The 56,460-nt window shown below is 71.8% G+C and carries 50 protein-coding genes (2 of these 50 cut by a window edge); 21 read left to right on the top strand and 29 right to left on the bottom strand.

The features are described from left to right. From ACZ6JY_RS12075 to ACZ6JY_RS12065, 3 genes are all read right to left on the bottom strand, one after another. On the bottom strand, positions 1-294 hold the start of the coding sequence (locus ACZ6JY_RS12075; protein WP_469194878.1) for a hypothetical protein. 1,320 nt of this gene lie to the left of the window's left edge; the window shows 294 of its 1,614 coding nt (coding positions 1-294); its start codon is at positions 292-294; its stop codon lies beyond the left edge, outside the window. 142 nt (positions 295-436) lie between these two features. Next, positions 437-1,516, bottom strand: coding sequence for a MerR family transcriptional regulator (locus tag ACZ6JY_RS12070; RefSeq protein ID WP_469194876.1), 1,080 nt, complete (start codon positions 1,514-1,516; stop codon positions 437-439). A gap of 102 nt (positions 1,517-1,618) precedes the next feature. Next, positions 1,619-10,012, bottom strand: coding sequence for a type I polyketide synthase (locus ACZ6JY_RS12065; protein ID WP_469194874.1), 8,394 nt, complete (start codon positions 10,010-10,012; stop codon positions 1,619-1,621). A gap of 192 nt (positions 10,013-10,204) precedes the next feature. On the opposite strand from ACZ6JY_RS12065, the gene ACZ6JY_RS12060 reads away from it, so the two are divergent. Beyond that, positions 10,205-11,818, top strand: coding sequence for an amidase family protein (locus tag ACZ6JY_RS12060; protein WP_469194872.1), 1,614 nt, complete (start codon positions 10,205-10,207; stop codon positions 11,816-11,818). 89 nt (positions 11,819-11,907) lie between these two features. On the opposite strand, the gene ACZ6JY_RS12055 is transcribed toward ACZ6JY_RS12060, so the two are convergent. After that, on the bottom strand, positions 11,908-12,474 hold the full coding sequence (locus tag ACZ6JY_RS12055; RefSeq protein WP_469194870.1) for a GNAT family N-acetyltransferase: 567 nt from the start codon (positions 12,472-12,474) through the stop codon (positions 11,908-11,910). A gap of 112 nt (positions 12,475-12,586) precedes the next feature. Here ACZ6JY_RS12055 and ACZ6JY_RS12050 point away from each other — a divergent pair, with 112 nt between their 5' ends. Then, the gene (locus ACZ6JY_RS12050; RefSeq protein WP_469194869.1) at positions 12,587-13,762 is read left to right on the top strand and encodes an epoxide hydrolase family protein; all 1,176 of its coding nucleotides are present in this window, start codon (positions 12,587-12,589) and stop codon (positions 13,760-13,762) included. A 10-nt stretch (positions 13,763-13,772) separates the two neighbouring features. Here the strand turns inward: ACZ6JY_RS12050 and ACZ6JY_RS12045 are convergent, their stop codons facing one another. Beyond that, positions 13,773-14,633: a helix-turn-helix transcriptional regulator gene (locus ACZ6JY_RS12045; protein WP_469194867.1), complete on the bottom strand. Its 861-nt coding sequence runs from the start codon at positions 14,631-14,633 to the stop codon at positions 13,773-13,775. 126 nt (positions 14,634-14,759) lie between these two features. Between ACZ6JY_RS12045 and ACZ6JY_RS12040 the strand changes: the two genes are divergently transcribed. Next, positions 14,760-15,755 (top strand): aldo/keto reductase, encoded by a 996-nt coding sequence (locus ACZ6JY_RS12040; protein WP_469194865.1) that lies wholly within the window; start codon positions 14,760-14,762, stop codon positions 15,753-15,755. Between the two features lie 39 nt (positions 15,756-15,794). Here ACZ6JY_RS12040 and ACZ6JY_RS12035 read toward each other — a convergent pair whose 3' ends face one another. From ACZ6JY_RS12035 to ACZ6JY_RS12020, 4 genes are all read right to left on the bottom strand, one after another. Beyond that, positions 15,795-16,340, bottom strand: a complete 546-nt coding sequence (locus tag ACZ6JY_RS12035; protein WP_469194863.1) for a CchlQ — start codon at positions 16,338-16,340, stop codon at positions 15,795-15,797. A 145-nt stretch (positions 16,341-16,485) separates the two neighbouring features. Next, entirely contained in the window at positions 16,486-18,915 is a 2,430-nt protein-coding gene (locus ACZ6JY_RS12030) for an FtsX-like permease family protein (protein WP_469194861.1), read from the bottom strand. Then, positions 18,912-19,598: an ABC transporter ATP-binding protein gene (locus ACZ6JY_RS12025; protein ID WP_469194859.1), complete on the bottom strand. Its 687-nt coding sequence runs from the start codon at positions 19,596-19,598 to the stop codon at positions 18,912-18,914. The genes ACZ6JY_RS12030 and ACZ6JY_RS12025 overlap by 4 nt, the downstream gene beginning before the upstream one ends. After that, a complete protein-coding gene (locus ACZ6JY_RS12020) occupies positions 19,595-20,122 on the bottom strand; it encodes a PadR family transcriptional regulator (protein ID WP_469194856.1) in 528 nt (175 codons plus the stop codon). Before ACZ6JY_RS12020 ends, ACZ6JY_RS12025 begins: the two co-directional genes overlap by 4 nt. A 151-nt stretch (positions 20,123-20,273) precedes the next feature. Between ACZ6JY_RS12020 and ACZ6JY_RS12015 the strand changes: the two genes are divergently transcribed. Together ACZ6JY_RS12015 and ACZ6JY_RS12010 are read left to right on the top strand one after the other, a co-directional pair. Next, positions 20,274-20,867 carry a hypothetical protein gene (locus ACZ6JY_RS12015; protein WP_469194854.1) on the top strand — a complete coding sequence of 198 codons (594 nt, stop codon included), beginning with the start codon at positions 20,274-20,276 and terminating at the stop codon, positions 20,865-20,867. A gap of 74 nt (positions 20,868-20,941) precedes the next feature. Then, complete coding sequence (locus ACZ6JY_RS12010; protein ID WP_469194852.1) at positions 20,942-21,562, top strand: HutD/Ves family protein; 621 nt, start codon at positions 20,942-20,944, stop codon at positions 21,560-21,562. A gap of 96 nt (positions 21,563-21,658) precedes the next feature. On the opposite strand, the gene ACZ6JY_RS12005 is transcribed toward ACZ6JY_RS12010, so the two are convergent. From ACZ6JY_RS12005 to ACZ6JY_RS11995, 3 genes are all read right to left on the bottom strand, one after another. Next, positions 21,659-22,618, bottom strand: a complete 960-nt coding sequence (locus ACZ6JY_RS12005) for a DUF1648 domain-containing protein (protein ID WP_469194850.1) — start codon at positions 22,616-22,618, stop codon at positions 21,659-21,661. Between the two features lie 17 nt (positions 22,619-22,635). Beyond that, on the bottom strand, positions 22,636-22,986 hold the full coding sequence (locus ACZ6JY_RS12000) for a GntR family transcriptional regulator (RefSeq protein ID WP_469194848.1): 351 nt from the start codon (positions 22,984-22,986) through the stop codon (positions 22,636-22,638). A gap of 526 nt (positions 22,987-23,512) precedes the next feature. Then, a complete protein-coding gene (locus tag ACZ6JY_RS11995) occupies positions 23,513-24,277 on the bottom strand; it encodes a polysaccharide deacetylase family protein (protein ID WP_469194846.1) in 765 nt (254 codons plus the stop codon). A 272-nt stretch (positions 24,278-24,549) separates the two neighbouring features. Here ACZ6JY_RS11995 and ACZ6JY_RS11990 point away from each other — a divergent pair, with 272 nt between their 5' ends. The 5 genes from ACZ6JY_RS11990 to ACZ6JY_RS11970 all read left to right on the top strand — a co-directional run bounded on the left by ACZ6JY_RS11990 (position 24,550) and on the right by ACZ6JY_RS11970 (position 28,340). Next, positions 24,550-25,677, top strand: coding sequence for a beta propeller repeat protein (locus ACZ6JY_RS11990; protein WP_469194844.1), 1,128 nt, complete (start codon positions 24,550-24,552; stop codon positions 25,675-25,677). 2 nt (positions 25,678-25,679) lie between these two features. After that, positions 25,680-26,789, top strand: a complete 1,110-nt coding sequence (locus tag ACZ6JY_RS11985) for a hypothetical protein (RefSeq protein WP_469194842.1) — start codon at positions 25,680-25,682, stop codon at positions 26,787-26,789. A gap of 145 nt (positions 26,790-26,934) precedes the next feature. Beyond that, on the top strand, positions 26,935-27,513 hold the full coding sequence (locus ACZ6JY_RS11980; protein WP_469194840.1) for a dihydrofolate reductase family protein: 579 nt from the start codon (positions 26,935-26,937) through the stop codon (positions 27,511-27,513). Between the two features lie 7 nt (positions 27,514-27,520). Further along, positions 27,521-27,643 carry a hypothetical protein gene (locus ACZ6JY_RS11975; RefSeq protein WP_469194837.1) on the top strand — a complete coding sequence of 41 codons (123 nt, stop codon included), beginning with the start codon at positions 27,521-27,523 and terminating at the stop codon, positions 27,641-27,643. A 67-nt stretch (positions 27,644-27,710) separates the two neighbouring features. Then, on the top strand, positions 27,711-28,340 hold the full coding sequence (locus ACZ6JY_RS11970) for a DUF6629 family protein (RefSeq protein WP_469194835.1): 630 nt from the start codon (positions 27,711-27,713) through the stop codon (positions 28,338-28,340). A 31-nt stretch (positions 28,341-28,371) separates the two neighbouring features. On the opposite strand, the gene ACZ6JY_RS11965 is transcribed toward ACZ6JY_RS11970, so the two are convergent. Then, on the bottom strand, positions 28,372-29,124 hold the full coding sequence (locus tag ACZ6JY_RS11965) for a response regulator (RefSeq protein WP_469194833.1): 753 nt from the start codon (positions 29,122-29,124) through the stop codon (positions 28,372-28,374). Continuing rightward, on the bottom strand, positions 29,121-30,431 hold the full coding sequence (locus ACZ6JY_RS11960) for a sensor histidine kinase (RefSeq protein ID WP_469195051.1): 1,311 nt from the start codon (positions 30,429-30,431) through the stop codon (positions 29,121-29,123). The genes ACZ6JY_RS11965 and ACZ6JY_RS11960 overlap by 4 nt, the downstream gene beginning before the upstream one ends. Positions 30,432-30,655: 224 nt before the next feature. On the opposite strand from ACZ6JY_RS11960, the gene ACZ6JY_RS11955 reads away from it, so the two are divergent. Both ACZ6JY_RS11955 and ACZ6JY_RS11950 read left to right on the top strand, forming a co-directional pair. After that, on the top strand, positions 30,656-31,363 hold the full coding sequence (locus tag ACZ6JY_RS11955) for an ABC transporter ATP-binding protein (protein ID WP_469194831.1): 708 nt from the start codon (positions 30,656-30,658) through the stop codon (positions 31,361-31,363). Between the two features lie 44 nt (positions 31,364-31,407). Continuing rightward, positions 31,408-33,705, top strand: a complete 2,298-nt coding sequence (locus ACZ6JY_RS11950; protein WP_469194829.1) for an ABC transporter permease — start codon at positions 31,408-31,410, stop codon at positions 33,703-33,705. A gap of 25 nt (positions 33,706-33,730) precedes the next feature. Here ACZ6JY_RS11950 and ACZ6JY_RS11945 read toward each other — a convergent pair whose 3' ends face one another. The 3 genes from ACZ6JY_RS11945 to ACZ6JY_RS11935 all read right to left on the bottom strand — a co-directional run bounded on the left by ACZ6JY_RS11945 (position 33,731) and on the right by ACZ6JY_RS11935 (position 36,293). After that, the gene (locus tag ACZ6JY_RS11945; RefSeq protein ID WP_469194827.1) at positions 33,731-34,399 is read right to left on the bottom strand and encodes a maltokinase N-terminal cap-like domain-containing protein; all 669 of its coding nucleotides are present in this window, start codon (positions 34,397-34,399) and stop codon (positions 33,731-33,733) included. A 98-nt stretch (positions 34,400-34,497) separates the two neighbouring features. Next, positions 34,498-35,226 (bottom strand): response regulator, encoded by a 729-nt coding sequence (locus tag ACZ6JY_RS11940; RefSeq protein WP_469194825.1) that lies wholly within the window; start codon positions 35,224-35,226, stop codon positions 34,498-34,500. Beyond that, positions 35,223-36,293, bottom strand: coding sequence for a HAMP domain-containing sensor histidine kinase (locus tag ACZ6JY_RS11935; RefSeq protein WP_469194824.1), 1,071 nt, complete (start codon positions 36,291-36,293; stop codon positions 35,223-35,225). Before ACZ6JY_RS11935 ends, ACZ6JY_RS11940 begins: the two co-directional genes overlap by 4 nt. Before the next feature lie 406 nt (positions 36,294-36,699). On the opposite strand from ACZ6JY_RS11935, the gene ACZ6JY_RS11930 reads away from it, so the two are divergent. The 5 genes from ACZ6JY_RS11930 to gdhA all read left to right on the top strand — a co-directional run bounded on the left by ACZ6JY_RS11930 (position 36,700) and on the right by gdhA (position 40,709). After that, positions 36,700-37,029, top strand: a complete 330-nt coding sequence (locus ACZ6JY_RS11930; protein WP_469194821.1) for a TraR/DksA family transcriptional regulator — start codon at positions 36,700-36,702, stop codon at positions 37,027-37,029. A 114-nt stretch (positions 37,030-37,143) separates the two neighbouring features. Beyond that, the gene (locus ACZ6JY_RS11925) at positions 37,144-37,554 is read left to right on the top strand and encodes a TraR/DksA family transcriptional regulator (protein ID WP_469194819.1); all 411 of its coding nucleotides are present in this window, start codon (positions 37,144-37,146) and stop codon (positions 37,552-37,554) included. Then, positions 37,551-38,384 carry a rod shape-determining protein gene (locus tag ACZ6JY_RS11920; protein ID WP_469194817.1) on the top strand — a complete coding sequence of 278 codons (834 nt, stop codon included), beginning with the start codon at positions 37,551-37,553 and terminating at the stop codon, positions 38,382-38,384. Before ACZ6JY_RS11925 ends, ACZ6JY_RS11920 begins: the two co-directional genes overlap by 4 nt. Positions 38,385-38,492: 108 nt before the next feature. Further along, a complete protein-coding gene (locus ACZ6JY_RS11915) occupies positions 38,493-39,131 on the top strand; it encodes an Rv1733c family protein (RefSeq protein ID WP_469194815.1) in 639 nt (212 codons plus the stop codon). 219 nt (positions 39,132-39,350) lie between these two features. Then, positions 39,351-40,709, top strand: coding sequence for an NADP-specific glutamate dehydrogenase (gdhA, locus tag ACZ6JY_RS11910; protein WP_469194813.1), 1,359 nt, complete (start codon positions 39,351-39,353; stop codon positions 40,707-40,709). A gap of 1 nt (position 40,710) precedes the next feature. Here the strand turns inward: gdhA and ACZ6JY_RS11905 are convergent, their stop codons facing one another. The 11 genes from ACZ6JY_RS11905 to ACZ6JY_RS11855 all read right to left on the bottom strand — a co-directional run bounded on the left by ACZ6JY_RS11905 (position 40,711) and on the right by ACZ6JY_RS11855 (position 51,741). Next, a complete protein-coding gene (locus tag ACZ6JY_RS11905) occupies positions 40,711-41,451 on the bottom strand; it encodes a cupin domain-containing protein (RefSeq protein ID WP_469194812.1) in 741 nt (246 codons plus the stop codon). Continuing rightward, entirely contained in the window at positions 41,445-42,377 is a 933-nt protein-coding gene (locus ACZ6JY_RS11900; protein ID WP_469194810.1) for a DUF6807 domain-containing protein, read from the bottom strand. Before ACZ6JY_RS11900 ends, ACZ6JY_RS11905 begins: the two co-directional genes overlap by 7 nt. Then, positions 42,374-43,492 (bottom strand): Gfo/Idh/MocA family protein, encoded by a 1,119-nt coding sequence (locus tag ACZ6JY_RS11895; protein ID WP_469194808.1) that lies wholly within the window; start codon positions 43,490-43,492, stop codon positions 42,374-42,376. Before ACZ6JY_RS11895 ends, ACZ6JY_RS11900 begins: the two co-directional genes overlap by 4 nt. Before the next feature lie 50 nt (positions 43,493-43,542). After that, the gene (locus ACZ6JY_RS11890) at positions 43,543-44,157 is read right to left on the bottom strand and encodes a hypothetical protein (RefSeq protein WP_469194806.1); all 615 of its coding nucleotides are present in this window, start codon (positions 44,155-44,157) and stop codon (positions 43,543-43,545) included. A 4-nt stretch (positions 44,158-44,161) separates the two neighbouring features. Next, on the bottom strand, positions 44,162-45,010 hold the full coding sequence (locus tag ACZ6JY_RS11885; RefSeq protein WP_469194804.1) for a carbohydrate ABC transporter permease: 849 nt from the start codon (positions 45,008-45,010) through the stop codon (positions 44,162-44,164). Further along, positions 45,010-45,960, bottom strand: coding sequence for a carbohydrate ABC transporter permease (locus ACZ6JY_RS11880; RefSeq protein ID WP_469194801.1), 951 nt, complete (start codon positions 45,958-45,960; stop codon positions 45,010-45,012). Before ACZ6JY_RS11880 ends, ACZ6JY_RS11885 begins: the two co-directional genes overlap by 1 nt. After that, a complete protein-coding gene (locus tag ACZ6JY_RS11875) occupies positions 45,957-47,276 on the bottom strand; it encodes an ABC transporter substrate-binding protein (RefSeq protein WP_469194799.1) in 1,320 nt (439 codons plus the stop codon). The genes ACZ6JY_RS11880 and ACZ6JY_RS11875 overlap by 4 nt, the downstream gene beginning before the upstream one ends. A gap of 423 nt (positions 47,277-47,699) precedes the next feature. Continuing rightward, the gene (locus tag ACZ6JY_RS11870; RefSeq protein WP_469194797.1) at positions 47,700-48,704 is read right to left on the bottom strand and encodes a MerR family transcriptional regulator; all 1,005 of its coding nucleotides are present in this window, start codon (positions 48,702-48,704) and stop codon (positions 47,700-47,702) included. Positions 48,705-48,707: 3 nt separating this feature from the next. Next, the gene (locus tag ACZ6JY_RS11865; protein WP_469195049.1) at positions 48,708-49,397 is read right to left on the bottom strand and encodes a HEAT repeat domain-containing protein; all 690 of its coding nucleotides are present in this window, start codon (positions 49,395-49,397) and stop codon (positions 48,708-48,710) included. A gap of 113 nt (positions 49,398-49,510) precedes the next feature. Next, complete coding sequence (locus tag ACZ6JY_RS11860; protein ID WP_469194795.1) at positions 49,511-50,578, bottom strand: ATP-binding SpoIIE family protein phosphatase; 1,068 nt, start codon at positions 50,576-50,578, stop codon at positions 49,511-49,513. Positions 50,579-50,772: 194 nt separating this feature from the next. Beyond that, complete coding sequence (locus ACZ6JY_RS11855) at positions 50,773-51,741, bottom strand: DUF3500 domain-containing protein (protein WP_469194793.1); 969 nt, start codon at positions 51,739-51,741, stop codon at positions 50,773-50,775. 241 nt (positions 51,742-51,982) lie between these two features. Between ACZ6JY_RS11855 and ACZ6JY_RS11850 the strand changes: the two genes are divergently transcribed. The 3 genes from ACZ6JY_RS11850 to ACZ6JY_RS11840 all read left to right on the top strand — a co-directional run bounded on the left by ACZ6JY_RS11850 (position 51,983) and on the right by ACZ6JY_RS11840 (position 54,637). Then, complete coding sequence (locus ACZ6JY_RS11850; RefSeq protein WP_469194791.1) at positions 51,983-53,350, top strand: FG-GAP-like repeat-containing protein; 1,368 nt, start codon at positions 51,983-51,985, stop codon at positions 53,348-53,350. A 227-nt stretch (positions 53,351-53,577) separates the two neighbouring features. Continuing rightward, positions 53,578-53,838: a hypothetical protein gene (locus ACZ6JY_RS11845; protein ID WP_469194789.1), complete on the top strand. Its 261-nt coding sequence runs from the start codon at positions 53,578-53,580 to the stop codon at positions 53,836-53,838. A 118-nt stretch (positions 53,839-53,956) separates the two neighbouring features. Next, the gene (locus ACZ6JY_RS11840) at positions 53,957-54,637 is read left to right on the top strand and encodes a DUF2637 domain-containing protein (RefSeq protein WP_469195047.1); all 681 of its coding nucleotides are present in this window, start codon (positions 53,957-53,959) and stop codon (positions 54,635-54,637) included. A 257-nt stretch (positions 54,638-54,894) separates the two neighbouring features. On the opposite strand, the gene ACZ6JY_RS11835 is transcribed toward ACZ6JY_RS11840, so the two are convergent. Next, positions 54,895-55,734 carry an AraC family transcriptional regulator gene (locus tag ACZ6JY_RS11835; protein ID WP_469194787.1) on the bottom strand — a complete coding sequence of 280 codons (840 nt, stop codon included), beginning with the start codon at positions 55,732-55,734 and terminating at the stop codon, positions 54,895-54,897. Between the two features lie 133 nt (positions 55,735-55,867). Here ACZ6JY_RS11835 and ACZ6JY_RS11830 point away from each other — a divergent pair, with 133 nt between their 5' ends. Continuing rightward, positions 55,868-56,460, top strand: the 5' portion of a protein-coding gene (locus tag ACZ6JY_RS11830; protein WP_469194785.1) for a sulfite exporter TauE/SafE family protein. The gene runs 211 nt beyond the window's last position; the window shows 593 of its 804 coding nt (coding positions 1-593); it begins with the start codon at positions 55,868-55,870; its stop codon lies beyond the right edge, outside the window.

Below are 56,460 nucleotides of genomic sequence, written 5' to 3'. Positions count from 1 at the left end.
GGGCCGGAGCCGCCCGTCGGGGGCGATCCGGGGCATGTGCCAGCGCAGCAGATCGGGCGCCAGCCGACGCAGGTCCGCGCGGAGGCGGGTGAGGAGTTCGGTGCCGTGGCGATTGCGGACGGCGCGCAGATCGAGGTCGACGTCGACACGGGCGGCGGCGCAGGCCCCCGCCCAGTCACCGGCCGCACGCCGTGCGGTCGCGGTCTCGATCATGGACGGTGGCACGGCGTACTGGCGTACGCGCCGCCACATCAACAGGTGGGGAGGAATCTCGTTCGCGAAGTGATGTGCCATCAGCACTCACCTTGCGCGAACGATTCCCCCGTTCCGTACGAGGAGGAGTTCATCATCGACGGCATCGTAACCATAGAGGTGTCGATCTGTCAGTGCCTTAATTGATTCAGCCCCGCCGGTTCGCGGAGTGCACGGTCAACGGCTACTGCTGGGGCTCCAAGACGTCGGCGACCACGCAGCTGACGTTGTCGGGGCCGCCGTAGCCGTTGGCGAGTGCGATGAGTTCGCGTACTGCCTGCTCGGGTTCGCTGGTCTCGGTGAGCACTCGGTGGATGTCCTGGGTCGGCACGACGGCGGACAGGCCGTCGGAGCAGAGCAGGTAGCGGTCATCCCGCCGAGCGTCGTGGAGGCGCATGTCGGGGACGGTGTCGGCACCGTGCCCCAGGGCCCGGACCAGCAGCGATCGCCTCGGGTGGGAGGCGGCTTCTTCGGGGCTGAGGCGGCCTTCGTCGACCATCGACTGGACCATGGTGTGGTCGTGGGTGATCTGGAACATCTCACCGCCGCGCAGGAGGTAGACGCGGGAGTCACCGATGTGGACCAGGGCCAGCTGTGACCCTGTCCAGAGCATCGCGGTGAGGGTCGTGCCGGTGCCCTCGGGTGAGGAACCGCTTCCGGCGATGTCGCGCACGGCCTGTTTGGCCTGGTCGATGACGTCTTCGAGGACGTTGAGGAGATTGCCTGCCGGGATGCTGTCGGTCTCCAGGTGCTTGAGCGCGTCGACGGCTGCCGCACTGGCGGGGGCTCCTTGGCTTCCGCAGCCGTCGGCGACGGCGAGCAGCCGGGACCCGGCGTAGGCGGTGTCCTGGTTGCTCTCGCGGACGAGACCCGTGTCGGACAGGGCGGCGTAACGGATCGACAGGGGCTTCGCGGTCGAAGACATGGCGGGGTCCTTCCGTGACAGGTGGTCGATGAGGAAGCCGGCCAGGTCACGCCGCGCGGCGGCGTCGGCCTCGACCTGGGCCCAGAACGCGCGGACCTCCTGGCCCGCCGCGCCCGCATCCAGCGCGCACACGTGCCGGATACGGGCCAGCGGCATTCCCAGGCGCCGTAGCCAGGCCACAAGGCGGGCCTGGTCCAACTGCTCCGGTGCGTAGAGGCGGTAGCCGGTCGACGGGTCGACGCGGGCCGGGGGCAGCAGGCCGAGGTCGTCGTAGAGGCGCAGTGCCTTCGGCGACAGCCGGGACGCCTTCGCGAACGCCCCGATGGTCAGCAGCTCCATGCTCGGTCCCCCTCCTCATGCCGGGCCCATCGCCCGGCCCTCACGATGCTGTGGCCTCCCCCAAGGTGAAGGTCAACCAGTCAATCGGACGTCCGCGTGCCGTCAGAGTTCGGTCAGCCAGTGCTGGGCGGTGAGTGCCGTCGTGCGGGCGTGTTCCTCCAGTACGGTGAAGTGGTCTCCCGGAACGGTGACTTCGGTGTGCGGCAGGGCCCAGGGTGGGGCGGTTTCCGCGCCGGGCAGTGGGTCCCGGGCCCGCAGGTACAGGGTCGGAACGTCGAGCGGCGCGGGTTTCCAGTCGGCGAAGAGCTCGAAGTATCCGGCCATGGCGGTGAGCCGGTCGGGGTCGGCCGAGGAGGCTCTCGCGGCCCGTCGCAGCATGTCCGACGTCATCGCGGGGATCGACTGCTCCTTGGTGTCCGCGTCGTGCGGGTAGGTGTCCACCAGGATGACGGCGGCCGGGGCGGAGCCATCGGCTTCCAGTCGCTCGGCCACGGCCTGGGCCACCCAACCGCCGGCCGAGCGGCCCAACAGCACCGGAGGAGCCTCGCCCGCGATGGCACGGACCGCGGCGACTTGCGCGGTGACCAGGGCCTCCAGCCCGGCGGGCAGCGCCTCACCGCGCTCGAAGCCCGGGTGCCGCACCGCCGAGACGGGCCGTAGGCCTTCAAGCGCGGCGCCGAGTTGCGCGTACTCGTAAGGGCCGGAGAATGCGCTCAAGGAGGGGAAGCAGATCAGCCGGGCGCCCGCTCCGTTCGTCGCGAGGGTGGTGGATGCGAGTACCGCGTCGGTGGCCTCGGCCTCGTCGAAGACCGGTCGTAGGCGTGCTGCGATGGTGAGCAGCACCATGCTGTCCCAGGTGCGGCCCCGGAGGCAGGCGCTGCGGAAGAGCGCGCTCAGGGAGTCCGAGGAGTTCCCGGCATCCGGTACACCCAGTACACCTAGTACGCCCGGTACATCCAGCGCATCCGGTACATCCGGAGCCTCCTGTATCCGTACGGGGGCGCCCGTCGCCCTTGCTTCCTCGGGGGTCTCACCCTCCGCCGGGCGGTCGGTGACGTGCCGCCGTTCCGGGGTGACGGTGTCCCGGGCGTACCGCTCCGCCAGCTCGGCGGCGACCGAGAGTGCCGTGGGGAAGTCGAACAGCAACGTGGACGGCAACGCCAGTCCCGTCGATGCCGACAGCACGTTACGCAGATCGACCGCGGCCAGGGAGTCGAGTCCCAGGTCCGCCAACCGGTCGCTCTCGTCGATCGCGCCGGCACCCTCGGGGTGGCCGAGGACTGCGGCCGCCTGCGCCCGTACCTCTGTGACGAGCATGGCCGTGCGCTGGTCCGGTGCGGCGGCCGCCAATCGTCGTGCGAACGAAGCCCCGCTGCCGCCCGCCGCCTCCACCGCGGCGGCGGATACGGGTGTGCGGTGGCTGTCCGTCTCCGGTGGCGTCGGCGGGGCGATGTGGGCCGCGACCACTTCGGGGTCGTCACCGGCCACGGCGGCGTCGAAGAGCGTCAGGCCCTCCTCCTGGCCGAGCGGGATGAACCCGGAGCGGGCCATCCTGCGCAGGTCCACTTCGGAGAGGTGTGCAGTCATGCCGTCGCTCTGCTCCCACGGGCCCCAGGCGATGGACGTACCGGGCAGACCCAGTCGGCCGCGGTGCCGCGCGAGCGCGTCCAGGACATGGTTGGCCGCCGCGTAGTTGGCCTGGCCCGCGGAGCCGAAGACACCGGCCACGGAGGAGAACAGCGCGAACATCGCCAGGTCGTGCCCTTGGGTCAGTTTGTGCAGCGCGAGGGCGGCGTCGGCCTTGGGCCGCAGTACTCGTTCCAGACGGGACGGAGTGAGCGCGGGGACGATGCCGTCGTCCAGCACCGCCGCGGTATGGATCACACCGGTCAGCGGGTGGGCCGCCGGTACGGAGTCGAGCAGGGCCGCGAGCTCGGTCCGGTCCGCGAGGTCACATGCCCGTACCGTCACCTCGGCGCCCTGTTGGGTGAGTTCGGCGACGAGCGCCTCCGCTCCTGGCGCCCCCGGCCCTCTTCGGCTTGCGAGGAGCAGATGCCGTACGCCATGGGCGGTGACCAGGTGGCGTGCGACCAGCATGCCGAGCGAACCGGTGCCGCCGGTCACCAATACGGTTCCCTCGGGATCGAGCCGCCGCCGCTGCCGCTGCTCCTTGTTTCCGTTCACCACCGGGACGAGTTGGGGTACGAAGGCCATGCCGTGCCGTACCGCTGTTTCCGGCGCCGGAGCGGCCAGCAGGCCGGGGAGCAGTTGCCAGGAGTCGGGGTGATCGTCCATGTCGAGCAGGGCCAGACGGCCCGGGTTCTCGCGCAGAGCCGAGCGGACCAGACCCCACACCGCCGCGTGAGCGGGTACGTAATTCCCGGCATCGGCATGGGCGTCACCGTCGGGCGGGGAGACCGCGCCGGAGGTGACGAGGACGAGACAGGAGTTGGCCAGACGGGGCTCGGCGAGCCACTCCTGGATCAGCCGCAGGGCCTGGCTCGTCGCTCCCAGCACCTGCGCCGCGAGGTCCTGCGCACCACTTGCCGTCTCCGGCGGTGTCGGACACGGGGCGACGACGACCACGGCGGGTGCTCCGTCTGCCGCCGATGCCGGGTCGGGGTAGACCGGGACGCCGGAGCCGCGGGGGGCCAGGGCATCGACCAGCCGTGTGCCGGCCGGACCCATGACACCCCATGTGGGCACCGGCGAAGGCACGGACGGCTGGGCCGGGGGCACCCAGTCCATGCGGTGCAGGAACCCAGTGTGCGGGTCCGCCGCTTTCTGCCCGGGCTGCGGAAGTGGAGCCGGAAGCGGCCGAAGCGTCAGCGAACGCACCGTCGCCACCAGTGCGTCGCCGTCGTCGGTCAGTTCCAGCCGGGCCCGGCCGTTGGGTTCGGGCGAGATACGCACACGCACCCGCTGCTGCCCGGCGGCGGTGGCGGCAGTGTGAAGGGTCACTCCCTCGAAGGCGAACGGCAGGGCGACCCCATCGCTGTCCGACTCGGCCGCCCCGCCCCGATCTGCCACGCGGCCGTCGACGGCCAGGACGTGCAGGGCCGCGTCCAGCAGCGCGGGGTGCAGCAGGAACCGCGGGCCGTCCTGTTCCGTGAGCGGGGCCCGTACGGTCTCGGGCAGTACGACGTCGGCGTACAGCTCATCCCCGTGCCGCCAGGCGGCACGCAGGCCACGGAAAGAGGGGCCGTAGTCCAGCCCCGTCCCGGCCAGCGGCCCGTACGGGTCACCGTCAAAACCGTCGCCGTGCAGCGGGACGGCGCCCGGTGGTGGCCAGGCGCTGGTGTCAGCGGTGGCGTGGCCCTGCGGCTGTTGCTGCGGTTCGAGTGTTCCGGAGGCGTGCAGGCGCCAGGGTTGATGACCGTCCGACGCGTGCGGCCGGGCATGGAAGAGGACGCTTCGCCGTCCCGCGCCGTCCGTCCCGGACACCGTCACCTGTAGTTCGACGATGCTGTCTGTGGGCAGCATCAGCGGTGCCGTCAGGGCGAGTTCGTTCAGGGCGGGCGTGCCGAGCGACGCACCGGCGTGCAGGGCCATCTCCACGACGGCGGTGCCGGGCAGCAGTACCGTCCCCGCGACGACGTGATCGGCCAGCCAGGGGTGTTCGTGCGTGGAGAGCCGTCCGCCCAGCAGCAGGCCGCCGTCCGCCGTCTCCGTGCGGTGGGACAGGAACGGATGGGCCGGCTCGTCGGACGGGGGCGCGGGCCGGTGTCGCGCGGGGGCGTCGAGCCAGTACCTGCGGCGCTCGAAAGCGTAGGTGGGCGGGGAGAAGCGCCGGAGGTGGTGTCCGGCGAAGACGGATTCCCAGTCGACGGGCATCCCGTGGCTGTGCAGGGCCGCCACGGTGTCGACCAGGGTGTCGGCCTCCGGCCGTGCCTGTCGCAGCGTCGGCAGAACCAGTGGCACCACCGGCGCCGGAGGCTGTTCGCCGGCCGGCACCTGGTCCGTGGGCGGGGCAGGGTCGGGCACGGCGAGACACCCCCGTACCAGGCCGGTCAGCACCCCGCCCGGACCCACCTCGACGTAGTGCGCCGCGCCGCGGTCCCGCAGATGGGTCACCGTATCGGCAAAGCGGACCGGGCGGCGGACGTGGTCCGCCCAGAACTCCGGTGAGCGCAGCTCCTCATCGGTGGCCGCTCGTCCCGATACGGCGGTGACCAGCGGAATCCGCGGCGTGGTGAAGGACAGGCCGCGCACCACCTCCGCGAAGTCGGCCAGCATGGGTTCCATCCGTACGGAGTGGAAGGCATGACTCACCGGCAGTGGTGTCGCCGATCGGCCCTGCGCGCGGAATTCCGCGACGGTCCGCGCCACAGCCGCCTCGTCCCCGGAGACGACCACGGAGGAGGGCCCGTTCACGGCGGCGATTTCCACTGCGCGCCCAGTCGCGGCGGGGTGGGCCGCCACCTCGTCCGCACCGGCGGCCAGAGAAGCCATCGCACCGCCGGGCGGCAGCGCGTCCATCAGCCGGCCCCGGGCCGCCACCAGGGCGCACGCGTCACTGAGCGGCAGCACTCCGGCGACATGCGCGGCGGTCACCTCACCCAGCGAATGCCCGGCCACCAGATCCGGACGCACACCCCAGTCCGCCAGCAGCCGGAACAGCGCCGTTTCCAGGGCGAAGAGCGCAGGTTGCGCGAACTGGGCCGTCGCCAGGAGCGAGCCCGCCTCGGTGCCCGGAGCGGCGAACATGACGTCCCGCAGGGGCACCGGCAGCGAGGGGTCGAGCAGCGAGCAGGTCTCGTCGAAGGACCGGGCGAAGCCAGGATGCCGCTCTCTCGACGCGTACAACTCCTGCCCCGTTCCGAGGCGTTGGCTGCCCTGCCCGGTGAAGAGGAAGGCCAGCGGGCCTCGGCGGCGTGACGTGCCCGTGCGCACCCTGGGCGGGCTTCCGCCCTCCGCCACCGACTGGAGAGTGGTGAGCAGTTCGGCACGGTCCCGGGCCACCAGCACGGCCCGGTGGTCGAAGGCGGTACGGGTGGTGGCGAGCGCGTACCCGACGTCCGACGGGGTCACGTCCGGGTCGGCGGCCACCGACTCGTACAGCCGTCGCGCCTGGGCCTTCAGCCCGGACACGGTCCTCGCTGACATCGTCACGGGGACGGGGACGGGGACGGGGACCGGGACCGGGACCGCGACGGAGACCGGGACCGCCGGGGCCTCTTCGAGCACCACATGGGCGTTGGTGCCGCTGATGCCGAACGAGGACACTCCGGCCCGGCGCGGGCGGTCGGTCCTCGGCCACGGTGCCGGCCGGGTCAGCAGCGCCACCCGGCCCGATGACCAGTCGACCCGGTCGTTCGGTTCGTCCGCGTGCAGCGTACGGGGCAGCAGACCGTGCGCCATCGCCTGTACCGTCTTGATCACCCCCGCCACCCCCGCGGCGGCCTGGGTGTGACCGATGTTCGACTTCACCGAGCCGAGCCAGAGGGGACGTTCACGCGGCTCGTGCCCGTAGGTCGCCAAGAACGCCTCTGCCTCGATGACATCACCCAGGCGGGTTCCGGTGCCGTGTGCCTCCACCGCGTCGATGTCGCCGGGCGCCAGCCGGGCCTGTGCGAGGGCCTGCCGTATCACTCGCTGCTGCGCGGGTCCGTGCGGTGCCGTCAGTCCGTTGCTCGCTCCGTCCTGGTTGACCGCCGATCCGCGCACGACGGCCAGCACCGGAAGCCCGGCGCTTCGGGCCTCCGACAGCCGGGTCAACAACAGCATGCCGGCGCCCTCGGCCCATCCCGTGCCGTCGGCGGAGGCACCGAACGCCTTGCAGCGGCCGTCCGGAGCCAGCGCCCGCTGCCGGCTGAACTCCACGAACGACGACGGTGCGGACATCACCGTGACTCCGCCGGCCAGCGCGTACGAGCACTCGCCACGGACCAGGGCCTGTGACGCCAGGTGCAGGGCCACCAGGGAGGAGGAGCACGCCGTGTCCACCGTGATGGCCGGTCCCTCAAGACCGAAGGTGTAGGAGATGCGCCCCGAGGCGACGCTTCCGGCGTTGCCCAGGCTGAGGTAGCCCTCGACCTGCTCGGGCGTCTCGGCGAGGCGACCGGCGTAGTCGCTGTACATCATCCCGATGTACACCCCGGCCGACGTGCCGCGCAGGGTGCGGGGCAGCAGGCCTGCGCGTTCGAAGGCCTCCCAGGCCACTTCGAGGAGCAGTCGGTGCTGCGGGTCCATGGCCACGGCCTCACGGGGTGAGATGCCGAAGAAGCCGGGGTCGAAGCGGTCGATGCCGGAGAGGAAACCACCCTCACGTACGTAGGTGTGGCCGGGCCGCCCGGGGTCCGGGTCGTACAGTGCCTGCGTGTCCCAGCCCCGGTCGGACGGGAAGGGGCCGATGGCGTCCCTTCCCTCGGCCACCAGTGCCCACAGCTCCTCGGGAGAAGTCACGCCTCCGGGGTAGCGGCAGGCCATCCCCACGATCACCACGGGGTCGTCGTCCGCCGGGCCCTCTCCCGGACGCGCGGTGCCGGTGGCGGGCCCAGCGGCGGCGGTGCGCGCGCGGAGGTGCTCGGCGAGCGCCACAGCCGTGGGGAAGTCGAAGGCGACGGCCTCCGAGAGGGGAAGACCGGTGGCCGCCGACAGCCGTTCCCGCAGCGTCGTCGCCGTCAGGGAGTCCATGCCCAGGTCCCGGAGAGCCGTTTCCGGTTCCACCTCCTCGACAGGGCAGCCGACCAGGGCCGCCGTCTCGCTGCGCACGAGGGCCAGCAGGTCGTCCGCGGGGCCGGTTCCCGCCCTGGCCTCCGCCCCTGCTCCTCCCCCGAGTGCCCGCGTGCTCAGGCCCGCGAGGGCGAACCGCTTGACCTTTCCGGAGGCGGTACGGGGGATGTGGTCCACCTCGTACAGATCGGCGGGCACCTTGAAGGCGGACAGTTCCGCACGGCAGGCGGCCAGCAGAGCGCCTCGGTCCAGGACGCCTCGGTTCAAAGCGCCTCGGTCCAGGTCGCTTTGGTCCGGAGCGCTGCCGTCCGGCCCAGGGACCACGTAACCCACGGGCACCTCGCCGAAGACGGGGTGCGGGCGCCCGCCGACGGCGGCGTCCGCCACGCCGGGCAGCCGCCGCAGGACCGCTTCCACCTCCGCGGGGTGGATGTTCACGCCGCCGCGGATGATGAGGTCACTCGCCCGGCCGGTGATCACGAGGTCGCCGGACGGCTCGATCCTCGCCAAGTCACCGGTACGGAACCAACCCTCGCTCAGCACCTCGTCGGTGGCCTCCGGAGCGCCGTGATAGCCGGCCATGACACCTGGCCCCCACACCCACAACTCACCCTCGCCGACGTCCTGTCCGTCCACGCCACCACCGACCCGGAGCCGGGTGCCCGGCAGTGCCCGGCCGCAGGAGCCGGCCGACGACGACGCCTCGCCGGGTGCCGCCATGGTGACCGGGCCGGCCTCGGTGCTGCCGTAGTGCTCCAGGTAGGGAACACGACAGATCTCCTCGAAGGACCTGCGGAACTCGGGCCCCGCGGAGGCGCCCCCGCTGATGCAACCCCGCAGCGCGGGAGCGCCGAGACCGCCGCCGACCAAGCCAGCGCCATCCCGGCCGCCGCCCTCCCCGCGCCGAATCTCGTCGAGCAAGGCCGAGTACGTCGTCGGAACCCCACCGAGGAGTGTGAAGTGAGCGTCCTCGCCGCGGAGTTCGCCGAGTACATCCCGCACCGAGAACCGCGGCAGAAGCATGGCGCTCGCGCCGGTCACGGTCACCCCGAGGACGCAGACCACCTGGCTCATGGCGTGGTACAGCGGCAGCGGCCACAGCAGCCGGTCCCGCTCCGACAGGCCCAGGACACTCACGAGGCCCGTCGCCACCGGCGCAAGGCGGTTGCGTTGGGTGGACAGCACGCCCTTGGGAGTGCCGGAGGAGCCGGAGGTGTAGAGCGTCCACGCCACCTCGTCCAGCCCCAGATCGTCCCGGGCGGGCGTCACCGGCTCCGTACCGGCCAGATCCTCGTACGGTACGGCGCCACCGGGCGCACCCGGCGTGCCCGGCAGAACGCCAGGGGTTCCGGCAGCCCGGCCGTCGTCGCCCTTCTCACCATCCGCGTCACCGTCCGCCTCACCGCCGCCCTCGGCCACCACCAGAGTCAACCCGGGCCGGGACAGCAGCCCCGGCTGACGGGACAGCCGTGCCTCGTCCGTGACGAGCACGCGCGCGCCGCAGTGGTCCAACAGGCGGTCAAGCTCCGCCTCCGGAACACCCGCGTCCAGCGGTACACCCACTCCGCTCGCCCGGACCACGGCCAGCAGGCTCTCGACCGCTTCGACGCGGTTGCCGAGCAGGACGGCCACGCGCTCACCCCGTCCGAGCCCGAGTCCGGCCAGGTGTCCGGCCAACCGCGCGGTCCGCCGCTCCAGGTCCCGGTAGGTCCGCCGCACTCGGCGGTCCTGGAAGGCGACCTTCTCCCCGCGGCGCGAGGCGTGATCCCGGAGGCTCTCCGTGATGGGCCTGATCGCGTCGTCGCCTGTACTGACTCGCATCGAACTCTTCTCTTCGTACGTGGGGTTGAGCACGGTGATGCAGTGCGCAGCAGCACGTCCAGTATCAGCCCGCTCCTCCGACGGGGTTCGGGGAGGGTGGGTGCCCGAGTGGAATCGTGGAAGCGGTGTCCACACTCTGCTGAGGCCACGCACCCTTGCGCCGGACGTGCCCCGTGTAGTCCGCTGATCCGCATGGGGAAGAGAAGCATTGCCGCAATGACCGCCGCGCTTGTCGCGGGGTCCCTTTTAACGGCCGGTACGCATGCGGGCGCGCAAGCCGCGGAGTCCGGCACCGACAGCTCTTCGAGACCATCCGGGCCGACCGATCCGTCCGGGCCGGGTCTCGCCGGGGTGGATCTCGACACGGTGACCATCCCGCAGCTCCAGGCGCGCATGGCGCGGGGTTCGCTGACCTCGTCGGCGCTGACCCGCGCCTACCTGCGCCGGATCGACAAGGTCGACTCCAAGATTCACTCGGTGCTGCGCACCAGCCCGACTGCCCTGCGCCAGGCGGCCGCCAGTGACGTCAGGCACCGGCGTGGCAAGACCCTCGGGCCGCTGGACGGTATCCCCGTCCTGCTCAAGGACAACGTGAACACCCGCGACATGCCGACGACCGCCGGGTCGCTGGCACTCGCCGGGAGCCCGCCCGGCACCGACGCCGCGCTCGTGACCCGGCTGCGCAAGGCGGGGGCGGTGATCCTCGGCAAGACCAACATGTCCGAGTGGGCCAACTTCCGTGCCGCGAAGCCGACATCGGGGTGGTCGGCAGTGGGCGGGCAGACCAACAACCCCTACGTCCTCGACCGTAATCCGTGCGGTTCGTCGTCCGGCTCCGGCGCCGCGCTTGCCGCGTCGTTGTCGCAGGTGGCGATCGGCACCGAGACGGACGGCTCCATCGTGTGCCCGGCCGGGATGAACGGCGTCGTGGGCCACAAACCCAGCCTCGGCCTCGTCAGCCAGTCGGGCGTGGTGCCGATCTCCGCCGAGCAGGACACGGCAGGGCCCATGGCGCGCAACGTGGTCGACACCGCGCTCACTCTTTCGGTGCTGAGCGAGGATGAGGGCTCGCGCGGAAAGGGCGTTGCCGCCCACCCGGGTGGCCCGCAAGACCTCCGCGGCAAGCGGATCGGTCTGTGGCGCCTGCCCTCGCTCGGATCCGACGTGGACGCGGTGATGACCCGTACGGCGAAGAAGCTACGCAAGGCCGGAGCCGTGGTCGTCGAGGTGACGCCTCCCTACCAGGCGCGGCTCGCCGAGCTCGAATTCCCGGCGCTGCTCAGTGAGTTCCACCGGGACATCGACGCCTACCTCGCCACGCGCGAGGGGCCCAAGAACCTCGCCGAGCTGATCGAGTTCAACCGCACCCACCCCGAGGAGCAGGCCTGCTTCGCCGGCCAGGAGCTGTTCGAGCAGGCCCTCGCCGCGCCGCCCACGACCGACCCCGAGTACGTGGCGATGCGCGCGGAGCTGAAGGACCTCTCCCAGCGTTCCATCGACGAGACCATGGCCTCCCACCGCCTGGACGCCATCGCCGCGCCCACGAACCCGCCGGCCTGGACGACGGACTGCGCGCGCGGGGACAACGACGTCATCCCGTCCTCCACCCCCGCGGCCGTCGCCGGGTATCCGTCCCTCTCGGTGCCCGCCGGGTCCGTGGGCGAGCTGCCGGTCGGCCTGCTCCTGATGGCCGGTGACCACCAGGACGGCAAGCTGCTGTCACTGGGGGCGGCGGTGGAGAACCGCCTGAAGGCGTGGCGCGCACCGCGCTTCCTGCCGACTGTGGGGGCCGACGCGGCACGGTGACCAGGGCCGGTGAACGGTTTCGGTGGCGCTGATCGGCAGTCCGGCGGCCACGCCACGGGACCGTTCACCGGATCGGCGCACGGGCACCTTCAAGTGGCGGAGGCGGCAGACCCGACAGACCCAACAGAGGTCCGTACGCCGAACCACTGCTCGGCGCCGAACTCCTCGAACCGCTCCACCTCGGTGAACCCCAGCTTCGCCGCCAGGCGCATCGAGGGGGCGTTGGCGAGCTGGGTGCAGAGCACCACCGGCTCGCCCGGACACGCGTCGGCGAACCAGTCAAGTGCCGCCGCGCACGCCTCCGCGGCGTACCCATGTCCCCACGCCGTCGGCAGGAACTGGTAGCCGATCTCGGCCTCCTCCGCGCCCTGACGGACATGCCCCGGACGCTCCGCGTCGCGCCGATCGAGCGAGACCATGCCGATCATCGCTCCGCCCAGATCGACCACGAAGAAGCCGGGGCGCCGCCCGGGCACCTCGGGCACCGCGCGCTCGAGCTCAGCACGCGCTCGGCCTCCGCCGAGGTAGGTGCCCACCTCCGGCGAGGCGAACAACTCGATGAACGCCGCGCGGTCGTCGGCCACGGATTCGCGGAGCACGAGCCGCTCGGTCCTGATCGGGGCCGGTGGCCAGGCGATATGTCCGAGGTCAGTCATGGCGGGCAACCTATCGCACACCCCGAGGCGTGAATCCGCCCGTGGTCGTGCCGGACACTCCCAGGAGCGCGCCTGCGGGCGGTGCCTCGTTCCGCGTAGCAGGATGTCGTGCATGACGAGCGACACGGACGCCCTCCCGCCTCGCCCCGAACCGTACGCGCCGAGGGCCGAACCGGCTGCCCTGGACGATCTGCGGGCTCGTCTGCGCGCCACCCGCTGGCCGGACGCACCCGAGGACGCGGGCTGGTCCCTGGGTACCGACGTGGCCTACTTGCGCGAGCTGGTGGGCTACTGGGCGGACGGCTTCGACTGGCCCAGCGAGGAGGCGCGGCTGGCGCGCCTGCCCCGGTTCCGCGCGCGGGTCGGCGGTCTCGGGATCCACTTCGTGCATGCGCGGGCCGCCGCGCCGTCCGGGACCGCGCTGCCGCTCGTGCTCTGTCACGGCTGGCCGGACTCGTTCTGGCGGTACACCAAGGTCGTCGCGCTGCTGACCGACCCGGGCGCGCACGGCGGTAACCCCGCCGACGCGTTCGACGTGGTCGTGCCCGACATGCCGGGCTACGGCTACTCCGAGCGGCCCGCCGGGCCGCCGCTCAACTCCATTGAGGTGGCGGGTCTATGGGCCGAACTCATGACGACGCTCGGCTACGGGACGTTCGGCGCGGCGGGCGGTGACATAGGCAGCCATGTGAGTCGCTACCTCGCCCTCGATCACCCCGACCGGGTCGTGGCGGTCCACCGCATGGACGGTGGCCTTCCCGTGTTCACCGGTGACCCCGCGGTGCTGACGGCCGAGGAGCGGGACTGGTTCGAGCGCGCCGCGGCCTGGGGTGCGAACGAGGGCGCGTACGGGGCGCTGCACCGTACGAAGCCGCAGACCGCCGCGTTCGGCCTTACCGACTCCCCCGTCGGGCTCGCCGCGTGGATCGTCGAGAAGCTGCGTGCGTGGAGCGACTGCGGCGGCGACATCGAGAGCGTCTACACCAAGAACGAGATCCTCACGGCGGTGATGCTGTACTGGCTGACCGGCACGATCGGCTCGTCGATGCGGATGTACCACGCGAACGCCACGATCGACCCGGCACAATTCGCCCGGCGGGTCGATGTGCCGTCGGGTTTCTCCCTCTTCCGCGGCGACGTCGTCCGTCCGCCGAGGGCGTGGCTCGCGCGGACGACGAACCTCGCGTACGTGAGTGAGCCCGAACGCGGCGGCCACTTCGCCCCGTTCGAGCAGCCGGAACGCTACGCGGCGGAACTGCGCGAGTTCTTCCGCCCCTTCCGCGCGTGAGGTGACTGCTTCACTTCGACGGTGCGCTGCTCGACCCGGTGGGAAAGTCCTGGGTGCCGAGTACGCGCAGCAGCTCGAACCGCTCGCGGGTCTGGGTGTCGGCCGGGGTCAGCACCAGCAACTGCTGGCCCTGGTCCGGGGTGACCAGGGTTTCGCAGTCCATGACCAGGGGGCCCACCCGTGGGTGCAACAGGGTCTTGCGGTCGGCCCGCCGTACCGCCACCTCGTGCTCGGTCCACAGGCGGCGGAAGTCGGCGCTCGCCGCCTGCAAGCGGTCGATGAGCCCGGTGACGGTCGGATCACCGGAGCGCCGGCCGGCGGTCGCGCGCAGGTCGGCCACCATCTGGCGGGCCTGGCGCCGCTGTTCCTCGGGTGGGTGGACGGCGCGGGTCGCGGGGTCGGTGAACCAGCGGTAGACGAGGTAGCGCCGGTCGCCCGTGAAGTCCGTGTGCTCGCCCATCAGCAGGACGGCCGCCCGGTTCTGGGCCAGGATCTCGCCCAGGTCGGACAGGACAAGGGCAGGTGTGCCGGCGAGCAGGTCGAGCATGCGCACCAGACCGGCGCGGGCCAGCCGGGCCACCTGGTCGGCGGGCGGTGGGCGGTGGCCGGCCAGGTGGAACAGGTGGGTGCGCTCGTCCTCCGAGAGGCGCAGCGCCCGGGCCAGCGCGCCGAGGAGCTGGACCGAGGGCTGGCTGCTTCGGCCCTGCTCAAGGCGTACGACGTAGTCCACCGACATTCCGGCGAGCATGGCCACCTCCTCGCGGCGCAGGCCACGGGTGCGGCGCCGGGGGCCGTCGGCCAGGCCGACCTCCGCCGGGCTGATCGCCTCCCGGCGGCTCCGCAGGAAATCGGCCAGTTGCTCACGTTCCATGGGCCCATGATTGCTCGCCACGGACGGCGCAGCCAGGGAGCGGCACTCCCAGGATGAGCGCTCCACTCCCGCGGGCGCTCTCGCGGATGCACGGTGGGTGGCAGAGCGACGACGAAGGAGTACGTGATGCACAAGCGAACCCTGGGCCGTACCGGCCCGGCCGTTTCCACCCTGGGCCTGGGAGCCATGGGGATGTCCGGTGCCTATGGCGAGTGCGACCGGTCCGAGAGCGTCGCGACCGTGCACGCCGCGCTGGAGGCGGGCGTCACGCTGATCGACACCGGTGACTTCTACACGATGGGCCACAACGAACTGCTGCTCGCCGAGGCGCTGCGCGGCCGGGACCGGGACAGCTATCAGCTGAGCGTCAAGTTCGGCATGCTGAGCGGTCCCGTGCCGGCGTTCGCCGGTGCGGACTGCCGTCCTGAGGCGGTGAAGAACTTCCTTGCGTACTCGCTGAACCGGCTGGGCACCGACTACATCGACATCTACCGTCCCGCCCGGCTGGACCCCGCGGTGCCGATCGAGGAGACGGTCGGCGCGGTCAAGGAGATGATCGACGCCGGGTACGTACGGCATCTGGGGCTCTCGGAGGTCGACGCCCCGACGATCCGCCGGGCCCACGCCGTCCAACCGGTGGCCGATCTCCAGATCGAGTACTCCCTGATCTCCCGCGCGGTCGAGGCGGAAGTCCTTCCCACCTTGCGTGAGCTCGGCATCGGCATGACCGCGTATGGGGTCCTCAGCCGCGGTCTCATCTCCGGGCACTGGACGGCCGGGCACACTGCCGGTCCCGGTGACATGCGCACCCACAGCCCGCGGTTCGCCGCTGAGAACGTGGGTCACAACCTGTCCGTCGTGGAAGCGCTGCGCCAGGTGGCCGACGCGAAGGGCTGCACCGTCGCCCAACTGGCCATCGCCTGGGTGGCCGCGCGGGGCGAGGACATCGTGCCGCTCGTCGGCGCCCGCACACGAGCGCGCCTGACCGAGGCCCTGCCCTCGCTACAGGTGACCCTCACGCCGGACGACTTCGCCGCCATCGAGAAGGCGGTGCCGCGGGGTGCGGCACGCGGCGACCGGTACCCGGCCGCGTTCATGTCCGGGCTGGGGGTGGGCAACTAGGATCCGGCCGCTGTCCGGGAGCATGGCCGTCCGGGAGCGTCAGCGCTGCCCGGACGGCGCGTCCGTCCCGTGCTCCGCGCACTGCGGGCAGCGCTCGCGGCCGTCCCACGCGGACCAGCCGAAGTCGGTCGGGGTGAGGGCGTGGCCCTCCAGTTCGTCGCGGACGGCCTCGCGGTAGGCCCAGACGGCGTCCAGGTAGGGGTGGTAGACGTCGTGGAACGCCGGGGTCGAGATACCGGCGCCCGCGGCGACCGCCTTCCGCAAGGCGCGGAGGCGTTCGAACATGGCCTGGCCCGTGCCCGCGATGCGTGTGCTGGCGTCTATGAAGAGGCGCTCGCGCACCTCGTAGATGCGGGCGTCGGTCAGGGCGGCACGGCTCGCCTCCTCCAGGTCGCCCGCCCCGGTGCCGTTCTGCGCGAGGCGGCGCAGTTCGGTGTGGGCCATGCCCGCCGCCGCGATGAACTCCGTGTAGACGTCCCTGCGGCGCGTCTGAAGACCACGGAGGTGCTCCTGACGGGTGCGCAGGCGGTCGGCCAGCACGGTGCCCGCTATCGCGATGAACCCGCCGCCCAGCGTGGCGACCAATGTTCCCCACTCCACCCGTGCCCCCGTCCGTGTCCGCGTCCCGGAACGGCACGGCCTTCGCACGGTTCCGATCTGTCCCGCAGATGATGCCCGAAGGCCGGGACCGACCACGCCTTGGGTGCCTGCTCCGTGGATGCCTGGATGACTACTCCGTGCGCAAACCGTCCGTCCGCATCAAGCGCCACAGCACCGGCATGCTCAGCAGGGTCACTGCCGCGATCGCCGCGGCGCCCACACCCACCAGGGGGAGGAAGACGAACCAGTCGGTGACTGGTTCGCCGGCGACGCGCAGCATGAGCCGGCCCAGCGTGAGTCCGCCGGTGACCGCGACAGCCATGCCGAGCACGACGGGGATCGCCGTCTGCCACAGCACCGACAAGGCCAGCGTCGAGCGGCGGGTACCGAAGGCGACGAGAACCGACAACAACCTTTTTCGCTCGCGGAGTTGCTCGACCTGCGATACGAGCATGGACGCGGCGATCAGCATCATGGTGAGAGCCGCGGCCGTGAACAGGCCGGACCGGATGTTGTCGTAGACCTTGTCGCGCTCCACCGTACGGTAACTGTATACGCGCATGGTCGGGTCGTTCCGGTAGGCGGTGTTGCGCACACGGTCGACGGCGTCGGGCACGTTGTCGTCGACCTGCATCTTCGCGCTCGTCACGGCGTATGGGAGACGCGAGGTGTCAAAGGCCCCTGGGGTCGCGAGGATTCCACCGTAGTAGCTTCCCGCGGGGTCGCGCCGGGAGTCGACCGTGCGGGCGGAGCGCGGGAGCGTCCAGGGGGCCGGATCGGATGCCGTGCGGTCGCTGTCACCGGGGTCGCCGAAGTCGAAGCGGGCACCGGGGCGTGCGTGTTTGGCCAGGTCCCTGTCCTGGCTGGTGTCTCGGGATTCGGTGACCAGGAAGACGTCACCGTCCGAGCAGGACGGCAGCTTCGCCATCTCGCGCAGTGACGCGCATGAGCCGACGGAGAAGCGGACCGACGGCACGGTCCCGTCCGAAGCCGGTTTCGCGCCCACCGGGCTCGCCGATGCCTCGACGGTGACGACGGCCTTCTTCACGCCCCTCGTCGCGTTGAACTCGTCGGCCATTCGCTGGGCCGGTTCCCCGCTGCTGAAGTTGGCGGTGGCGCCGATTTCGGCCCGCTCGGGGTCGTGGCCGGTGGCTGTGGTGAAGTCGTCGTCGATGCCGGTGATGAACATCTGCAGGGCGATGCCGCCCGCGACCGCGATGGTGATGCCGGCGACCGCTCGGCTCGCGCCGCCGCTGTTCAACTGGAGTCTGCGAACGGCCAGCTGCCAGGGCACCGGGCCGCCCCGCATGCGCCGAACGGTCGCCTCGACCAGCCATGGCAGGACCAGGACCAACCCGATCAGGGTGAGTGCGATGCCCGCCGCGACGTGTACGACTCCGAGGACGCCTGCCGCGTCGGCCCTGCCCGTCGTGGACAGCAGCAGCACACCGATCAGCGGGACCGGCAGGCGCCACCACAAGCGGCGGTTTCGGAGGCGGCCGCTGCGCACGACGCCCAGCGGCTCGATGGTCACCGAGCGCAGCGCGAACGAGGTCACGGCGATGGAAGCCAGCGGCACGGCCAGCAGGACCATGACGCCCAGTGCGGGTACCGGCGAGAAGTCCTGGGGGAAGGCGGACAGTTGCCAGACCTCGAAGTGTGCGACGAGTTGGCGCACGGCGAGGAAGAAGACCACTCCGAAGGCCAGCCCGACGAGCGAGCCGAACAGGGCCTCACCGGCGGCGATCCGCCGAGTCGTCCGTACGTCGGCGCCGATCAGCCGCAGTGCGGCGAGCCGCTTGTCGCGGCGCTCGCTGCCGAACCGTACGGCCGTCGCGATGAAGATGGCGACGGGGACGAGGAGCACGACGCAGACCAGGACGATGAGCAGGATCAGGACCGGTTGCAGCGGAGTGGACAGCCAGTGCTGCCCGAAGTGGTCGAGCCGGGCGGCACTGCTGTTGTCGGCGGTGAGGGTGTCACTGCCCGCGTACATGTACAGCTCGAAGGGGTCGGTCAGACCGGCGTCGCCGATGGTGCCGATGACGCGGTGGTCGTAGCGCTGTTTGAGGAGCTTGCCCTCGGGTGAGTCGAGCAGGTCCCTGAGCGCCGGGGAGACGACGCTCTCGCCGGGCCCGGGCAGCCTGTCGACCCCTGGTGGCAGAGGCGGGTGCGCGCCCTCGGGCCGCAGCAGATAGCCGCCGATCTCATGATCCCGGTACTCCGTGGAGGCATCGAGGGCCAGCATCGTCCGCTCGCCCGGCTTGAGCTGCGCGGAGGTCCCCACTCCGAGCTGACGGGCGTCACCTCGTACGTCGAGTCCGTGCAGCAGGGTGGGCGCGGACGCGGCGCCGAGCAGCACGGCGACGCCGAGGCCGACGCCGAGTGCGGTGAGCAGCGTACGGATCCAGCCCTCGCGTCCGCCCGACACCGCGAAGCGGATGCCGAGGCCGAGGTCGCGCAGCCAGCCGGGAGGCCCGGACGACGAGCCGTTGGAGGGCGGGACAGCCGCGCTATCCGTACGGTCGGCGTGGTCGGCGTGGCCGTTCACGAGGGTCATCGCGCGGACTCCAACTGCCAGGACTTGCCGTCCCGTACGACGATCTCGCGGTCCGAGTAGGCGGCGACCCGCGTTTCGTGGGTGACCAGGACGACGGCGGTGTCCGCGCCGCGCGCGGCGTCGGTGAGCAGTTCCATGACGCGCTCGCCGTTGAGCGAGTCCAGGGCGCCGGTCGGCTCGTCGGCGAACAGGACGCGCGGGTTCGTGACCAGGGAGCGGGCCACGGCGACCCGCTGGCCCTGGCCGCCCGATATCTCTCCCGGCCGCCGGCCCGCCAGGTCGTCCGCCTCCAGGCGCGCCAGCCAGGCGGTGGCCCGGCGCTCGGCCTCCTTGCGGTGGACGCCGTTCAGCCTCAGCGGCAGCGCCACGTTCTCGACGCAGGTCAGCTCCGGTACGAGCTGGCCGAACTGGAAGACGAAGCCGAACTCCGTGCGGCGCAGGGCGCTGCGCTCGGCGTCGGTCATCGCGGTCAGGTCGCGGCCGTCGTAGGTGATCGTCCCGGAGTCCTGGGTGACGATGCCCGCGAGGCAGTGCAGCAGCGTCGACTTGCCCGAGCCCGATGGGCCCATGACGGCGACGATCTCACCCGGGTGGACGGCGAACGAGGCGCCGTCCAGAGCGGGTGTGGTCCCGTACGTTTTACGCAGGTCGTGGGCGGTGAGAAGGGGTTCGGCGGGAGTCATGAGGGGCGCACCTCCGCGGTGAGCTTGTCCAGGCGCGCGGCGGTGAGCTCCAGCCAGCGCAGGTCGGCTTCCAGATGGAACAGGGCGTGGTCGCAGATCAACTGGTCGGCGAGGTCGCCCTTGCGCTTGCGGTCCGTGAGGACGCGCATCAGACGCAGGTGTTCGGCGCGCTGGGTGTCGAGGAGTTCGGCGGCGTCGCGCCCGGTCAGCAGGGCGAGGACGACCTTGGTGTAGAGGGTCGACTGGAGGTAGGGCTCGGGTTTCTCCGGCATCGCGAGCCACTGCCGCACGTCGGTGACGCCTGCTTCGGTGATGGCGTACCGCTTGCGTTCCGGACCGCCGACGGCCTCTATCCCGTCGACCTCCACGAGTCCGTTTTTCAGGAGGCGGGACATGGTCGAGTAGACCTGCCCGTAGTGCAACGGCTTGTCGTGCCTGAACGTCTCGTCGAAGGTTCGCTTCAAGTCGTAACCGTGGCGGGGCCCGGATTCCAGGAGCCCGAGAAGTGCGTGGCCGATGGACATGGAGGGGACTGTACACCGCGTGTATACCCAGAGTGTATATAAAGTCGCGCCAACTCTCGCTGCGTCTGTGCCCGGATAGACTCGGTGTTCGGTGAAGTTCTGGCCGTGGCCGGTGAGGCAGGGCGTAAGACGAGGGGTGACGGTGACAGGGATGATCGTGTTCGGCTTCGCGCTGGCTGGCGTGCTCGTGGCCATGGCGTGCGTCCCCGCGGCCCGCGTACGCGCCGCACGGCACGCGCTGAACCCATCGGCCTCCGCCCTACGCGACGGCGCCTTAACGATCGCGCGCGTTGCCCTCTTCACCGTGGCCGGCGTCAGCGTGTTCACCACCGTCCAGCTGATGAACGCCTCGGATCGCGTCGGGTGGAATGATGCCGAGCTCACGAGCGCGGTGGGTCAGGCGGCGACTGCTCTGGACGGCAGTTCACGGTTCGGCGACATCTTCGGCGACGACAGCGGCTTCAACGACGAGTACGCCTCGATGATCGAGGACGAGGTCGTCGAACACGGCGGCGGGGACGCTCCGCAGAGCGGCGTGGATGCCGCCCCGGCAACCGCCAACGAGGCAACAGACGCCCGCTTCACGGTCACCGCCTCCGGCGCGGGCGCTTCCATGTGCGTGCACCTTGAGCGCAAGCGGTCGAAGGACGGCGACTACGAGCCCCCGGGCGTGGCCGGCGGAACGGGCACGGTGACCGTTCCCAGCTATGAGTTCTCGGTGTCCAGCAGCTCGGGAGAGTGCTGAGCCGGACTGGGTATCGTTCCTGGGCTGGTTGGTTGGCTGGTTCAGGGTGTGGCTGAAGAAGGAGGCTGGGCCGGGTGGGGCGAGAAGTTCTGCGTTGGAGTGAATACCGCACCGTGCCGTGGAAGAACGGCGGTGGTGTGACCCGGGAGGTCGCGTCGGGCACCGTACAGGTGCCTTCGCCCCTCGGGGGGCCCGCTGCCCTCAGGGGGCCCGCGGACGGCTTCGACTGGCGGGTGAGCGTCGCCGACGTAGAAACGGCGGGTCCCTTCTCGGCCTTCCCCGAGACCGACCGAGTGATCACCGTGGTCGAGGGCGAAGGCATGGTGTTGGCCGTGGACGGCACCGCGCAGCCGGTCGGGCCGCTGACCCCTTTCGCCTTCCCCGGCGACGCGTCCACGGACTGCCGGCTGAAGGCGGGCCCGGTGCGCAACATGAACGTGATGACCCGCAGAGGCCGGGCTACGGCACACGTGCGGATCATCACCGTCGGCACCTCGCAAGGGGCGGAACTCACGTACGCCGAGGACGAGACGCTCCTCGTCATGGCCGCCACCGAGGGAATCACCGTCGGCTCATCTGACGGGCCGGAGACCGCGCTCGGCCGTCTCGACTGCGTACGCGGCGAAGGCCCGGGGTCGCTGACTCTGCGGGGCGACGGCACAGTGGCCGAGATCAGGATCACCGCGGCGCAGTGAGGGCGTACAGGCGTACACCCGGGGGCCGACGCCAGGCCGATCCGGTTCCGTGCGGAAGAAGGCCGCCCGGCAGGACATGCCCGCCCGGCGCCGCCGTCAGCCCGCGCTCTTCGCCGTCAGCGAGTTCAGCAGTGCGGCGCCGCGTTCGGCGTCATCCACGCTCACAGCGAAGTCCTTGCCGTGAGCCCGTATGACGAGGCACTCGCCGCTGCGCAGCATGACCGTGGTTCCCAGGCCGCTCAGCCGGTACCCCCATCCACCGACCTGCGCCGGGGCGCGGTACTCGGAGCGAGCCGACTCGATGTCCCCCGTCGCCCAGCGCCGGGTTGGCAGCCCGAGCGGTCCGAAGGACACTTCGAGCCCCTTGTCGCTGACCCGCGCCTGCACCGAGGCGCAGCCCAGGACCGCGAGGGAGACGAGGGCGAGCGGCACGATCAACGACCAGTGCGGTTCCGTCAGCCCGGCCGTGGCGGCCACGACAGCCGCCACGGCCGGGAACCCGGTCACGGCGGACACCAAGTGCAGCCACCGGTTGGACGCGCGTGAGAACCACACGATGCGCTGGCCGTCGGGGATGTCCATTCCTGGCCCGGAGGGCATCGGTCCCCGCGTGTCAGTACCTCGCCGAGTCATCAGCCAGGCGGCCAGCCCGACCGTGACGGCAGCGACGAGGGCCGCCACGATCCAGCCGGACGCCATGTCGGCCTCACGCCAGTGCTCGCGGTCCACGTTGGCCCGCACAACAGACGCCTGCGCGCCGACGAGGAAGACGCCGCCGGGGAGCAGAGTGACGCCCGCCCACCCCTGAACCGCTGCTCCCGCCCGGCCACCCGACCGCCACCAGCCCACCGCCGCGACTGCCACCAGCACCGACCAGATCAGAGCCGGGAAGAGCGCCGCCGCCCACAGCGGCATGGAGCCGTCGGGCGCGCCACCGCCGCTCCAGTGGGTGGCCAACCGCTCCGGCAGCCGTCCGCTCGCGGCGACGGGGGCGCCCACCAGGAGCAGCAGTACTCCGGCCGACCAGCCCACAACACCCCAAGTCCCGGCAGTCACACTCACCTTGGGTTCATTCACGAGGTCCCCCTGATCATCTCTATGAGTTCGGTCCTGCTGTAGCCCATGTGCGCGGCGTCGGTGACGAGGTCGTGCACGCGGTTCAGCAGCACGGCACGCTGATCCGCCGCTCCACCGGCCACCGTCACGCCTCGGCCCCGCCGGAACTCCAGTACGCCTTCGTCGCGCAGGGTTCGGAGGCCCCGCAGCACCGTGTTGGCGTTCACCCCGAGCACCTGCGAAAGCTCCCGCGCCGGAGGCAACTTGTCGCCCACGGCGATCTCCCCCTCGGCGATGGCGCGCCGGATGGACCCAGCCACTTGTTCATGCAGGGGACGCGTGTCCGCGACGTTCAGTCTCAGCAACATGATGCTAATGACGCTAGCACCATTCTCACCTCAGAGGAAAGCGCCTGGCGTCAACGTGCTTGTCTGGGTCACGCTCCGCGACGGATGCGTTCACGGAACCGGTGAAGGTCATTCAGCAGTTGTGGGACCGCATGCAGGCTCGGGACTGGGTCGGCCTCTGTGCGTCACCGCGTGGCGTCCTTCTGGACGGTCCGGGACGGGAAGGTCGTTCGTTCAGGGCCGGGAGTACTGGACGGAGCTGGGGTCGGGCCCCTCGCCGGATTGGCGGGCCGCATCCGTGCAGCGCATGTGATCAGGCATCGCTGAACACGTGGGGGAAACAGGTGAGTGAAACAGATGAGTGACCGCCGGAGTCGGCCATCAGCAGGCTCCGGCGGCGGTATCCCCGTCAGAACGCGTCCGCGGCGGGGATGGGCTTGGGCAACAACTGCCTCTCGTCGGCGGCCTCGACGAGTTCGTTGACGGGCCTGGTCCGTCAGGGTCCATGAAGGGCAAGCGTCGCCGGCGGCAAGCGGGCCGCGAGGGGTCAGCGCACCGGGAAGCCGAAGGAGTAGCCCTGCTCCTTGAGTCGGGGCAGGAGTCGGCGCAGGGCCTCGACGGTCTGGGTGCGGTCGCCGCCCGCGTCGTGGAAGAGGAGCGTCGGCCCGTTCGGCAGCTCCCGCTCGACGGTCGCGACGATGGCGTCCGTGCCGGGAAGCTCGAAGTCCTTGGTGTCCACGTTCCAGCCCAGCGGACGCATTCCCCGGGAAGCGGCGAGCTTGCGGCTGTACGGGGTGAAGGCCCCGCCGGGCGCACGGTAGTACACCGGCCGTACGCCCCCGGACGCCTTGGTGATCATGCGCTCGGCGTCGAGTATCTCCTGCGACTGGTAGGCCTTGGGCTGCTTGTCCATGGCGGTGTTGTGGGAAACCGCGTGGTCGCACAGCCGGTGCCCGGCGGCGACCACCTTCTTCACGATGTCGGGGTGGGCCTGCGCCTGCTTGCCGACCATGCAGAACGTGGCCTTCACCCCGTACTCGCTCAGCAAGTCGAGTATCACAGGGGTCCACTTGGGGTCGGGACCGTCGTCGATGGTGAGGTTGATGCCTCGCTTGCCCTTCTCCGACGCGTGCGCGATGGACGCCGCGACCGGCTTGACGTCACTGCCCGGCGCGGTCGCCTTCGGGGGCGCGTCGTCCGTGGCACCGGCCTGCGCGGTCCATACCGAGGCGCCGGTGGCGAGGATCGTCACCCCGAGCGCAGCCCCGACCATCTTGCCGTACCAGCCTCGCCCGCCGCTGTGCCGTGCCATGTCCGCCCCTTTTCACGCTGTCCTCGCCCACAACCGGTCGCCTTGCGACCACCTGAGAGGACGAGACGCGCAGGCCAAGGGATGCCTCTGTTACTGATCACGGACAATTTCGAAGTGGATCACGGACAACTCGCCGCGCGAAGCGGGCGGACGAGTCATCCGATCAGCGCCTCCCCGCTACCGCCTCCGCTCCCGAGGTTCGGCCGGAATGCCGCCTGTTCGCGGGTTGGTGACGCCGATAGGCTCTGCGACCCTCGTGCTGTGGGGGTCTCATGAACGGTCTCCGTGCGGTTGTTGTCTGTCTTGTGATCGCTTGTACCGCGGTCTTGTCACCCGCCGCTGTTGCCACGTCAGGCGGCGCGAGTGCGACGCCGAGCGTGAGCGTGACGTCGGACATGAGCGCCACCTCTGCCGTGGCCACGAAGCCCAGTTGGTCGGCGCTGCCCGTGCCGGCGGCGGCAGCCTCGCCGGTGACCGTGTCCGATCTCGCCGCCCGCGGTTCGGGGGAAGCTTGGGCCACCGGGTACGAGCACTCCGCCGATGGACTGCGGCCGATGCTGTACCGGTGGGACGGCTCGGCATGGAGCCGGGACACGACCTTCCCCGGCTCCGGTGAGCTCGGCCGGCTCGGCACGGTGCAGTTCGTCGGCGAGGAGGTGTGGATCCTCCAGGACCGCGAAGGGGCGGGAGAGATCCTGCGCAGGTCGGCGGGCGGGTGGAGCACCGTCCCGCTGCCGCGGACCCTGCGGACCTACCAGGACTTCGCCGCGGTACCGGGTGCCGCCTGGGTGGTCGGTGAGGACGACACCGGGCTGAAGGTGCTGCGCTACGACGGTTCCGGCTGGACGGCGCAGCCCACCCCTGACGGTGTGCACTTCCTGATGGGGATCACCGCGCGCACCGCCGACGAGGCCTGGGCCTGGGCGGACACCATCACCGGAACCACCATCCTGCGCTGGGACGGAACCGCGTGGCGGGACGCCAAGGTGCCGCTGCCGTCGAACAGCAACGTGCACACGATCCTTCTCGAACCGTCCGGCCGGGTCACGATCAGCGGCAGCCGGCACACCGACGGCGTCTCCCGTACCTACCTGATGACCTGGACCGGGCACGCCTGGCGCACCACCCACCCACCGCTGGATGACACCCACACCGAGGCCATGGTGCGCGGCCCGGACGGTGCTCTGTGGCTGCCCGTGCGCAGCGACCGCGCCTTCCAGTCGAAGTACGCGCGGGTGGACGGTTCCCGCACCACCTTCTCGTACGGCCCGACGCGCACGAACGCGATCGACGTCAAACCGCGTGCCCTGGCGAGGGCCGGGTCCGCACTGCTGTCCTTCGGGACCGTTGAGATCTACGGCTCGAAACCGAATCTGATGAGCGAGCGGCTGGGAGGCTGACCATGGCACGCCGACTTCTCGTCGCGGCCCTCGCCGTCGCCATGACCGTGGTGACCGCCATGGCATCGGCGGCGGCGGACACCACGCCCTGGCGACACGTTCCGGTCCCGGCACAGGTACGCCCCCAGGCCGGGCTGAACGAAGCCGTGGCGTTCGGACCCAGCCAGGCGTGGGCGGTGGGCGCCGACGCCGTCGGTCGCGAGGCACCGGGCTTCCCGCTGATGCTGCGCTGGGACGGAACCGCCTGGCAGCGCCAGAAGTTGCCAGGGGTCGGCTGGCAGGGAGAGCTCCTGTCCATCGCCGCGACCTCGCCCGAAGCCGCCTGGGCGGTCGGCAGGGACTCGGCGGGCGGCGCCCATCTGCTCCGCTTCGACGGCACTGCCTGGCGCGAGAGCCGCTCGCCGGGCGGTGTCGCGCTGACCAAGGCCGTCGCCGGCGGCGGTGAGACCTGGCTGATCGGTTCCCGTGACGGCGCTCAGGCTCTGCTGCGCTGGAACGGGCGCGGCTGGAGGGACGTGCCGGTGCCGCCGGGCTTCGTGTACGGCCTGCACATCCTGGCCGGTGACGACGTCTGGGCCGCCGGTATCACCGGCGCGGGCGCGGCGGTGTCGCACTTCGACGGGAAGGCGTGGCAGCAGTCGATCGTGCACGGATTCCCCCGGGCGGGTGTGGGCACTGTGCTCGCGGTGTCACCGACGGAGGTGTGGGCGGGTGGTACGTCCGGGTTCATCGGCGGCCCGGCGGGCAAGCCGGTCCCGCCTCTGCTGGTCCGTTTCGACGGACAGACGTGGAGCCGGGTGGCCGTGCCCACCGACTTCGGCGCGATCAACTCACTGGCGCCCGACACCTCGGGCAAGCTGGGGTGGGTTTCGGTGGCCCGCTCGCAGAAGTGGGGGCCGCCCGGCAGCACTCCCCCGCTCGTCCCCGGCCCTGACTTCCTCGCCTGGAACGGACAGTCGTTCACCGAGTACAGCGAACCGGCGGTGGCCGGGGAGGGCGAATCAGCGGTGCTGGAGCCGGCACCGGTGCCGGGCACGGAAAAGGTGTGGGCGGTCGGCCGAGCGAGCGGGCCGGAGGGCACTTTCGCTCCGCGCATCCTGCGGTACGGCTGAGAGGGACGCGGGGAGGCGAGAGGGACGCGGGCGGCGGCAGGAGCGCGGGCGGCGAGAAGGGCGCCGGCGGCGATGAGTCTCGGCGTGGTCGCCAGTCAGTATTTTCAGCACGCCCACGCGATCTGCCGCACTCACGGAGGCCACCATGACCGCTCCCTACACATTCGACGTCTTTTCCAGCCTCGACGGCTTCGGTGCCGCCAGTGGCGACTGGACCGGCTACTGGGGCAAGCAGGGCCCCGAGCTCCTCGACCACCGTCTCGCCCTGTACCGCGAGGAGCAGCGGATGGTGTTCGGTGCCAACACGTATCGGTTGTTCGCGCAGATGCTGGCCTCCAGTACCGAGGAGTCCGAGGTGCGTGACCCCTGGGTCACCCGGATGAGGAGCCTGCCGGCAACGGTGGTGTCGACCACGCTGGAAGACCCCCTCGACTGGCCGGATGCGAAGGTCGTGAGCGGTGATGCCGTCGACGTCGTCGCCCGCCTCAAGGCGGAGTCCGAGGTACCGCTGCGCTCGCACGGCAGTCTGTCGATGAACCGGGCGCTGATGGCCGCCGGCCTGGTCGACCGCGTGCAGGTGACGCTCTTCCCCGTGATCACCGGCCGGACGGGGCTGGACCCGATCTTTCAGGGCGCGGCCGACTTCGACCTCGACCTGATCGAGCACCGTACGCTCGACGGCCACATCCAGGAACTCATCTACCGGCCCGCCTTGCACGGGTGAGTCCACCGTGTCCCACCTGGCGGGGGAGGCCGGCATCGCGGCGATCACCACCGACGCCTCCACCACGACGGCACCTGGCCCCACGGGGACAGCGGTCGCCCTGAGCGCCGTTCGTCGCGTGGCCATGTAGGCCCATGCAGGGCCATGCGGTGGCTTCCGGCGCGCTGCCACGCCAAGGCGCCCGTAGCGTTGCTGTCATGTGCTGGAGCGCGACGGCCGACCTCGTCGCGGGCGCGGGCATCGGAGCCGTGGGGATCGCCTCGGTGGCCTTGGCGGCCCGCCGCCCCCGTGACCTGCCGCTGGCCGCGCTGCCTCTCCTTCTCGGGGCCCACCAGATCATCGAGGCCGTGGTCTGGCACAACGACGGCGGCGCCGGGCCCGCCACCCTCGCCTGGGCCGTCATCGCGCTTCCGCTGCTGGCGCTGTGGGTACCGGCGGCCGTGCTGTGCGCCGCGCCCCCGAGCGCCCGCCGCCGCCTGCTCCTCCCGCTGGCGGCGGGCGCTGCCACGGCTGCGGTGCTCGCCCACGCGCTCGTGACCCGTACCGTGACGGCCGAGATCCGTGGACACACCGTCGGGTACTCGCTGGGGCTGCCGCAGCCGGAGCTGACGATCCTCGGCTACCTCCTCGCCACCATCGGCTCCCTGCTCCTGTCCGGCGACCGCGGCCTGGTCCTGTTCGGTGTCCTGGTCGCCGTCGGGGCGGCGGTGTCCTTCGCGCTGTGGCGGCAGGAGTACATCTCTACGTGGTGCGCGTTCGCCGCAGTCTGCTCCGTGGTCCTGACACTGTGGGCCGGAAGACGTCGTACGCAGACTTCGCGGCCCTGAGGCATGAGGAACGTGGACCGTGCGGGGCGGTTCACCTGTGCTCGGCGGGCGCCTGCCCGCCGATGCTGATCAGCCCCGTCTCGTAGGCGGCGATGACGGCCTGGACGCGGTCGCGCAGCCGGAGCTTGGCGAGGATGCGGGAGACGTGGGTTTTGACGGTCGTCTCGGCCAGGTGCAGACGCTCGGCCACCTCGGCGTTGCTCAGCCCGCGGGCCACCAGGCCGAGGACTTCGAGTTCGCGCGGGGTCAGCGAGGCGAGGTCGCGGTGGACGGCGGTGGTGTGGTCGTCCTGCCGCGTGAAGCGCTCCACCAGGCGGCGGGTGACGGCCGGTGCGAGCAGGGCGTCGCCGGAGCGGACCGCGCGGACGGCGGAGATCAGTTGCTCCGGGGTGACGTCCTTGAGGAGAAACCCGCTGGCCCCGGCCGACAGTGCCGCGTAGACGTACTGGTCGAGGTCGAAGGTGGTCAGGATGATGACTCGCGGGCCGTCCGCACCACCAATGTCCGCCCCACCAGTATCCGCACCACCAGTGCCTGCGTTGTCGCCGGTGCCTGAACGGCCCGTCAAAATGCGGCGCGTCGCCTCCAGACCGTCCATCTCCGGCATCCGGACGTCCATCAGGACCACGTCGGGCCGGGTCCGGCGCACCGCGGCGACGGCTTCGGCGCCGTTGACGGCCTCGGCGACCACCTCGATGCCGTCCGAGCGAAGGATCATGCGGAAGCCGGTACGGACCAGGGTCTGGTCGTCGGCGAGTACCACGCGCAGCGGCGGCTTGGTCACGGTGTCTCCAGGGGGATGAGTGCCTCGACACGGTAGCCGCCGGTGAGACGGCGGCCGGTGTGCAGGGTTCCGTCGTAGACGGCGAGGCGTTCGCGCAGGCCGAGCAGTCCACGGCCGTTCCCGGTGGCCGCGCCGGGGCCGGGAGGGCCGCCGGTGTCGGAGACCTCCACGCGGAGCCGGTCGGGGGCGTACTCGACGCAGACGGTGGCCTGGGCTCCTGAGGCGTGTTTGACGGTGTTGGTCAGTGCTTCCTGCACGACGCGGTAGGCGGTGAGACCGATGCCGGACGGCATGGGACGAGTTGTTCCGCTGACCTTGAGGTCGACCGGCAGGCCGGTGTCCCGGACCCGGCCTATGAGGGTGTCCAACTGGTCGAGCCCCGGCTGCGGGGTCAGGTTCTCGGCGTGGGTCGTGTCCTGGTTTCCGCCGTCCATGGTGAGCAGGCCCATGACGTGGCGCAGCTCGGTCATGGCGGCCCGGCCGCTCGCCTCGACGGCCAGCAGCGCCTCGTCGGCCTCGTCGGGGACGGCTCGCATGACCCTGCGGGCGGCACCGGCCTGGATGACCATGACGCTGACGTTGTGGGTGACGACGTCGTGCAGTTCGCGGGCGATTCTGGCGCGTTCCTCGGAGACGGCGCGATGCAGCGCCTCGGCTTGCTCGCGTTCGACCGCGGCCAGCCGGGTGCGGCCCTCGTCCGTGCGCACCCGCCAGGTGCGCAGGCCGTTGGCGGCCATCGCCAGCGGTCCGAGGATCCACAGCGCCACGTACTCGTTAGGGACGATGCCCGGTTCGTACGGGTAGACGCGGTTGGTCGAGGTGCCCGAGGCGAAGACCAGGAGGACGGCCGTCGGCACGGCCGTCAGGGCGGGGATCCGGTAGGGGCTGTAGGCCGCGGCGCTGTAGACGGCGACGACGAGCGGATAGAACGTCAGCCGCTGAACGTCGTGCGGGGTCAGCAGCGCCGCGCCGGTCACGACGCACAGCACGGCGAGCGGGTAGCGGCGGCGCAGGACCAGGGCGCCCGAGGTGGTGAGCGCGAGGGCGCTCAGGGCGATGCGCGCGTCCGTTCCCGAGGGGTGGACCGCCTTGCCCACGCCGGGCAGGACCTCGCGTATCTGGCTGTCCGCGACGTCGATGGCGTAGTACACGGTGGCGATGGCGAAGGCCGCCGCCACCAGCAGGTCGAAGTGCCGGCCGCGCCGGGTGAGGCGGGGTGCGGGACCGGTCGGGCGCAGCATGCGCCGGGCTGCCTCCCCCAGCCGGCCCTTGAGTACCGCCTTCCCCAGCCGGTCCTTCAGTGCCATCTCGTTCGTCACCGGCACATTCTCACCGCCGCGTCGTCCGTGTGGCATCCGTCTCGGTGATCAGTTCCGCGACGCCTCGTACTTCAGCCGCCTACTTCTCAGGGATGACCCCGGCGCGCCGTCGTTCCGCCGGATGACCACAAAGGGCTCGGGCGAAGGACGTGGCCGGGGCCGGAGCCCGCCTAGCGTCCAGGGCGCCGGATGTCTGGACCCAAGGAGCTTTCATGACCGAGCCGTTGATCGACCTGCGTGACGTGAGCCGCAGATATGACGACGGGCCGCCCGCGCTGCGCGACGCGTCGCTGACCGTGTGGCCCGGCGAGGCGGTCGCGGTCCTGGGACCGTCCGGCAGCGGGAAGTCCACGCTGCTGAATCTGATCGCGGGCCTGGACCGGCCGGACTCCGGGACCGTCACCGTGGCCGGTGTACGGGTCGACCGGCTGGCCGAGGCCGCGGCGGCCCGCTACCGGCGGTCCCGGATCGGGATGGTCTTCCAGTTCTTCAACCTGCTGGACGACCTGACCGTCGCGGACAACGTCGCGCTTCCCGCGCTGCTGGCCGGTGCGCCCCGCGGCGAAGCCCATCGCCGGGCGGCGGAACTCCTCGAAGCCCTGGGCGTCGACCGGCACGCACGCGCCTACCCGGGACGACTGTCCGGAGGTGAACGTCAACGCGTCGCGGTGGCACGGGCGTTGATGAACCGTCCGCCGCTGGTCCTGGCCGACGAGCCCACCGGTGCGCTGGACACGGCCGCGGGTGACGACGTCAGCCGCCTGTTCAGGGACCTCAACGCCGAGGGTCAGACCCTGGTCGTGGTCACTCACGATCTCGCGCTGGCCCGCTCCTGCACCGACCGTACGGTGCGGATCGTCGACGGCAGGATCGCCGACGGCAAGATCGCTGAGGACATCAGCGCGGGGGTGGCGCGTTGAGCGCGCTGGGCCGGGTGGTGCGCTCAGGGGTGGGGCGGCGCCGTGTGCAGACACTCGTGATCGGTCTGACCGCGATGATGGCGGTCGCGGCGTCCGTCCTGGGAGGCTCGCTGCTGGTGGTCTCCGGGGCGCCGTTCGACGACGCCTTCGCCCGGCAGCACGGCGCGCACCTGTCCGTCGAGTACGACGCCGCCCGCACCACCGCCGAGCGGGCGAAAGCGACCGGGCGCGTCGACGGGGTGACCGCGGCGGCGGGCCCGTTCCGCGCGGTGTCGGTCACCCCGCACATCAAGAAGGCCGGGGACGCCTGGCCGATGACCGTCGTCGGCCGTGGCGATCCCCACGGAGGGGTCGACGACCTCGCGCTGACCGCCGGGCGCTGGGCCACGCGCCCCGGCGAGGTCGTGCTCAACGCGGACGCCTCGCTGTTCCCCACCCTCGGTCTCGAACTCACCTTCCCCGACCTGCCCGGCGCCCCCGCCCTGAAGGTGGTCGGCGCGGCCCGCTCGGTCACCCGGAGCGCCGACGCCTGGGTGACCCCGGCCCAGATCACCGGACTCACCACACCCGAACGCCCCGGCGGCCACCAGATGCTCTACCGCCTCACCTCCGCCGACACCACAGCCCAGGTCTCCGCGGGCCGCAAGGCCGTGACAGCGGGGAGCAAAGCGGTGACGGGCACGCAGTCCTGGCTCACCGTCAGGGCGTCCGCCGAGCGTGACACCGCGCTGTACGTGCCCTTCCTCCTGGCCTTCGGCATCCTGGGCCTGGTCATGTCGGTGCTCATCGTGGGCAACGTGGTCGCCGGCACGGTGGGAGCGGGGCTGCGCCGGATCGGCGTCCTCAAGGCCATCGGCTTCACCCCGGCGCAGGTCGTGCGGGCCTACGTGGGCCAGGCGCTGATCCCGGCGGCGGCCGGCACGGCACTCGGCCTCCTCGCGGGTCACCTGCTCGCCGTGCCGGTGATGGCCGAGACCGCCGATGTCTACGGCACCACCTCCCTCGCCGTCGCCCCCTGGGTCGACGCGGCCGTGGCCGCCGGTGTGCTCGGACTGGTCGCGCTGACCGCGTGGGCCAGCGCCTGGCGGGCCGGCCGGCTGCGCACCGTCGACGCGATCGCCGTGGGGCGCCCTTCGGGGACGGACCGCGGCCGGTGGGCGGCGCGCCTGGCCGGGCGGTTGCCGCTGTCGCGGCCGTTCGCCCTGGGACTGACCCGTCCCTTCGCACGCCCGGCCCGGGCGCTGGGCATGGGGACGGCGGTGCTGTTCGGTGCCGCCGCCGTCACCTTCACCGTGGGTATGGGGGCATCGCTCAACGAGGTGACGAAGGCCAAGGCGCATGACGCCGCGGACGTCACTGTCGCCGCGCCTCTGCCGGAGCCCGGCCGCCACGGTCCGTTCGCCGCCCATCGGCCTGAGCCCGACGGGTCCGCGGTCGCCGCCGTGATCCGGGCCCAGCCCGCGACCCGCGCCTCCTACAGCACCGCGTCGGCCCGGGCCACCGTGCCCGGCGTGGCCGGTACCACCTCGGTGGTCGCCTTCACCGGCGACGCTTCCTGGGGCGGTTACACCATGGTCTCCGGCCGCTGGATCGCCGAGCCCGGAGAGGGCGTGGTCCCCACCGGCTTCCTCGCCGCCACCGGGAAACGTCTCGGGGACGACGTCACCCTGGCAGGCATGGGCAAGACGGTCACGGTACGGATCGTGGGCGAGGTTCTCGACCCCCGCTACGACGGCATGCAGGTGTTCACCGACGCGGCGACGCTCGCGCCCGCGCACCCGGACCTGACGGACACCACATGGCACATCGCGGCGAAGTCCGGTACTGACGTGGCCAGTTACACCGACGCCCTGAACAAAGGCATGGAACCGCTGGGTGTCACTGCCCGGGCCGGCGGGGCCGACGGCGGCAGCGACATGGTCGCCACCCTCAACACCCTGTCCGCGCTGCTGACGCTGATGCTCGTCGCCGTCGCGGCGCTGGGTGTGCTCAACGCGGTCCTGCTCGACACCCGCGAGCGCGTACGGGAACTCGGCGTCCACAAGGCCCTGGGCATGACCCCCCGGCAGGTGATCGCGATGGTGGTCACCTCCGTCGTTGCGACCGGGCTGGCCGGCGGGGCCTTGGGCGTTCCGCTCGGCGTCACCCTGCACGGCTGGGTCATGCCCGCCATGGGGCACAGCGCCGGCCTGGACTTCCCCGACTCCGTACTCGCCGTCTACGAGGCCCCCGAACTGGCCTCGCTGGTCCTGGCCGGCCTGGTCATCGCCGTCCTGGGCGCGCTGCTGCCCGCGAGCTGGACCGCCAGGGTACGGACCGCCACTGCTCTGCGGACCGAATAGGGCCTCTACATCAATGTCATCGTCGCTAGGCCCGGGGGCCGCTGTGCAGGACGGCGAACAGGCCCCGGGTCCGGGTGTCGTCCTGCATGCGCCAGGGACCTGCGATGTGGCCGGTCGCTCCCTGCGGAGGGAGAACAGGGCCGTCCTGGGTGGGCCGCAGGGCCCGGTGCAAGCGGAGGACCGCGCCGTGCGGGGCAGTCAGCGCGGTGCCCTCCTGGTCGTCGGTGGCAATGGTGGTGGTGAAGGCCTCGGAGATCGGGCCTTCACCGGTGTAGGAGCAGGTGACCTCCCGGTCGGGAGTGTCACTGGCGTTCTGGTCCTGGGCCTGGACCCGGCCTTCGACCAGGGCGAGCAACTGGGCGACCAGCACCGGATCGTGGCAACCGTCGTAGGCCCAGCGCCGCCCCAGCACCCCGTGCTCCATGGTGCCGACCAGGGCGTGCTCCGCGCCGTCCAGCGGGGCACCGCGATAGGTGAGCGGCACCAGGTAGGCGGTCGGTTGAGGGCCGGAGGTGTCGGTGACCACGATGAACTCGATGCCCACCTCACCCTGCGGGTCGTCCAGCCGGAAGCCGCCGGACTTGGCCAACTCCGGTTGCCCCGCGCCGCCGCGGTACCACGGGCGGGAGGGGAGCCAGGAGGTGAGCAGTTCCAGCTTGGTCGGTCGGAGAACGGTGTGGTGGATGACGGCCATGCCGAAGGATCTCCTCCGTTGAGCGAAAGCGGACCCTCATACTTTCCCACCCGCCCCGGCTGGCCCCAGGCTGGGCCCCGGGCCGAACAGCGTGCCGGTCAGGGTTCGATGAGGCCGGCCCGGATGGCGTAGCGGGTCAGTTCCAGGCGGTCGCGCAGGCCGAGCTTGTGCAGGAGGTTGGCGCGGTGGCGGTGCACGGTCTTGATGCTGATGAAGAGCATTTCGGCGATGTCCTTGGAGGAGTGCCCCTCGGCGACGAGTTTGAGAACCTCCTCCTCGCGCGGGGTGAGGAGCTGGTCGGGGTTCTCCTCGCCGTGCCGGACCCGCTCCAGGTAGCTGCGGATCAGAGCGGTGACCGCGCCGGGGTAGAGGAACGGCTCGTTGCGCATCGCGGCGCGGCAGGCGGCGACCAGGTCTCGGTCGGCGACCGACTTCAGCACGTATCCGCAGGCGCCGGCCTTGAGCGCCTGGAACAAGTACTGCTCGTTGTCGTGCATGGTCAGCATCAGGATGCGCAGACCGGGCTTGAGCGCGGCCAGTTCGCGTGTGGCCTGGAGGCCGGTCAGGCGCGGCATGGCGATGTCCATGACGGCCAGATCGATGTCATGGCTGCGGGCCGCCTCGATGGCCTCGGCACCGTCCCCCGCCTCGGCGACGACTTGGAGGTCCGGCTCCCGGTCGAGAATCAGACGGACCCCACGGCGTACGAGGGCGTGGTCATCGGTGAGCAGAATACGGATCGGCCGCGTGACGTCGGCGGAGGACGCCGACGCCACGCTGGGTCCAGTGGGTTCAGGGGGTTCATGGGGCTGTGCCGGGTCAATCATGGGCAGGGCTTCCTGAGAGGCGGGGCGGTACTTCCCGGAAGCGGCGTGACACTTCCGGGCATCTCGGTGGTGCGGCCCGGGATCGAAGGCGTGCCGCCCAAGACCGCGGACGTGCCTCCCGGGACCGGCGTCGTGAGGCGGACACGGGTGCCGGAGCCCGGCTCGGACGTGAGGTCCAACGTGGCGTCGGCCAGCAGCGCGCGTTCCCGCATGCCGCGGATGCCGGCGCCCTCGCACGCGGCCTCGATGCCGCGGCCGTCGTCGGCGATCTCCAGCTCCACCGCGGCCCCCACGCGGCGCAGGCTCACCTCGACGCGGCTCGCGTCGGCGTGCCGGGCGGCGTTCGTCAGGCTCTCCTGCGCCACCCGGTAGAGCACGAGCTCGGTCTCCGGGGCGAGGGCGGGCGGGTCCGCGTCGAAGCGGCGCACCACGCGGAGCCCCGTATGGGTGGCGAAGTCCTGGGTGAGCGAGGTCAGCGCGCTGATCAGCCCGAGGTCGTCCAGGACGCCGGGGCGCAGACGGCGTACCAGGCGGCGGACTTCGTCCAGGCTGTCCCGGGTGATCTCCTGCGCCTGGTGCAGTTCCTCGCGCAGCGGCTCGTGCGCGTCGTCCGCGGCCCGCTTGAGGACCAGCAGGATGGCGGTCATGCTCTGCCCGACCTCGTCGTGCAGTTCCTGGGCTATGCGGCGCCGTTCGGCCTCCTGGGCGAGCAGCGCCCGCGCGCTGGAGGTGGCCCGCTCGTGCTCCAGCCGGTCGAGCATGGAGTTGAACGTGCGGATCAGCTCGGTCACCTCGGCGCCACCACCGGCCCCGGGCACGGGCAGCCGCTGCCCGGGGCGCAGCAGATCCACGGTGGTCATCAGCTTCGTCAGCCGGCCCAGCGGCGCCAGGCCCCAGCGCAGCAGGGCGGCGTTGGCGACCAGCATGACGGCGAGGCCGCCCACCAGGATGAACGCCTCGGTCAGCAGCACCGGTACGGAGACGGTCACCGGTGCCCACAGCAGCAGCGCCGTCGCGGCGCCGAGGACCAGGGCGTTGAGCCCGAAGATCCGCCCGAACAGCGACACCGGTTCAGCTCCTCCGTGTATGGGGTGTGACCCCCGTGACCCCTGTGATCTTGTTCCGCCGCGCCGACCGCGCCCTTTGATTCGTAACTCTTCATGCCCATCCTGCCTTGCAGCATGGGCATGGCCCAGGGCACGTGGCCACCATATCCGAGGCGTTCGAAGTCCGTGGTGGGTCACGTATGGGTATCGCGACCCCCCGTGAATGGGGCCTGCGCCCGATGGGATTCCGCCGCGCCGACGAGCAGAGTCGAAGGTGACCAGGCCGCCCGGAACGGCCGGCGCCCACGGCTGTCCGCCGACCGTGCGCCCCGTTCGGGCGGCCATTGCTGCGCCCAGCGGGCCCAGCGGGCTCATGGACCCCATGGACCCCACGAACCCGCTGGGCCTCGTCGGAAGGATTCCTGCCGTGACTCTCGACACCTCCCACACCGGCCCCCGTCCCGGACGGCTGACCGCCCACGACGCGCGCCAGCGACTCGAACACGCCCGCAACAGCCGCGTGGCCCAGTTGCAGGCACTCGGCGAGACCGGCCAGAGCGCCGAGGACCACCTGATGTCCGCGCAGACGGAAGCGATCAGCCGGGTCCTCAAAGAGATCGACGAGGCGTTCGCCCGCATCGAGGACGGCTCCTACGGCACCTGCCTGGGCTGCTCCAAGCCCGTCCCCGCCGAGCGCCTGGAGATCCTGCCGTACACCCGGTACTGCGTCACCTGCCAGCGCCGCGCCGCCGCCTGACACGCCTGCACGCCTGGCACGCCTGCACGCCTGGCACGCCTGCACGTCCGGCGCGTCTGGCACGCCCGACGGCCAATCGTCCGCCTTCGTTTCCCGCCCTGCATGAGGGGTGAAGTGGTGAACCATCAGACCATCGGCGACCGAGCCGAACACCTGCCGCCCGCACGCCCGCTGCCCGCACACCTGCCACACCTGCCACACCTGTCGTCCGAAGACCTCGCCGCACTGCGGGAGAACCTTCACGAGCAACTGCTCTTCCGCCGGGAACAGCTGCGGAAGATCGACGCGGGCCCCCGTGCCGACGACCACCGGTGCTCCGTGGCGCGGGCCGAGGTGCAGGACAAGCTCGCCGCCTCCGCGCGCATGGTCCTCGCCGACGTCGAAGCGGCGCTGCGGCGCATCGACGAGGGCGGCTACGGCATCTGCCACCTGTGTCGGCGCCCCGTGGAGCGCGAACGCCTGATGATCGTGCCGCAGGCCCGCTACTGCGGACGGTGCCAGCACGTACGGGAGGCGCGGCGATGAGTGCCGTCCGCCGGACCCGGCCCGCCTTCCTGGCCAGGCACCGGCCCTGGCCGCTGTGCCGGCAGTGCTGCGGCCTCGCCCTCGACATGGGCAGCGCCCGCACCCGCGCCTGGATCGACGGCCGCAAGGCGATCCTCGACGTGCCCACGATCACCTTCCCCGGAGCCGGCGCGGCGTACCCGATCCAGCGCGGCGCGATCGTGGACGTACCTGGGACGGCCCGGATGCTCGACCGGCTGCTCCGCCACCGCCTGCCCCGCCTCAGCCGCCCCCTGGTGGTCGTCACCACGCCCGTCCTCGACGGTCCCCTCTTCCGCGAGCGCGCCCGCGCCGCCGTGCAGGTGCTGCGCCCGCGCGCGGTGATCACCGTGCCCGCCGCACGCGCGATCGCGCTGGCGGCGGAGGCCGACCTCGACCGGCCGCTGCTCGTGGTGGACATCGGCGCCCACCTCACCGAGGTCGTCCTGCTGGTCGACGGCACCGTCTTCGACGCCCGCCGCACCGCTCTGGGCACCACTGACCTGACCGGCGCCCACGCCTCGGCGGAGATCGGCGAAGCCGTCACCACCATGATCACGTCGATGCTCCGCCAGGACCGCACGGCGGTCACCGCCGACGCGCTGAGCCGGGGCGCCCTGCTGGCCGGCGGCGGCGCCCTGCGCCCCGATCTCGCCCGTCGGCTCATCACCGGTCTCCAGGCGCCCCTGCGGGCCGTCGCCGCGCCGCACACCGCCGCCATCCGCGGCGCCGCCAAGATCCTGCGGGCCGCGCACGCGCACCCCTCGGCCCGCACCACGGCCCCGCCCGGCTCCGGCCCGCTGTTCCTCTGAGCCCGTCCCCACTGCCACGGGCCGGTGCCGCTCCACCGGCCCGTGGCCCCCGTACGAAGTCCTTCGCCCCCCCTGCCTCCCCCCCCCGCCACCGGAAGGAGAACCACCGTGTCCGGCGTCACGCCCTCCGGGCAACCGCCCCCCGCTCCCGGACAGCACGAGCCGGTGCACCCCCAGTCGCTGTGGCGCTGGCGGCACAATCCGCTGCGCCGGCGCACCGACCGCATCCAGGGGTGGACCGCCCTGGCGCTGCTGCTGCTCGTGCCCGTGGTGGGGCTGGTCGCCGCGTTCCTCGTCGGGGACGCCGCCTCCGGGCACTACCGCGCGCTCGCCCAGCAGCAGGCGCAGACCCGGCACCTCCTCACCGCCACCCTCACCCACGACGCCCCGCGCCATCCGGAACCCGGCTCCGACGAGGCGAGGAAGGCCCGCTACCCGGTCACCGTCCGCTATACCGCCCCGGACGGGCGGACCCGTACCGCGGAGACCGACGTCCTGCCCGGTCTGAGCCGGGGCAGCACCGTCGATGTCTGGGCCGACACCCATGGAGCGATGACCGGAGCGCCCATGTCCGCCGACGAGATCCGCAGCCGTGCCATGGGCTGGGCGGTCCTCGCCTTCCTGGCCGTCGCTCTCGCCGGAGCCGCCGCCTATGGCGCCGCCTCGCTGGGTCTGCTCCGGTACAACCTGGCCGACTGGGAAGCACGATGGGCACGGACCGCACCGCGCTGGACCACCTCACGCTGACCAGCAGGGCCGTCTCCGCCGAGGATCGCCGCGCGGAGCCCGGTCTCGCATAGTGGTCGTACGTGGACCCCACCGCCGGTCGGTGTGTTTACATGCGCGTCATACTTGAGTGTCCCGCGCACGGCAACGGCGCCGAGCGTCCCGACCGGGCTGCTACCGGCGTGAGCCGCGCCATGTACCGGATCGCCGGTGCCAGCCGTGCCAGAAAGGCCTCGTTTTTTGACCACGCGATCCGATTCGAAGACCACGCTCACGCGGCTGCTCGCGGAGATCGAACACCGCAATCCGGCCCAGCCTGAGTTCCTCCAGGCCGTGCACGAGGTCCTGGAGACGTTGGAGCCGGTCGTCGCGGCCCGCCCCGAGTACGCCGAACCCGGCCTGATCGAGCGGCTGTGCGAGCCCGAGCGGCAGGTCCTCTTCCGGGTGCCGTGGCAGGACGACCGGGGGCGCGTCCACGTCAACCGCGGTTTCCGGGTGGAGTTCAACAGCGCGCTCGGCCCGTACAAGGGCGGCCTGCGCTTCCACCCGTCGGTGAACCTCGGCGTCATCAAGTTCCTGGGCTTCGAGCAGATCTTCAAGAACGCGCTGACCGGCCTCGGCATCGGCGGCGGCAAGGGCGGCAGCGACTTCGAGCCGCACGGCCGCAGCGACGCGGAGGTCATGCGCTTCTGCCAGTCGTTCATGACGGAGCTGTACCGGCACATCGGCGAGCACACGGACGTCCCCGCGGGTGACATCGGCGTCGGCGGCCGCGAGATCGGCTACCTCTTCGGCCAGTACCGGCGCATCACCAACCGCTGGGAGGCCGGCGTCCTCACCGGCAAGGGCCAGGGCTGGGGCGGCTCCCTGATCCGTCCGGAGGCCACCGGATACGGCAACGTCCTCTTCGCGGCGGCGATGCTGCGCGAGCGCGGCGAGGACCTGGAAGGCCGCACGGCGGTCGTCTCCGGCTCCGGCAACGTCGCCATCTACACCATCGAGAAGCTCGCCGCCCTCGGCGCCAACGCCGTGACGTGCTCGGACTCGTCCGGTTACGTGGTCGACGAGAAGGGCATCGACCTCGACCTCCTCAAGCAGGTCAAGGAGGTCGAGCGCGGGCGGGTGGACACGTACGCCGAACGCCGGGGCGCCTCGGCCCGCTTCGTGCCGGGCGGGCGGGTCTGGGAGGTTCCGGCCGACATCGCGCTGCCGTCGGCCACGCAGAACGAGCTGGACGCCACCGGTGCCGCCGCGCTGATACGCAACGGTGTGAAGGCGGTGTCCGAGGGCGCCAACATGCCGTCGACGCCCGAGGCGGTGCGCCTGTTCCAGCAGGCGGGTGTCGCGTTCGGGCCCGGCAAGGCGGCCAACGCGGGCGGCGTCGCGGTCAGCGCCCTGGAGATGGCCCAGAACCACGCCCGTACGTCGTGGCCCGCGGCCCGGGTCGAGGAGGAACTGACGCAGATCATGAACGACATCCACACCACCTGCCACGAGACCGCCGAGCGCCACGGCTCCCCCGGCGACTACGTGACGGGCGCGAACATCGCGGGCTTCGAGCGGGTGGCGGACGCGATGCTCGCCCAGGGCGTCATCTGAGTCACGGCCCGACCGGCGTCGTGCCCGGCAGTTCGTACTCGTCCCGGCGGCCGCACATCCCGTAGCCGCCGCGTCGCGAGGGCACCGTGTCGTAGGAGCCGGCTCGGGTCAGGTGGTCCGCGCTGCCCGCTTCGAGCGCGTCGAGCTGGGCGCCGGTGCGCTCCGCGGCGGCCAGCGCACCGGCCCGCCACAGCTCACGCCAGCGCGGCACCTGCTCCCTGACCAGTCGCGCGGCGGCCCGCTGGAACGCCAGATAGGGGCCGTTGTCCCCCGCGCGAAGCGCCTCCCGCAGCGGCAGGTACCCCTCGACCGCCAGGTCCCTGCGCCTGCGCGCCGCCCGCTCCGCCTCCGGCCCGCTCCTGGCCGGCAGCCGCGCCTCGGACGCGTACCGCTCGGGGTCGGCGAGCACGGCGGGCGGGAAGGTGAAGACCGCGTCGCCGGCCTCGGGCAGGCCGTTGTTCTGCATCAGGACGGTGATCCGCAGGTCGCCGCCCTGCACCATGCGGTGCACGGTGCCGGGCGTGAACCAGGCCACCGAGCCCTCCGCCAGCGGGACGTCGCGGTAGCCGTCGGGGGTGAGTGTCTGCACGGCGCCGCGCCCGCCGGTGACGACGTACGCCTCCGTGCACACGAGGTGCAGGTGCGGGCTGCCCCCGCAGACGCCGTCGGCCGCCTCCCACGGGTAGGCGCTCAGGTGCGACAGGCCCACGGCCCCGGGCAGCGGTTGCGGAACGCTCACCATGTCAGTCCCTTCAGGTGGTCGGTGATCCGGTCGTGGTCCCAGGCGCCGTCGGCGACCACGACGCGGTAGCGGTACGAGAAGCAGGCGCCGGGCGCCAGCTCGAACTCCTCGAAGAACGCCCAGGAGAACGCGACGGTCGGAATGGGTGTGGAGCGCACGAACCAGTGGGAGGGATGGATCGCCGCCGTCTCGTCGAGGTTCTCGGGAGCGTGCGCGAAGACGAGGGTGGAGTGCGCGTCGATGTCGTCGTGCTCGGCGGTGAAGGCCAGCCACGCGCCCTGACCGCCCATCAGTTCGCCGACATCCGCCGGGCCGTGGTCGCCGTCGGGGCCGAAGACGGTGCCTCCGGTGAAGTCGCGTGGCCCGCGCCACTGAAGTCCCGTATAGCCGGCCAGCTCACGCCCCGCCGTGGTCGGGGAGCCGAAATGGAGCGGTGCGTCGCGGATGTTGGTCAGCCGGATCGACCAGTCGAGGGCCCAGGAGCCCGCCTCTTCGTCCACCGAGTGGACCGTGAGGCCGCGCTCCTCCCCGGCCCACTCCTGGCCGCCGTTCTCGACCCAGGTGAGCTCCTCGGCCAGATGGAAACGGTCGCCCGCGGCGTCCAGGACGGGAAAGCGGTCGTGGCGCATGGAGCCGACCCGTTCCGGCAGCCGTCGATATCCCTCCCCGCGCACATAGCAGTTGCCGCCCCAGAAGTTCTGGCCCGACAGATGGCTCGCGGTCATCTGGAGTCCCTTGTGCCAGCGGTGGTCGCTCGGCCGGTAGCCCGAGACCTGGTTCCCGGCGAGGGTGCGCAGCGGGTGGACGTAGGGCTTGCGGGCCTCGAAGGGGTCAGGGTCGGGCGCGTAGACGTACGTGAGCAGCTCGACTTCGCCGCAGCGGACCGTGATCCGGTCGCCGTGGGTGTGGGTCACCTGGATCGTCATCGGTCGGTGCTCCAGTCGGGGTGGTTTCCGTGCATGGCCCGGTAGTAGGGGTCGCCCGCGGTGATCTCGCCCGCGAGCACCGGTCGGCCGGTGAATGCCGACTTGTAGAGCGCCGCCGCGAATTCGAGGGTGCGCCGGGCGTCGGGGCCGCTGCCCGGCGGCCGGGCGCCCCGCTGACGCGCGTCCAGGAGGGCGCCGAGCTGGGCGGTGTGCGAGCTGGGGACATCAGCGGTGGGTGTGCGCCAGGCGGCGGCCCGTCCGGTGTCGATGTGCGGGGCGGGGGTGTAGACCCAGTCGTCGTTGCGGTGGCCGTACAGATGGGTGAGTTCGACCGTGGCGTCGGCGCAGTCCACGCGGATGCGGCTGACCTCGTCCGGGGACAGGACGCTGTTGACGACCGTGGCCAGGGCGCCGTTCGCGAACCGCACCAGGGCGGTGGAGACGTCCTCGCTCTCGGTGTCGTGCACCAGGCGGGCCGCCATGGCCCGTATCTCGGTCCAGTCGCCGAGCAGATGAAGCAGCAGGTCGTACTGGTGGATGCCGTGCCCCATCGTGGGGCCGCCGCCCTCACTCGCCCACCGGCCGCGCCATGGCACCGCGTAGTAGGAGCTGTCGCGGTGCCACGTCGTCTGGCAGTGCGCGACGCGGGGCGCGCCGAGCTCACCGCGTGCGATCAGGTCGCGGGCGTGGGCGGCGCCCGAGCCGTAGCGGTGCTGGAAGATGACCGAGGCGTACGTGCCTGACGCCTCCTCGGCGGCGGCGATCTCGTCGTACTCCGCGAGCGAGAGGCACAGCGGTTTCTCGCAGAGGACCCAGGCTCCTGCCTTGAGCGCGGCCACGGTCTGCGCGCGGTGCAGTGACGGTGGGGTGCCGATCAGTACGAGGTCGGGGCGGACGGTGTCGAGCATGGCCCGGGAGTCGGTGAACCCCTGGACGTCCATGCCGGTCTCGCGCGCCCGGGCGGTGAAGGCGCCGAGTCTGCCCGGGTCGACATCGACGGCGGCAGTCAGCTCGACCCGGTCGGAGTGGGCCCGCAGGGCGGGCAGATGGCTGCCCAGGACGATGCCGCCGGTGCCGATGACGGCGGCCCGCAGACGGGCGGGTGTGGAAGACATGCGGCCTCCTCGGGGAGTGGGGAAAGCGCTTCCGGCAGACGGCGACGGCATCATCCTTCTTCGGTGGCGGGGGCGCCGGCACGGAGCTCCACGGTGGTGACAGCGAGCGCCAGCGGTCCTGCCAGCAGCGGGGCCAGCAAGGGCAGCATCCACAGGAACGTGACGCACAGGGCGGCAGCCGTGGCGACCAGGGCGCTGCCCGGCAGGTCGGCCGCTGAGCGTGCGGCGGCCCGGCGCACCGCCGGGCGCCAGCCGAGGGCAGCGTCGGGGTCCGCCGTAGTGCGCAGGGCGACGACCAGGGCGGCGGCCGCGACCACGCACACCGCCGCAGCGATCGGGCGGGCGCCCGGCAGACCGGCCCCGGCCAGCATCAGGTCCAGGCCCACGAAGGCCAGGGCCGCGAGCACCGTCACTCCGGCCGCCAGCGAGCCCAGGGGGCGGTGGGCGCGCAGCGCGGTGACGTAGCGGCCGAGCGTCGCGGGGCGGTCCTCGCGGATGGCGTCCCGCAGGACCGCGCAGGCCGCGGCAAGGGCGGCGGGCGCGGTGACCAGGGGCAGCGAGGCGACGGTCGTGGCCAGGCCGATCGCGAGCATGTCGGCGAAGAGCGAGAAGCGGGGGCCGAACAGCTCGCCCGGCTCGCGCCGTTCGCGTACGAGGGGTTGCACCGGCTCAGCCCTTCAGTCCGGACGTCGCCATGCCCTGCACCAGATAGCGCTGGAAGGCGAGGAAGAACAGCACGATCGGCAGCAGCGAGATCACCGACATGGCGAACATCGGCCCGTAGGCGGAACTGCTGGACTGGTCCACGAAGTTGCGCAGGGCCAGGGTGATGGTGAACTTCTGCGGGTCGAAGAGGTAGATCAGCTGGGTGAAGAAGTCGTTCCAGGTCCAGATGAAGGTGAAGATCGCGGTGGTGATCAGCGCCGGTCTGGTCAGCGGCAGGACGACGGACCAGAAGCTGCGGAACGGTCCGCAGCCGTCGATGCGGGCCGCCTCCTCCAGCTCTCGCGGCAGCCCCCGCATGAACTGCACGATCAGGAAGACGAAGAACGCCTCCGTGGCGAGGAACTTCGGCAGGATCAGCGGCCAGTAGGTGTCCACCATGCCGAGCTTGTTGAAGATGATGTACTGCGGGATGAGCACGGCGTGGTGCGGCAGCATCATCGTCGCGACCATGAAGCCGAACATCACGCCGCGCATCCGGAAGCGCAGCCGGGCGAAGGCGTAGGCGGCCAGCGAGCAGGACACGACGTTGCCGAGGACCGCGCCCGCGCTGATCAGCAGGGAGTTGCCGAGCAGCCGGGAGACACCGACGTCGCTCACCCCGTCGAGGGCCGTGGTGTAGTTGGACCACTCCAGGTGGTTCGGCAGGAGTTTGAGGCTGGTCAGTACCTCGTCGGCGGGCTTGAGAGAGGTCGCGAGGAGCCAGGCCAGCGGATAGAGCAGGACGAGCAGCGCTGCGAGCAGGGCGATGTGCTTCGCCATGGTGGTGGTCCGGGTGGGTGCGGCCGTGTTCATCAGGCCCCCTCGTTGGCGTAGAAGACCCATGAGCGTGAGGTCTTGAAGAGGACGAGGGTCACCGCGCCGATGGCGAGGAGCAGCACCCACGCCATGGCGGAGGCGTAGCCCATGTGCGAGGCGGAGAAGCCGCGTTCGTACAGGTAGAGGGTGTAGAACATGGTCGAGTCGGCCGGTCCGCCCCGCCCGCCGCTGATCGCGAACGCCGGGGTGAAGACCTGGAAGGACTGGATGGTCTCCAGGACGAGGTTGAAGAAGATGACCGGTGACAGCATCGGCAGGGTCACGGACACGAACTGCCGCCACCGGCCGGCGCCGTCCAGGGCGGCGGCTTCGTAGAGGTCGGTCGGTATCTGTTGCAGCCCGGCCAGGAAGATGACCATCGGCGCCCCGAACTGCCAGACGGAGAGCAGGGCCACCACGAACACGGCCAGATCGGGGTCGGCGACCCAGCCGCCGGTGTGGATGCCGACGGAGGACAGCACCTCGTCCACCGTGCCGCCGTCGTTGTAGAGCGCCCGCCACACCAGGGCGATCGACATGCTCGCGCCGAGCAGCGAGGGGGCGTAGAACGCCGAGCGGTAGAAGCCCTTGGCGCGGCGCACCCTGCTGAGCAGCAGCGCCGCGCCCAGGGCGAGCGCCAGTTTGAGCGGGACGGCGACGACCACGAAGAGGAGGGTGGTGCCCACCGAACGCCAGTAGCGCGGGTCCGCGGTGAACATGTCGCTGTAGTTGCGAAGACCCACCCACTCGGGGGCGTCGAAGAGGTTGTAGTCGGTGAAGGACAGGTACAGCGACACGGCCATGGGCGCCAGCGTGAGCAGGGCGACGCCGAGGATCCAGGGCGAGAGGAAGACGTAGGCGGGGCCCTGTCGTTCGCGGCGCCCTCGGCGTACGGTCCCCGGCGCGGCGGCGGGGGTGGTGCGCGGCCTGGCGGTCGTGGTCGTCATCGCAGCTCCCTCTCCGCCTCGGCCACGAACTCCTCGGCGGCCTCCCGGGGGCTCTGCATCTCGTAGGTCACGCGCTGGTAGGTGCGGGTGAAGGAGACCTGCAGGACCACGTCACCGCGCGGCGGGGCGCTGGGCGGCGCGTCCGTTCCGTAGGCGGTGATGGCGCGGCCGTAGTCGTAGACCTCCTTCTCCGGGCCCTTGAGCTTGCCGCCGATGGACCGGGCTATCTTCCGGTTCGGGGGCGTGGAGCGGGTCACGCCGAGGATCTCGCCCGCGTCCGGGTCGTTCAGGAGGAAGTCGATCAACTGGGCGGACTCCTTGGGGTGCCCGGTATTGGCGCCCACGCCCACGAGCACGGTCGGCTTGAAGTACTGGCCCGCCTTGCCGTCGGTGGTGGGCACGGGCGCGAAGCGGATGTTCTCGCCGAGCAACGGCGGATAGCCGAGGAAGGGCCCGTCCCAGTTGAAGTCGGTGGCGGCCAGGCCGCGGCCCATCGGGGTGTCCTCGACGGCGCCGTTGATCTGCGCCGTGTCCTTGGCCTGGGACGCGATTCCCTTGCGGCGGAGCCGGTCGGTGAAGGTCCAGAACTCCGTCAGGTCGTCGACGGTGAAGCCGAGCCGGCGTTCGGAGGCGTACAGCTCCTTGCCCCGGCCGCGCAGCCAGTTCTCGAAGGCGTCCTCGTTCACGCCGATGTCGGTGAGGCCGGTGTAGGGGCGGCCGTTCGCGCCCTTCTTCCCCAGGGCGCTGATCTTCTCTCCCGCCTCCACCCAGTCGTCCCAGGTCCATCCGGGCCGTGGCGTGGGCACGCCCGCCTTCTCGTACACCGCCGCGTCGTAGGCGAACCCGGTGGACCCCCGTCCCATCGGAAACGCGTACTGCCTCCCCCGGTAGGCGCCCGTGCCGGTCAGGCCCTTGTCGAAGTCGGCGGTGCGCAGGGTGCCGTCCTTGAGGTAGGGGCCGAGGTCCAGCAGGGTGCCGCTGCCCGCGTACTGGGAGATCTGCCGGTAGTCGAGCTGTGCCACGTCGGGCAGGTCACCGCCGGCCGCCTGTGTGGCGAGCTTCTGGACGTACGCCTCGTAGCCCGCGAAGGAGGTGCGGACGGTGACACCCGGGTGCCGCTCCTCGAAGAGGGCGACGGCCGCCTTGGTGCGCTTGGCGCGGTCCTCGTTGCCCCACCAGGCGAAGGTGAGCGTGACCTTCCCGCCCGCTTTCGCGCTCGCGCCGTCGCCGCCGGAGCAGCCCGTGAGGATCAGCAGGAGCAGGCTGAGCGAGAGGGCGAAGGCGTTCGTTCTCCGGTCGTAGCCGGGTCGTGCCATGGCGGATGTCTCCTCGGCTGTGGTGTCGGCAGCGTGGTGGGAGCTGTGGGGCGGCGCGCGCTCCGCCCGCCGGGGCGGTCCGCGCGCGGCCGGCGCGACGCGGGCGGGGGTGTGCCCACGGGCCGCCACGTGGGACGGCGGGTAACGGCCGGGTGACGGCAAGCGATAGCAAGCGCTTTCTCAACCCGCGCCACTCAAGCACCGTTGGACCCGGCCGGTCAACAGGGCGGAGTGGCCCGATCCGGGTCGGCGGCAACGCCGTTGGGCGCGGTGCGCGCCAGCGGTTCGGTCCACCGAACCAGCAGGCGGCATCGAGGGCGCATCACCTTGTCGTACGGGGAGTTCCGCACGCCGAACGCCCCCGGCCGGGGGCGTGTGTCCCGCGCCCCCGACCCGTACTCCTGCGAGCCTTGGGCACTGCCGTCACCGGTCTTCGCGCAACCGGAGCAGATAGGCAGCGGTGAGGGCGACGGCACGGTCGTCGTCATGCGACAGCCGCGCGAGGGTCTGTGCCGCGGTCGCCCCCGGAACGGCGGCCAGCGCCTGCGTGAGCCGCCCGCGTGCGGGCGCTTCAGTGGTGTGATGGGCGAGACGGTCCGCCAGCCGGGTCGCGATCCGGTCCGCGGCAGCGGTGTCGATCGCCAGCACGCTCAACACGTCGGCCGCGTCGGTGTCGTTCCTGCCATCCGCGATCATGTCGATGAGCGTCGGCACCACATCGGCCGCTCCCCGCGTCCCGAGCGCCAGAGCCGCGCACCCGCGCACCACGACGTCGGGGTTGGCGAGGGCCTGCCGCAGGTACGTGGTGGCCTCGTCGCCGGGCATCTCGGCGAGGGACCGCACCGCACGCTCGCGCACCGCGGCCACGGGTGAACCGAGGCCCTCCGCCAGTAGCCCCGTGCCTCCGTCGCCGGACCGGGCCAGGGCCCATCGGAGGGCTCCGGCAACGTTCGGATCCGTCTCGCGCAGCGCCGCCTCGGCCAGGGCCTCCACCGGCAGGGGAACCCCGTCGACCATGGAGAGGGCCGCGCGCTGGCGGGCACCGGGGCTCTTGGAACCCAGCGCCTGGAGGAGCGCGACGACCTGGAGGACATCCTCCCAACGGCCGGGCCCGGCGGCATCGATGCGGTGCAGCCGCGTGAGCAGCTCGGTCTCGGCCGCGATGCGTTCGCGCGTCTGGCGGACGAGGTCGCCGACGAGCGCCGACGGCGCGAAGCCGGGGTCGTCGAGCGCGCGCCCGATCTCACGCAGCGACAGTCCCAGCGACCGCAGGCTCTCGATGTGGAAGATCCGCCGGATGTCGTCCTCGGAGTACTCCCGGTACCCGGACCCCGTACGGCCGGAAGGCCGCACCAGCCCGAGTGACTCGTAATGCCGGAGCATGCGGGCGCTGACGCCGGACCGTCGCGCCACCTCGCCGATCAACACGTCCTACTGTCCCTCCTGGTCCGAACCGCCGAGGTCCCCGGACCCGCCGAGGGCCACCACACGCTTCGCCTCCTCGACGGCGAACTCGAACCCGATGTCCGGGTCGAGCAGCAGCCGTCGCGTGGCGAGCGCGTGCGCGCGCACGCGTGGGTCAGGAACCATCGTCGCAGCCCGCAGCGCCGGGACGACTACGTCTCCCAGAGCGACGAGCGCCCGGCTGAGGCTCAACTGCGTCTCCCGCTCACCGCGTCCGAGCTGTGTCGCCAGCGCCGCGGCCAGGGCGGGCTCCTCGCCCTCCGGTACGAGGACGACCGCGGCGCGCCAGCCGCTGCGCGCCACCTCGTCGTCGGCGTCGGTCAGCAGCTCCCGTGTGATCGCCGGCCACGCCCGCCGGTCCCCGATCTTGGACAGCGTGTGCAGGGCCTGACTTCGCGCCTGGGCGCGCTCCGAGCGGACTTCGCGAACCAGCGCCGGGAGCGTCATGGACACCGGATGGCGGGTGAGCGCCCAGGTCAGCATGTCGCGGACGAGGAACTCGGGCTCGATCGCGCACCGCTCGACGAGTGTGCCGACGAAGCCCGGGTCAGGCGTCGTCCCGGCCGCCAGCGCGGCCCGCAACCGCACGGACGGACGCCCGTCCGCCAGCCCGCGCAGCGCTCGTACCGTATCCGTGTTCTGCCCCGTGACCGCCATCGAGACCACCTCCTTGGCCCGCAGTGAAGACCCTGTCACCGTGTCAAGGTCAAACGGCGCGACGGCCGCCGGCCGAGGGAGGCCGGAGCGTCACAACGGGGCCGTACCGCAGCTCACCAGGCGCTCTTGAGTACGACGACACTCGCGTCGTCACGCCGCGTGCCCGCCTCGCGCAGCAACTGGCCCGCCACGACGAGGGGCGAGTGCCGCAGCAGCTCCGGCAGCGAGCGCGGGTCCCAGCGCTCGGTCAGGCCGTCGGAGTGCATCACCAGCGCGGAACCCTTGGACAGCGGCTCCTCGAAGGTCCGTATGCGCCGCATCTGCCCGCCCACGATTCCCGGGGCCGACAACAGCGTCTTGCGCCCGCTGTGGCCGAGGAGGAAGCCGCTGACGTTGCCGATTCCGCAGTACAGCACCCGTCCCGCCGCGGGTTCGACCCGGGCCACGGCGACCGCTCCGCCGCGCGTGCCCAGCAACGCCCGGTGAACGTCTTCGAGGACGCTCTCCGGGCTGAGTTCGCGCGCGGCGTGGAAGGCCTTGACCGCCGCCTGGCTCGCCCGCGCCGCGAGCGGTCCGTGCCCAAGGCCGTCACACAGCATGAGCAGGACCGTGGGTCTGTCTCCGGCGACGTCGGCCGGCGTGGTGCGTACGGCCCACGCGTCGCCGCACACCGTCTCACCGCTGATCGGCCTGGTCACTCCGGAGACCATCGGGGAGTCGGGCTGTTCGACGACCGCCCTGCCGTCCACCGCGCGCGGCCAGAACCGTGCGCCCATGACCGTGCCGTGGCCCGGGACGGAGTGCAGGTCGAAGTGGTCCGCAAGGCGGGAGACCGCGCCGAGGCCGATGCCCAGGGTCCCCGCGGTGGAGGAGCCGTCGGACAGCGCCCCTGCGACGTCCGCCATCCCCGGCCCCGAGTCGACGGTGAGGAACTCCACCCCCGCCTGGTCCTCCGTACGCACCACCCGAAGGAGCAACGCCCCGTCCTCTGCGTGGCGGCGCACGTTCGTGGCCGCCTCGCTCACGGCGAGCGCGACCTCCGCGGCACGGTGGGCGTCGAGGCCGAGGCGTCTGGCCAGCGCGGCGGCCGCCCCGCGGGAGGCGGCCGTCAGGGACTCGCCGTCCCTGAACCACCGCACGTCCTCGACGTCCAGGACGGTACCGGCGGTCACCGGACCCACTCGATGATCGTCACCATCGCCCCCTCGCCCACCACGGATCGCAGGTGAAAGCCATCGACCGGGCGGCGGGCGCCACTTCGGCCGAGGCCGAGGCCGAGTCCCCTCCCGACGTCCAGCCGAATCGTACGTCAGTCCGCCGAGACGGAACGCGTCCGCGGAGCGGCGGGCCCGGGGCCCTTCGGCACGGCTTCCGGTCAGCCGTGCTGTTCCGTGTAGTGGGCGCGGAGCAGGTCGGCGCCCCAGTCGTGGCGCAGGTGGCGCCAGACCGAGTGGGCGTGGTTGCCGTCGTCCTGCGTGTTGTCGTACTCGATGAGGAAGTCCGGGGCGCGAACGCAGTAGTAGTGCCGGTCCCCCGGTACGCGGCCACCGGCCCAGGCGAAGGAGAGGGCGGCCGGTCCACGCGCCACGGTGTCGGACCAGCACTCCCGCGCGTACGCCGCGGGCGCGCGGTCCAGGTAGCGGCGCACCAGACGCTCCAGCAGTCCCCGCTGACCGGGCGTCATGTCGGCGTACGCCAGGCCTGTCGGCAGCCGGTCCGGATCGGCGAAGGGGTCGTCGCGGGTCAGGATGTCGTCCGGCGGAGCGGCGGCGAACACCGCTTCGGCGCGTCGGCCGGCGTCCAGGCCCGTGACGAGTTCCCTGGCCAAATCCTCCTCAGGCCCCAGCAGCCGACGGCCGGCCCGCGGACCGTCCGCGATCCGCGCCGGCTCGGCTCCGATGAAGTGCGGCGTCACCCGGATGCCGGCCGCCGTGACCGTGACGTGTACGGCGAGGTGGTGGCCGTTCATCCGCCATCCCCACGGACCGTCGCCGTCCGGGTCGCCCAACAGGCGCACCCAGTAGCGGTCGCCACCCGTGGCGCCGGCCATGGTGCGGCGGTGCCGCTCCACTTCGATCGCCCCGCGGGCCAGCTCCGCCCCCGCCGCGCTGTGCGCGGCGGCCAGCAGGGCGTCAACGGCCTCGCGCTGCCGGGCGTCGAGGCCTTCTGTGGGCAGCCCGGGGCGCGAGCCCGGCAGATACGTCCACTCCCGCAGCTCCGGCGCGTCCAGCCGGGCGGGCCCCGCGCGCAGCTCACGCACCTGCGCCGGCTCCAGCACGGCGAGCAGCGCGTGCACCGCCTCCCGCATCACAGCAGCCGTCGCCTCCGATCGGTACCCGCCCACCGTCCCTCCTCCCCCTCAGCGCCGGCTCCGGCGCGCTCGCGGGACGATGCCGTCGCCCCGCGGCCCATGGTGCGCCATCCCGCGGCAGGGGAACACCGCGCCCGGCCCGCCGCACCCGTACGGACGCCCGGCAGCCGGCCGCGTCGCAGGGCATCCGTGGCCCCCGCTGTCCCACTACGACTGGGCAACGATCGCCGGTCGCCCCTGGAGAGGCGTGCGGGCGCGGGGTTTAGGTGGGCGCATGGCAGACCGAACCGCTCCCGGCGTCCGCGCCCTCGTCCTGTGCTCCGCACTCGCTCTCTTCGCGGCGGGGTGCGGCGACGAGCCGCGGGCGGCGGACAAGCGGCCGTCCCGGGAGGCCAATCCCGTCATGACCCCGTCGGAGGCCGGACCGCCGCCCTCCGACGGCAAGGGGTCGAAGGACCCGGACGACATCAACGGAGACGGGCACCGCGATCTGCTCCTTCCCGTGCCCTCCCGCAGCGAGAACGGCAGGGTGCGGACCGCTGTCGTCTTCGGCTCCGCCAAGGGACTCGTCCCCTCGACGCACACGGTGTACGACTACGCTCCCGGCACCGTCGTCACCGCCGACCTGGACGGCGACGGCTACCCCGACTTCGTCTCCACGGCCATGGACAGCGGTGCGTCCGGGGAACAGGGGTCGCCGGCCGTTGCCTGGGGTGGCCCCAAGGGGCCCGAGGCCGGTGCGGAGCCGACCCCGATCCAGGTACCGGGCGCAGGCTCGGGCGCGCGTCCGTCCGCTCCGGTGCGGGGTGACTTCGACGGGGACGGACACCACGACATCGCGACGCTGCGGCAGGACGGGTCCGTGACCCTGCTGTACGGGCCCTTCACCCGCTCCGGCACCCCGGCCCGCACCGATCACCGGCCCGGCAAGGGAGGCTGGCTCGCCGCGGACGACATCGATCCGTCGGGCAAGGCGCGCGCGACCGGTCTGCTGGTCCATGACAGCGACGACGGCGAGCAGACGGGCGGAGTCCTCTACCCGGCGCGCACCGGAAGCGGCCTGTCGCGCACCCCCGTCGAGCTGCGCCAGGGCAACGCCGTGGCGTTCGGCGACTACGACGGTGACGGCGTCCGCGATCTGGCCATCGGCGACAACGGAAGCCGCAACAACGAGCCGGGCTACGAGACGGAGGAGCCGGAGGTGAACGCCTCGCTGGCGGTCTACCCCGGCAAGGGCGGCGCCCCGGTCACGCACAAGATTCCGCGCAATGACGCCAACTCCTATTACGGGCCGGGCGGTTACACCTCCGCGGATCCGGACGGCGACGGCAAGGACGGTGTCCTCGTCGCCACCGATGAGGGCGCGCTGCTGATCGACGGCGACAAGGACCTCACGGAGGTGCTCCGGGAGGGCCCGCCCCGGGCGAAGGGCAAGAAGACCCCGGCACGGTGGCGGCACGCACGCCCGTACGCCGCCGCCGATTTCGACGCCGACGGCAAGGAGGAGCTGATCCTGAACTGGGGCGCCGGTACGCTCTTCGGACTGTACGGCGAGAGGCCGACGCACTGGTGGATCACGGACGGCACGACGGCACGGGACAAGACCGCGTTCACCACGACGTCGCTCCCGGGGCGCGGCTGAGGTTCCCGCCGGGGCCTCTGGGCCATGACCGGTGAGCGGCCGGAAGACGACACGTACCGCGGCTGAAAGAGGCGCGCCGCGGCTCTGCCATCGGAACCAATAATCATTAGACAGACAGACGCAATATGCGACATGTCGGCCACCCGTTTGCCACGCATCTTCCCCAAGGCGGGTCCGTTGGACGGGATATGACCACAGCAAGGCCAACGTATGTTTCAGGAAACCTCTTGGCCAGCACGATGAGCGGTGCGACATCCGCGGTTCGCATGGGGGCCTGGGTCTTCACCCCGGCCCTCACCGACAACGCGCGCGCGACCCTTCAGGACGACTACCGGCGAGTCGATCTGAGGTACTCCGCCAAGCTCCTAGAGGACCTTCTTACCGAACTCGGCCTGATCGAGGCCCATTTCAGCACCCTGGCAGGCACCCCCAAAGGGTGCGGCGTCCACTGCCACGAACTCCGGCCGCAGGTCGTCGCCCATGTATGAGACGCGGGGCCGTCACAGCCGTCCGGGGCCCGCCCAGGGGCCTGCCAACGGAAACCAGGCGGCAGCCGGTCACTCCCCCGCGTGGGAGCAACCCGCTGCTCCGCTGGACCCGTTGGACGTGCACTGGGACCCGGCGGAGGAACTCGCCCACCTGTTGCACCAGGCCATCGAAGACGAGCGGAACAGCGCATATCCCCCTGCGCACGACACCGAGGTGCCGGGCGGCGAGGAATTCGGCGACGACCGGCTCGCCGGGCTCACCCAGATCACCAGTGAGCTGCCCCCTTTGCGCCCCGCGCCGGCCCGCCGTCGCCGCCGTTCCCGCTCTCGGTCCCGATCGCGCGGACGCGGGCCCGGCGCACTGCGCACCACCAGCTTCTTCCTCGCCGCGCTCGCCGCTGTCGTCGTGTCCATGGTGTGCGTCTTCGGCGGCATCGTGAGTTACGACCCCTTGCGCCACCTCGCCCAGTACCGCACCTCCGCCACCGCCGTCGGCTGGTGGCCCCTGCTGGTCTACGGCCCGTGGATGGTCGCCTCCCTGTCGATCCTCCGTGCCGCGCTCCATCGGCGCCGCGCGGTGCACTCCTGGGCGGTCGTGCTGCTGTTCTCCACGGTCTCCATGCTTCTGTGCGTCGCGCAGGCGCCCCGCGCCCCGGTCGAGGCGGCAGCGGCCGCGCTCCCCGCCCTGGCCGCTCTCGCCTGCTTCCAGCAGCTCGTCCGGCAGATCACCCTCACCCGTCCACCACGCCAGACCAAACCACGCCACCGCATCCGGAACACTCTCTCGAAGCCGGGTTAGACCTGCGGTGATGACCCGTTGTCAGTGGCTGCTGACAGCATGCGGACATCACCGGCCGCCGGTCGACTGGTTCGCCCCCGCACTGGTGCGGCAGCTCGCGGTGGCCGGTGAGGGGCCGGCCGTGCGGTGATGGTGACCGGCTGGTCCGTGTGGCCGAGTTCGGTCACACTGCATCTCTCCGCGCACCGGCCGACCTTCCGGCCCAGCGAGCAAGGCGCGTGAGCTCGCCTACGCCTGTGGGGCGGCCGGACTCCGTGTCACCGACGGCCGCCCGGCCCTCGCCGCCGGTGTCCCGCGCCGCTGGGTGGAGCTTCCTTCGCGGCTCCTCCGCCCCGGTTGCTCGGAGTGAAACGGGACGGCGGTATGCCGAAGACGCGGGTGAAGGCGGCGGTGAACGCCGCGGGAGAGGAGTAGCCGATGCGGCTGCCGACCTCGCTGACCGAGGCGGTGCGAAGGAGGGGGACAGCCGCGAGCAGACGGGCGCGTCCCCGCCAGACTGCGGGGCTGACGCCGGTCTCGGCACGGAAACGCCGGGTGAAGGCCCGCTCGCTCATCGCCACTTCGGCGGCCCATGTGGCGTTGGTGGCGTCGGCGTCCGGGGCGGCCAGGTACTCGCGGCACAGCTTCGCGAAGTCCGCCGAAGCGGGGATGCCCACGTGGAACGGGAGCGGGGCGGTCTCGGCGATCTCGTACAGAAGCAGCGTGGCGATGCTGCCCGCACGCCCGGCCAGGCTGTAGTCGTCCTCGAACTCGACGGCGGCCAGGAGCAGTTCGCGCAGCAGCGGTGGAACGTCCACGACCGTGCAGATGGCGGGCCACCAGAGGACGGCCTGCGGCTCGATGTAGAGGCTGCGGGTGCTCACCCCCAGCATGCGGACCCGGTGGCACGTGGCTGCCGGGATCAGGACGGCACGCTCGGGCGGCACGGTCCAGCTGCCTTCGGCGGTGTCGACGACCATGACTCCGGTGGCGCCGTAGAGGAACTGCGCGCGCCGGTGTTCGTGCCAGTCCAGCAGGTGGCCGGGCGGGTAGTCGGTGCCGATCGGCAGGACGGCCCGATCGACGTGGTCGACGTCGGCCAGCTGGACGTTCCTCATCCCTGCCTCCTGGTGGCTGAGGGCTGACGCTCGGTGGCTCCCGGCCGGCGGCTTACGGCATGTGGCCGACTCGCGAAAGAACCATGCCGATCATCGCATGCGAGCGGTGTGCCGGGGCTGGTGAGGTGGCCTCATGGACTTCGTGATGTTGGTCGGGGTCGGGCTCCTCACCGGGGCGACGACGGTGCTGTTCGGTTTCGGTGGAGGGTTCGTCGCGGTGCCGGTCGTGGTGTGGGCGGACGGCGCGCTCGGCACGGACGCCATGCGGGTGGCTACGGCCACCTCGGCCCTGGTGATGGCGGTCAACGCCGGGTTCGCCACAGCCGTCACCCCGCGGCGCGTGCTTCTCGCGCTCCGCGGAAGCGGCGGGCTGCTGTTCCTGCTGGCGGTCGGAGCCTCGGCCGGCGCGCTCGTCGCACGCCTCGCCCCGGCCGATGTGGCCCGCTGGGCGTTCATCGCGTACGTCGGTGTCACCATCGCCGACCTGCTCCTGCGCCCCGGATTTCTGCGCCCGCACCGGGACGCCGTGACGGTGTCCGACGCCCCGCGCCCGCTGCCGGGTGCCGTCGGCGCTCCGATCGGCGCGGTCGCCGCCTTCCTCGGTGTGGGCGGCAGTGTCATGACCGTCCCCGCGATGCGGCGGGCCGGGCACACGATGCGGACGGCGACAGCGCTGGCCAATCCCCTCACCCTCGCCATCGCGCTGCCGGCCACCGCGCTCTCGCT

The organism is Streptomyces sp. NPDC046335, from assembly GCF_055587985.1.
This window is presented reverse-complemented; position numbering and strand designations above follow the sequence as displayed.

What these genes read in the sequence shown, in the direction of transcription:
- ACZ6JY_RS12070 (WP_469194876.1), bottom strand. Translation starts at nt 1,516, where the DNA reads ATGGAGCTGCTGACCATCGGGGCGTTCGCGAAGGCGTCCCGGCTGTCG.
- ACZ6JY_RS11895 (WP_469194808.1), bottom strand. Translation starts at nt 43,492, where the DNA reads ATGTCTTCCACACCCGCCCGTCTGCGGGCCGCCGTCATCGGCACCGGC.
- ACZ6JY_RS11875 (WP_469194799.1), bottom strand. Translation starts at nt 47,276, where the DNA reads ATGGCACGACCCGGCTACGACCGGAGAACGAACGCCTTCGCCCTCTCG.
- ACZ6JY_RS11990 (WP_469194844.1), top strand. Translation starts at nt 24,550, where the DNA reads ATGAACGGTCTCCGTGCGGTTGTTGTCTGTCTTGTGATCGCTTGTACC.
- ACZ6JY_RS11940 (WP_469194825.1), bottom strand. Translation starts at nt 35,226, where the DNA reads ATGATTGACCCGGCACAGCCCCATGAACCCCCTGAACCCACTGGACCC.
- ACZ6JY_RS11920 (WP_469194817.1), top strand. Translation starts at nt 37,551, where the DNA reads ATGAGTGCCGTCCGCCGGACCCGGCCCGCCTTCCTGGCCAGGCACCGG.
- ACZ6JY_RS12065 (WP_469194874.1), bottom strand. Translation starts at nt 10,012, where the DNA reads ATGCGAGTCAGTACAGGCGACGACGCGATCAGGCCCATCACGGAGAGC.
- ACZ6JY_RS12000 (WP_469194848.1), bottom strand. Translation starts at nt 22,986, where the DNA reads ATGTTGCTGAGACTGAACGTCGCGGACACGCGTCCCCTGCATGAACAA.
- ACZ6JY_RS11945 (WP_469194827.1), bottom strand. Translation starts at nt 34,399, where the DNA reads ATGGCCGTCATCCACCACACCGTTCTCCGACCGACCAAGCTGGAACTG.
- ACZ6JY_RS11995 (WP_469194846.1), bottom strand. Translation starts at nt 24,277, where the DNA reads ATGGCACGGCACAGCGGCGGGCGAGGCTGGTACGGCAAGATGGTCGGG.
- ACZ6JY_RS11955 (WP_469194831.1), top strand. Translation starts at nt 30,656, where the DNA reads ATGACCGAGCCGTTGATCGACCTGCGTGACGTGAGCCGCAGATATGAC.
- ACZ6JY_RS11835 (WP_469194787.1), bottom strand. Translation starts at nt 55,734, where the DNA reads ATGAGGAACGTCCAGCTGGCCGACGTCGACCACGTCGATCGGGCCGTC.
- ACZ6JY_RS11905 (WP_469194812.1), bottom strand. Translation starts at nt 41,451, where the DNA reads ATGGTGAGCGTTCCGCAACCGCTGCCCGGGGCCGTGGGCCTGTCGCAC.
- ACZ6JY_RS11900 (WP_469194810.1), bottom strand. Translation starts at nt 42,377, where the DNA reads ATGACGATCCAGGTGACCCACACCCACGGCGACCGGATCACGGTCCGC.
- ACZ6JY_RS12055 (WP_469194870.1), bottom strand. Translation starts at nt 12,474, where the DNA reads ATGACTGACCTCGGACATATCGCCTGGCCACCGGCCCCGATCAGGACC.
- ACZ6JY_RS12045 (WP_469194867.1), bottom strand. Translation starts at nt 14,633, where the DNA reads ATGGAACGTGAGCAACTGGCCGATTTCCTGCGGAGCCGCCGGGAGGCG.
- ACZ6JY_RS12040 (WP_469194865.1), top strand. Translation starts at nt 14,760, where the DNA reads ATGCACAAGCGAACCCTGGGCCGTACCGGCCCGGCCGTTTCCACCCTG.
- ACZ6JY_RS11850 (WP_469194791.1), top strand. Translation starts at nt 51,983, where the DNA reads ATGGCAGACCGAACCGCTCCCGGCGTCCGCGCCCTCGTCCTGTGCTCC.
- ACZ6JY_RS12030 (WP_469194861.1), bottom strand. Translation starts at nt 18,915, where the DNA reads ATGACCCTCGTGAACGGCCACGCCGACCACGCCGACCGTACGGATAGC.
- ACZ6JY_RS11970 (WP_469194835.1), top strand. Translation starts at nt 27,711, where the DNA reads ATGTGCTGGAGCGCGACGGCCGACCTCGTCGCGGGCGCGGGCATCGGA.
- ACZ6JY_RS12060 (WP_469194872.1), top strand. Translation starts at nt 10,205, where the DNA reads ATGGGGAAGAGAAGCATTGCCGCAATGACCGCCGCGCTTGTCGCGGGG.
- ACZ6JY_RS11960 (WP_469195051.1), bottom strand. Translation starts at nt 30,431, where the DNA reads ATGGCACTGAAGGACCGGCTGGGGAAGGCGGTACTCAAGGGCCGGCTG.
- ACZ6JY_RS11885 (WP_469194804.1), bottom strand. Translation starts at nt 45,010, where the DNA reads ATGAACACGGCCGCACCCACCCGGACCACCACCATGGCGAAGCACATC.
- ACZ6JY_RS12015 (WP_469194854.1), top strand. Translation starts at nt 20,274, where the DNA reads ATGATCGTGTTCGGCTTCGCGCTGGCTGGCGTGCTCGTGGCCATGGCG.
- ACZ6JY_RS11865 (WP_469195049.1), bottom strand. Translation starts at nt 49,397, where the DNA reads ATGGCGGTCACGGGGCAGAACACGGATACGGTACGAGCGCTGCGCGGG.
- ACZ6JY_RS11985 (WP_469194842.1), top strand. Translation starts at nt 25,680, where the DNA reads ATGGCACGCCGACTTCTCGTCGCGGCCCTCGCCGTCGCCATGACCGTG.
- ACZ6JY_RS12050 (WP_469194869.1), top strand. Translation starts at nt 12,587, where the DNA reads ATGACGAGCGACACGGACGCCCTCCCGCCTCGCCCCGAACCGTACGCG.
- ACZ6JY_RS12020 (WP_469194856.1), bottom strand. Translation starts at nt 20,122, where the DNA reads ATGTCCATCGGCCACGCACTTCTCGGGCTCCTGGAATCCGGGCCCCGC.
- ACZ6JY_RS11880 (WP_469194801.1), bottom strand. Translation starts at nt 45,960, where the DNA reads ATGACGACCACGACCGCCAGGCCGCGCACCACCCCCGCCGCCGCGCCG.
- ACZ6JY_RS11980 (WP_469194840.1), top strand. Translation starts at nt 26,935, where the DNA reads ATGACCGCTCCCTACACATTCGACGTCTTTTCCAGCCTCGACGGCTTC.
- ACZ6JY_RS12025 (WP_469194859.1), bottom strand. Translation starts at nt 19,598, where the DNA reads ATGACTCCCGCCGAACCCCTTCTCACCGCCCACGACCTGCGTAAAACG.